At 32.7% G+C, this 57,671-nt stretch carries 51 protein-coding genes and 1 pseudogene (2 of these 52 running past the window's edge); 34 read left to right on the top strand and 18 right to left on the bottom strand.

Annotated features, from left to right (window positions below):
* Window positions 1–44, top strand: the end of a protein-coding gene (locus LL966_RS20170) for an aspartate kinase (RefSeq protein WP_229355730.1). The gene continues 1,216 nt to the left of window position 1, outside the view; only the last 44 of its 1,260 coding nucleotides appear in the window; its start codon lies beyond the left edge, outside the window; it ends in the stop codon at window positions 42–44.
* Window positions 45–118: 74 nt separating this feature from the next.
* Here the strand turns inward: LL966_RS20170 and LL966_RS20165 are convergent, their stop codons facing one another.
* Window positions 119–472 (bottom strand): helix-turn-helix domain-containing protein, encoded by a 354-nt coding sequence (locus LL966_RS20165; protein WP_229355728.1) that lies wholly within the window; start codon window positions 470–472, stop codon window positions 119–121.
* A gap of 141 nt (window positions 473–613) precedes the next feature.
* Here LL966_RS20165 and LL966_RS20160 point away from each other — a divergent pair, with 141 nt between their 5' ends.
* From LL966_RS20160 to LL966_RS20115, 10 genes and pseudogenes are all read left to right on the top strand, one after another.
* Window positions 614–1,393, top strand: coding sequence for a hypothetical protein (locus LL966_RS20160; protein WP_229355726.1), 780 nt, complete (start codon window positions 614–616; stop codon window positions 1,391–1,393).
* 21 nt (window positions 1,394–1,414) lie between these two features.
* Window positions 1,415–1,984 carry an SdpA family antimicrobial peptide system protein gene (locus LL966_RS20155; protein WP_229355725.1) on the top strand — a complete coding sequence of 190 codons (570 nt, stop codon included), beginning with the start codon at window positions 1,415–1,417 and terminating at the stop codon, window positions 1,982–1,984.
* Complete coding sequence (locus tag LL966_RS20150) at window positions 1,981–2,925, top strand: sporulation-delaying protein SdpB family protein (RefSeq protein ID WP_229355724.1); 945 nt, start codon at window positions 1,981–1,983, stop codon at window positions 2,923–2,925. Before LL966_RS20155 ends, LL966_RS20150 begins: the two co-directional genes overlap by 4 nt.
* Window positions 2,876–3,106 (top strand): DUF5808 domain-containing protein, encoded by a 231-nt coding sequence (locus LL966_RS20145; protein WP_229355723.1) that lies wholly within the window; start codon window positions 2,876–2,878, stop codon window positions 3,104–3,106. Before LL966_RS20150 ends, LL966_RS20145 begins: the two co-directional genes overlap by 50 nt.
* A gap of 149 nt (window positions 3,107–3,255) precedes the next feature.
* A pseudogene (locus tag LL966_RS20140) lies at window positions 3,256–3,681 on the top strand (aspartate kinase); the annotation flags it as partial.
* 152 nt (window positions 3,682–3,833) lie between these two features.
* Complete coding sequence (locus tag LL966_RS20135) at window positions 3,834–4,184, top strand: SdpI family protein (protein WP_229355722.1); 351 nt, start codon at window positions 3,834–3,836, stop codon at window positions 4,182–4,184.
* A 29-nt stretch (window positions 4,185–4,213) separates the two neighbouring features.
* Entirely contained in the window at window positions 4,214–4,429 is a 216-nt protein-coding gene (locus LL966_RS20130; RefSeq protein WP_229355721.1) for a hypothetical protein, read from the top strand.
* A 71-nt stretch (window positions 4,430–4,500) separates the two neighbouring features.
* A complete protein-coding gene (locus tag LL966_RS20125; RefSeq protein ID WP_229355720.1) occupies window positions 4,501–7,932 on the top strand; it encodes a hypothetical protein in 3,432 nt (1,143 codons plus the stop codon).
* A 63-nt stretch (window positions 7,933–7,995) separates the two neighbouring features.
* The gene (locus LL966_RS20120) at window positions 7,996–8,550 is read left to right on the top strand and encodes a hypothetical protein (protein WP_229355719.1); all 555 of its coding nucleotides are present in this window, start codon (window positions 7,996–7,998) and stop codon (window positions 8,548–8,550) included.
* Window positions 8,551–9,087: 537 nt separating this feature from the next.
* Window positions 9,088–10,170, top strand: a complete 1,083-nt coding sequence (locus LL966_RS20115; protein WP_229355717.1) for a glycosyltransferase — start codon at window positions 9,088–9,090, stop codon at window positions 10,168–10,170.
* Window positions 10,171–10,234: 64 nt separating this feature from the next.
* On the opposite strand, the gene LL966_RS20110 is transcribed toward LL966_RS20115, so the two are convergent.
* From LL966_RS20110 to LL966_RS20100, 3 genes are all read right to left on the bottom strand, one after another.
* Window positions 10,235–11,545: a porin gene (locus LL966_RS20110; RefSeq protein ID WP_229355716.1), complete on the bottom strand. Its 1,311-nt coding sequence runs from the start codon at window positions 11,543–11,545 to the stop codon at window positions 10,235–10,237.
* A gap of 168 nt (window positions 11,546–11,713) precedes the next feature.
* The gene (locus tag LL966_RS20105; RefSeq protein WP_229355714.1) at window positions 11,714–12,793 is read right to left on the bottom strand and encodes a sensor histidine kinase; all 1,080 of its coding nucleotides are present in this window, start codon (window positions 12,791–12,793) and stop codon (window positions 11,714–11,716) included.
* A gap of 192 nt (window positions 12,794–12,985) precedes the next feature.
* Window positions 12,986–13,669: a response regulator transcription factor gene (locus LL966_RS20100; RefSeq protein WP_008465097.1), complete on the bottom strand. Its 684-nt coding sequence runs from the start codon at window positions 13,667–13,669 to the stop codon at window positions 12,986–12,988.
* Between the two features lie 235 nt (window positions 13,670–13,904).
* Between LL966_RS20100 and LL966_RS20095 the strand changes: the two genes are divergently transcribed.
* The 4 genes from LL966_RS20095 (at window position 13,905) to LL966_RS20080 (ending at window position 19,648) form a co-directional block, all read left to right on the top strand.
* The gene (locus LL966_RS20095) at window positions 13,905–16,652 is read left to right on the top strand and encodes a TonB-dependent receptor (protein ID WP_229355712.1); all 2,748 of its coding nucleotides are present in this window, start codon (window positions 13,905–13,907) and stop codon (window positions 16,650–16,652) included.
* Between the two features lie 138 nt (window positions 16,653–16,790).
* A complete protein-coding gene (locus LL966_RS20090; protein WP_229355711.1) occupies window positions 16,791–17,981 on the top strand; it encodes a hypothetical protein in 1,191 nt (396 codons plus the stop codon).
* 184 nt (window positions 17,982–18,165) lie between these two features.
* On the top strand, window positions 18,166–18,504 hold the full coding sequence (locus LL966_RS20085) for a T9SS type A sorting domain-containing protein (protein ID WP_229355709.1): 339 nt from the start codon (window positions 18,166–18,168) through the stop codon (window positions 18,502–18,504).
* Window positions 18,505–18,667: 163 nt separating this feature from the next.
* Window positions 18,668–19,648 carry a LuxE/PaaK family acyltransferase gene (locus LL966_RS20080; protein ID WP_229355817.1) on the top strand — a complete coding sequence of 327 codons (981 nt, stop codon included), beginning with the start codon at window positions 18,668–18,670 and terminating at the stop codon, window positions 19,646–19,648.
* A gap of 349 nt (window positions 19,649–19,997) precedes the next feature.
* Here LL966_RS20080 and tyrS read toward each other — a convergent pair whose 3' ends face one another.
* Entirely contained in the window at window positions 19,998–21,293 is a 1,296-nt protein-coding gene (tyrS, locus tag LL966_RS20075; protein ID WP_229355708.1) for a tyrosine--tRNA ligase, read from the bottom strand.
* A 169-nt stretch (window positions 21,294–21,462) separates the two neighbouring features.
* On the opposite strand from tyrS, the gene LL966_RS20070 reads away from it, so the two are divergent.
* The gene (locus tag LL966_RS20070) at window positions 21,463–22,464 is read left to right on the top strand and encodes an NAD-dependent epimerase/dehydratase family protein (RefSeq protein ID WP_229355707.1); all 1,002 of its coding nucleotides are present in this window, start codon (window positions 21,463–21,465) and stop codon (window positions 22,462–22,464) included.
* Here the strand turns inward: LL966_RS20070 and LL966_RS20065 are convergent, their stop codons facing one another.
* Genes LL966_RS20065 through LL966_RS20055 form a run of 3 tightly spaced genes read right to left on the bottom strand, consistent with a single transcriptional unit; the run spans window position 22,465 to window position 25,024 of the window.
* On the bottom strand, window positions 22,465–22,938 hold the full coding sequence (locus LL966_RS20065; protein WP_229355706.1) for a DUF4296 domain-containing protein: 474 nt from the start codon (window positions 22,936–22,938) through the stop codon (window positions 22,465–22,467).
* A 9-nt stretch (window positions 22,939–22,947) separates the two neighbouring features.
* On the bottom strand, window positions 22,948–24,288 hold the full coding sequence (locus tag LL966_RS20060) for a dihydroorotase (RefSeq protein ID WP_229355705.1): 1,341 nt from the start codon (window positions 24,286–24,288) through the stop codon (window positions 22,948–22,950).
* Window positions 24,289–24,298: 10 nt separating this feature from the next.
* Complete coding sequence (locus tag LL966_RS20055) at window positions 24,299–25,024, bottom strand: polyprenol monophosphomannose synthase (protein WP_229355704.1); 726 nt, start codon at window positions 25,022–25,024, stop codon at window positions 24,299–24,301.
* A gap of 106 nt (window positions 25,025–25,130) precedes the next feature.
* Here LL966_RS20055 and LL966_RS20050 point away from each other — a divergent pair, with 106 nt between their 5' ends.
* The 3 genes from LL966_RS20050 (at window position 25,131) to LL966_RS20040 (ending at window position 27,311) form a co-directional block, all read left to right on the top strand.
* On the top strand, window positions 25,131–25,823 hold the full coding sequence (locus tag LL966_RS20050; RefSeq protein ID WP_229355703.1) for a DUF4271 domain-containing protein: 693 nt from the start codon (window positions 25,131–25,133) through the stop codon (window positions 25,821–25,823).
* A gap of 14 nt (window positions 25,824–25,837) precedes the next feature.
* Entirely contained in the window at window positions 25,838–26,587 is a 750-nt protein-coding gene (locus tag LL966_RS20045; protein WP_109190797.1) for a uroporphyrinogen-III synthase, read from the top strand.
* A 253-nt stretch (window positions 26,588–26,840) separates the two neighbouring features.
* On the top strand, window positions 26,841–27,311 hold the full coding sequence (locus LL966_RS20040; protein WP_035681816.1) for an Lrp/AsnC family transcriptional regulator: 471 nt from the start codon (window positions 26,841–26,843) through the stop codon (window positions 27,309–27,311).
* Window positions 27,312–27,574: 263 nt separating this feature from the next.
* On the opposite strand, the gene LL966_RS20035 is transcribed toward LL966_RS20040, so the two are convergent.
* From LL966_RS20035 to LL966_RS20025, 3 genes are all read right to left on the bottom strand, one after another.
* The gene (locus tag LL966_RS20035; RefSeq protein WP_229355702.1) at window positions 27,575–28,261 is read right to left on the bottom strand and encodes a zinc metallopeptidase; all 687 of its coding nucleotides are present in this window, start codon (window positions 28,259–28,261) and stop codon (window positions 27,575–27,577) included.
* A 104-nt stretch (window positions 28,262–28,365) separates the two neighbouring features.
* The gene (locus LL966_RS20030) at window positions 28,366–28,995 is read right to left on the bottom strand and encodes a response regulator (protein ID WP_229355700.1); all 630 of its coding nucleotides are present in this window, start codon (window positions 28,993–28,995) and stop codon (window positions 28,366–28,368) included.
* Window positions 28,996–29,010: 15 nt separating this feature from the next.
* Window positions 29,011–30,999 (bottom strand): ATP-binding protein, encoded by a 1,989-nt coding sequence (locus LL966_RS20025; protein WP_229355698.1) that lies wholly within the window; start codon window positions 30,997–30,999, stop codon window positions 29,011–29,013.
* A 178-nt stretch (window positions 31,000–31,177) separates the two neighbouring features.
* On the opposite strand from LL966_RS20025, the gene LL966_RS20020 reads away from it, so the two are divergent.
* Complete coding sequence (locus tag LL966_RS20020; RefSeq protein WP_229355697.1) at window positions 31,178–31,579, top strand: MmpS family transport accessory protein; 402 nt, start codon at window positions 31,178–31,180, stop codon at window positions 31,577–31,579.
* 385 nt (window positions 31,580–31,964) lie between these two features.
* On the opposite strand, the gene leuS is transcribed toward LL966_RS20020, so the two are convergent.
* On the bottom strand, window positions 31,965–34,838 hold the full coding sequence (leuS, locus tag LL966_RS20015) for a leucine--tRNA ligase (protein WP_229355695.1): 2,874 nt from the start codon (window positions 34,836–34,838) through the stop codon (window positions 31,965–31,967).
* Window positions 34,839–35,034: 196 nt separating this feature from the next.
* Between leuS and LL966_RS20010 the strand changes: the two genes are divergently transcribed.
* The 6 genes from LL966_RS20010 (at window position 35,035) to LL966_RS19985 (ending at window position 39,006) form a co-directional block, all read left to right on the top strand.
* A complete protein-coding gene (locus tag LL966_RS20010; protein WP_229355693.1) occupies window positions 35,035–35,382 on the top strand; it encodes a winged helix-turn-helix domain-containing protein in 348 nt (115 codons plus the stop codon).
* A 268-nt stretch (window positions 35,383–35,650) separates the two neighbouring features.
* Window positions 35,651–36,526: a cell division protein FtsX gene (locus LL966_RS20005; protein WP_229355691.1), complete on the top strand. Its 876-nt coding sequence runs from the start codon at window positions 35,651–35,653 to the stop codon at window positions 36,524–36,526.
* An 81-nt stretch (window positions 36,527–36,607) separates the two neighbouring features.
* Entirely contained in the window at window positions 36,608–36,865 is a 258-nt protein-coding gene (locus LL966_RS20000; RefSeq protein WP_229355689.1) for a DUF3098 domain-containing protein, read from the top strand.
* A 79-nt stretch (window positions 36,866–36,944) separates the two neighbouring features.
* Window positions 36,945–37,742 carry an undecaprenyl-diphosphate phosphatase gene (locus LL966_RS19995; RefSeq protein ID WP_229355687.1) on the top strand — a complete coding sequence of 266 codons (798 nt, stop codon included), beginning with the start codon at window positions 36,945–36,947 and terminating at the stop codon, window positions 37,740–37,742.
* Window positions 37,742–38,437: a tRNA pseudouridine(55) synthase TruB gene (gene truB / locus LL966_RS19990; RefSeq protein ID WP_229355686.1), complete on the top strand. Its 696-nt coding sequence runs from the start codon at window positions 37,742–37,744 to the stop codon at window positions 38,435–38,437. Before LL966_RS19995 ends, truB begins: the two co-directional genes overlap by 1 nt.
* Before the next feature lie 8 nt (window positions 38,438–38,445).
* Window positions 38,446–39,006, top strand: coding sequence for a hypothetical protein (locus tag LL966_RS19985; RefSeq protein WP_229355684.1), 561 nt, complete (start codon window positions 38,446–38,448; stop codon window positions 39,004–39,006).
* Between the two features lie 355 nt (window positions 39,007–39,361).
* Here LL966_RS19985 and LL966_RS19980 read toward each other — a convergent pair whose 3' ends face one another.
* Complete coding sequence (locus tag LL966_RS19980; RefSeq protein WP_229355682.1) at window positions 39,362–39,979, bottom strand: thioredoxin family protein; 618 nt, start codon at window positions 39,977–39,979, stop codon at window positions 39,362–39,364.
* A gap of 192 nt (window positions 39,980–40,171) precedes the next feature.
* On the opposite strand from LL966_RS19980, the gene pyrH reads away from it, so the two are divergent.
* From pyrH to LL966_RS19965, 3 genes are all read left to right on the top strand, one after another.
* The gene (pyrH, locus tag LL966_RS19975) at window positions 40,172–40,879 is read left to right on the top strand and encodes a UMP kinase (RefSeq protein ID WP_229355680.1); all 708 of its coding nucleotides are present in this window, start codon (window positions 40,172–40,174) and stop codon (window positions 40,877–40,879) included.
* Between the two features lie 77 nt (window positions 40,880–40,956).
* Window positions 40,957–41,520, top strand: a complete 564-nt coding sequence (gene frr, locus LL966_RS19970; RefSeq protein WP_229355678.1) for a ribosome recycling factor — start codon at window positions 40,957–40,959, stop codon at window positions 41,518–41,520.
* Between the two features lie 117 nt (window positions 41,521–41,637).
* Entirely contained in the window at window positions 41,638–44,133 is a 2,496-nt protein-coding gene (locus tag LL966_RS19965; RefSeq protein WP_229355676.1) for a DUF5686 family protein, read from the top strand.
* 132 nt (window positions 44,134–44,265) lie between these two features.
* On the opposite strand, the gene LL966_RS19960 is transcribed toward LL966_RS19965, so the two are convergent.
* The 3 genes from LL966_RS19960 to LL966_RS19950 all read right to left on the bottom strand — a co-directional run bounded on the left by LL966_RS19960 (window position 44,266) and on the right by LL966_RS19950 (window position 48,094).
* Window positions 44,266–46,536 (bottom strand): cation:proton antiporter, encoded by a 2,271-nt coding sequence (locus LL966_RS19960; RefSeq protein ID WP_229355674.1) that lies wholly within the window; start codon window positions 46,534–46,536, stop codon window positions 44,266–44,268.
* 114 nt (window positions 46,537–46,650) lie between these two features.
* Entirely contained in the window at window positions 46,651–47,370 is a 720-nt protein-coding gene (locus tag LL966_RS19955; RefSeq protein ID WP_229355673.1) for a LytR/AlgR family response regulator transcription factor, read from the bottom strand.
* The gene (locus tag LL966_RS19950) at window positions 47,333–48,094 is read right to left on the bottom strand and encodes a sensor histidine kinase (RefSeq protein ID WP_229355672.1); all 762 of its coding nucleotides are present in this window, start codon (window positions 48,092–48,094) and stop codon (window positions 47,333–47,335) included. The genes LL966_RS19955 and LL966_RS19950 overlap by 38 nt, the downstream gene beginning before the upstream one ends.
* 219 nt (window positions 48,095–48,313) lie before the next feature.
* On the opposite strand from LL966_RS19950, the gene LL966_RS19945 reads away from it, so the two are divergent.
* From LL966_RS19945 to rpoN, 4 genes are all read left to right on the top strand, one after another.
* On the top strand, window positions 48,314–50,680 hold the full coding sequence (locus LL966_RS19945) for an efflux RND transporter permease subunit (RefSeq protein WP_229355671.1): 2,367 nt from the start codon (window positions 48,314–48,316) through the stop codon (window positions 50,678–50,680).
* A 27-nt stretch (window positions 50,681–50,707) separates the two neighbouring features.
* A complete protein-coding gene (locus LL966_RS19940; protein ID WP_229355670.1) occupies window positions 50,708–51,691 on the top strand; it encodes a PDDEXK nuclease domain-containing protein in 984 nt (327 codons plus the stop codon).
* A gap of 433 nt (window positions 51,692–52,124) precedes the next feature.
* The gene (gene asnS / locus LL966_RS19935; RefSeq protein ID WP_229355669.1) at window positions 52,125–53,570 is read left to right on the top strand and encodes an asparagine--tRNA ligase; all 1,446 of its coding nucleotides are present in this window, start codon (window positions 52,125–52,127) and stop codon (window positions 53,568–53,570) included.
* Between the two features lie 134 nt (window positions 53,571–53,704).
* Entirely contained in the window at window positions 53,705–55,165 is a 1,461-nt protein-coding gene (rpoN, locus tag LL966_RS19930; protein WP_229355668.1) for an RNA polymerase factor sigma-54, read from the top strand.
* A gap of 333 nt (window positions 55,166–55,498) precedes the next feature.
* Here rpoN and LL966_RS19925 read toward each other — a convergent pair whose 3' ends face one another.
* Window positions 55,499–55,918: a hypothetical protein gene (locus tag LL966_RS19925; RefSeq protein ID WP_229355667.1), complete on the bottom strand. Its 420-nt coding sequence runs from the start codon at window positions 55,916–55,918 to the stop codon at window positions 55,499–55,501.
* A 34-nt stretch (window positions 55,919–55,952) separates the two neighbouring features.
* The gene (locus LL966_RS19920) at window positions 55,953–56,543 is read right to left on the bottom strand and encodes a thymidine kinase (protein WP_095928508.1); all 591 of its coding nucleotides are present in this window, start codon (window positions 56,541–56,543) and stop codon (window positions 55,953–55,955) included.
* Between the two features lie 235 nt (window positions 56,544–56,778).
* Here LL966_RS19920 and LL966_RS19915 point away from each other — a divergent pair, with 235 nt between their 5' ends.
* A protein-coding gene (locus LL966_RS19915) for a hypothetical protein (RefSeq protein ID WP_229355666.1) crosses the window boundary here: on the top strand, window positions 56,779–57,671 show its 5' portion. It continues 193 nt past the right edge of the window; the window shows 893 of its 1,086 coding nt (coding positions 1–893); the start codon lies at window positions 56,779–56,781; the stop codon falls past the right edge of the window.

Below are 57,671 nucleotides of genomic sequence, written 5' to 3'. Positions count from 1 at the left end.
TTAGCCGTGAAACGATGCAGATTGTGACTAAAGAATTAAGTTAATATTGCTTTATAAAAGGTAATTATTTATTCAAATTATATTAGAAAGGCTTCACTAAAAATTAGTGAAGCCTTTTTTAGTTTTTACCTTTATTTAAATGTTTAATTATCATCTTAAGGTCTTCAATCTGCAACTCATATTGTTTTATGATTTTCCTATAAACACCTAACATTGCAATTTCCGTTTGTCTTCCTGTGTTCATCAAACTTTCGTAAACAGAATCTCCCAAACCTTTTTTTACTAATTCTTCTGGTACTACTTCAAAAACTTCACAGATCTTAATAAAATGAATAGTCCAAGAAGTACTTTCCCCGCGTTCCATTCTAGCATAAGCTGATTGTGAAATTTGCAAATGATCTGCTACCTCCTCTTGAGACATGTTTTTTGATTTTCTCAAAACTTTTAGATTATCTCCTACAATTTTATTCATAATTAACAATTTAAAAAAACAAATATAAACATAAGAATTATTTTACAATTATTCGGATTTAGGTTTTTAATAACCGATTTTCAACTAAGACTGGCAGCCAATATAATATAGATTTGTAACCATAAACTGTAAAAAATAATTATGAAAAAAATTAAATCAATTTCCATAAAATATCATATTCCAACAATAACTGGATTGATGTTTCTTTTGTTTAGTTGCACAAAAGATGAAATTTTAAATGATACACAAGAAATGAAAAAGAGTTCATTCACTGATGAAGAAGTTTTTAAAGGCGTGATGTTCTTAGAAGGACCTGTTGCAAATAAAATGAGCGATTTAAAAGATTTAAACTTTAGATCATTTATTGCCGATAAATCACAGATTGAAGAAATAATAAACTTTCAAAATGAAATTATAAACCGAATAAAATCGACTGATCCAAATTATTTATCCAATTTTAGAAAAAAAATTGGTTCAGGAGATTATTATTTAATTAAAGCCACTTTTTCTGATGCCTCAACAAAAATATCAAATATCACTTATGAAATTTCAAATCTTAACAAAGAGGAAGTTTCTTTAGTAGCAAAAAAATTCAGCTCTAATTTAAAACACAAATATAATATTGATGAAAAATCTTCTAAAGAAGACCTTATAAAAGCACTAAATGATATCAAATCTGAAAAACAAACTTCAAAAAACGTAATGCCTGATTATTACTACAAATGGGCAGCAGTTTGGATAGCTGCAGCAGCAGTATTAATCATTGTAATCGTTGCACAGGAAGCTCCTATAGAACCAATTGATGAATTTGAACCATTCGAACCTTTTCCTGATGAAGCAAATTCACAATTATCATCAGAAAAGAGATACTTGATTGATGATTATCAATCCGAAATAACATTTGAATTAGAGGGTATTTAAATCGTATCTTAAGAAAACATAATGAATAAAATATCCAAATTATCCTTTTTTTCTTTTAGTTTATCTACTCTTATTGTTGTCTTAACTTTTTTTAAAGTAACAGCAATATATTTTGGAAATAATCCTCTAAATAACCAGTATACTGCCAAATCCCAATTGACATCGGTATTCCCACAAGGATGGGCTTTTTTCACTAAAAGCTCTAGAGAATCACAACTTCATATCTTTGATTGTAATACTCTAGAGCCAAAATTGAAAAATCTAAAAAGCTTTACAGGTGAATATTATTTTGGTATATCTAGGAAAAATAGAGTTTTAAATATTGAAATGAATACTGTTTTTCAAAAAATAGTTACTGATTCAGTTAAGCCTATCTATATTAAGTCAACTAATATTTATTCTGTTAACGAACAGATTAAAAAGCAAAGAATTCATTATAAAAAGATTATAATAAAAAAAGGGAACACTCCTAACTTCAAAGGAAAATATTTATTTGTCACTCAAATAATGCTTCCTTGGAATATAATAAAAAGAAAACCAGATTACCCTTCATCATTTATAGTATATCCAATTGAAATCACTGAAAAATGAATCAATTAATTGCATCATTAGAACAAAAAAATATTTTCACTGAAAGATTAATGCTTGTAAGGCTATTGCTAGCAATAAGTGCTTTACTCACTATTACTTTTAACAATATTGAATACATTACTAATTTTGATTTAGTGTTGAACGATGAAACAAAATTTGCCGCAATAATCTTTTTTAAACAATTTAGCATCTTCACACTATTTCATCCCATACTCGCTAAAGTTGCTTCCATTCTTATCTTATTAATTATTACAACTGGTTATCTTCCTCAATTAACATGTTTTTTACATTCGTGGGTTCATTTAAGTATTTGCAATTCATTTTTAGGAGTTGATGGCGGAGATCAGATAGCTTCAAATTTAAGCATATTATTAATTCCTATTTGTCTATTTGATAATCGACTAAATCAATGGAAAACTAGTAAACACATTAATACAAAAGCAAGAAAAGCAATCAATGTTTTCTTTAATACATATTATTTTTTGATATTATTACAGGTTGCCGTAATATATTTACATGCAGGCATAGGAAAATTATACAACAATGAATGGAGAGATGGAACATGCGCTTATTATTGGTTTACAAATAACATCTTTGGAGCTCCTTCGTATTTACAAAAATTATATAGCATAATAACTTTAAGCTCATTCACACCTATAATAACTTGGTTGGTTATTATCTTAGAATTAGGGCTATTCGCGTGCATTTTAGCTTCAAACATAAAGCTAAAAAAAATATTTCTCATAATAGGATTACTCTTTCATTTTAGTATTCTTATAACTCATGGATTAGTTACTTTCTTTTTCTCTATGGCATCAGCATTAATTTTGTACCTAGATGATGAAAACATAATTTTTGCCTTTTTTAAAACTAAATTTATATCTTTAAAAAATGTCTTACAATCAAGATCCATCCGAAGAAGAAAAAAACAATTGGCATAACGATCCAAACAACTGGATTTGGGGACTTTTCTATTATAATCCAGATGACAAAAGAATGTTTCCTCCTAAAAAGATAAAAGAGATGGGATGGACAATTAACTTTGCTAATCCTAACTCCATTTTTATTTGCATTATCATAATTCTGTTTTTTATGATTTTGTCTGAGGGCATAAAAAGATAAATTAATCTGTGTTTTTTTTAAATGAGAAATCGAAAAACATTTACACTGATTTTTTAATAATTGTTCTATTATATATCGCTTTCAATTTATTTCCGCTTCTTCAAAAAGAAAATCTGAAAAATATTTCATTAGCAGATTTTAGAATTTCTATTGGACCTTTATTAAAAGGAACTTGTGTTTCTAAAGGTGTAGATCTTGAACCGCAATATCCATGTTTTATTGTAAAAAGAGAACAGCTTTTAATCTCGCTTTCATCTATTGATTTCTCTTTCATTATGGAAGAAAACATCAGTGAGATTTTTGGATTGTTTCATGAATTTAAAATCAAAGTAAACTTGATTCAGAATTCTGCGATTAGTTTCTCTGTTTGCGTGGAAGATAAATTTGGAAATTTCCCAGAATTGAATGCTATTCTTTCTAAAAAATTCAAAGTTGAATACAGCGAAAATGTGACTTTATACACGATTCGTCACTTTACAGAAGAAGCGGCGCACACTGTTGAAGCTAATAAAGAAGTTTTATTGAAACAAGTTAGCCGTGAAACGATGCAGATTGTGACTAAAGAATTAAGTTAATATTGCTTTATAAAAGGTAATTATTTATTCAAATTATAGTAGAAAGGCTTCACTTCAGAGTGAAGCCTTTTTTTGTAAGTTTTATTGCTCAATTCCTTCTTTTTTGTATATTCGAAAACGAAATCTCCAAACAAAGATTTAAAAACACTTTTATGGAAACACTAACTCTTTTATCGAAAAATCCGATTGTTATAATAGTATTGTTTATAATGCTAGTAACTAAAGTATTTCCTCCAAAAAATATAAATTCATTGTATGGTTACAGAACGTCAAACTCAATGAAAAACAAACAGAATTGGGATTTTGCACAAAAATACAGCACCAATCTTTTCTTAAAAATTCTATCTCTTTTATTATTAGTTCAAATTATACTGTATGCAATTTTTGGCAGTACGTCATTTACTAACTTTTCAGTATTTATAGGATTAATATTGTCTGTTGCAATTGTTTTGTATCAAACGGAAAAGAAGTTAAAGCTAAATCAATCAAAAACCACTGAGTAAAAACCATTAAACCTGTTTTATAAAATTATATGAAAAACCGAAAAACATTCACAATAATTTTTCTTACTGTTGCATTTGTATTCATAGTCGTAATTTTAATTCCAGTTTTCTCGAAAGATTTTAAAGACATTCAATTTTCTGACTTCCAATTAGCAATCGCTCCTTTTTTAAGCGCAATTGGTGTTTTTATTTCTTATCGCGCAGAAAGAAAAAAGCACGCACAAGAAAATGCTTCATCAATCTAAAACTCAAAAATTCAAGTCCCGATTTTCCCAATTATAAATACTACTTTTGACTTTTTAGAGTTAAAGTATTTATGTTGAAAAAATTACTGTTTTTGACGGTTTTCTTCTGGTTTTCTGCGGTTCAAGCGCAGGACACGGAATCGCTGTACAAAACCAAAAAAGTAATTGCTTCAAAAGATACTATTCGGCTTGAGAAAGTCAGTATTAATTCTGGATTTTTTCAGCTTTTCAATACTAAAAATGAGCCGATAGATTCGTCGTTCTACAAAATTGATTTTCAAAAAGGTTTTTTACTTTTAAATGAAAAATTCCAAGCGGCATCAGACACTTTAATTGTCAATTACCTTCAATATCCTGATTTCTTAACTAAAGAATACAGCCTTTATAAATCCGACCAAATTGTAACCAATGATGTCGGAACTGAAAAATTGTATCGAATTGACAACAATGCAAATGCTAAAAAAGTCGCTCCTTTTGACGGATTAAATACTTCTGGTAGCATTACGCGAGGTATCACTATCGGAAATAATCAGAGTACGGTTTTAAATTCCAATTTAGATTTACAGATTACGGGCAAGATTTCAGAAAAAGTGAGTTTGCGCGCTTCACTTCAAGATAGTAACATTCCGTTGCAAGATGGCGGTTATTCTCAGAAATTAGATCAGTTCGATAATATTTTCATGGAACTTTTTAGCGATGATTGGAACATTCGCGCAGGCGATGTCTTTTTAGAAAACAGAAAAACACAATTTTTGAGCTTCAATAAAAAAGTTCAGGGAATTTCTGCAAGTTTTGATTTTGATACTGAAAAAAGTAAAACCAATGTTTTTGCTTCAGTTGCTTTTGTGAAAGGTCAATATGCCAAAAGCACTTTTACAGGTCAGGAAGGAAATCAAGGTCCATATAAATTAAAAGGTCAAAATGGCGAATTATATGTTTTGGTTATTTCAGGTTCAGAACGTGTTTATGTAAATGGTGTTTTGCTGAAACGAGGCGAAAACAACGATTATGTAATTGATTATAATGCGGGAGAAATAGTCTTTACGTCACTTTTTCCGATCAACTCCGAAATGCGTATTAATGTTGAATACCAATATTCTGAACGAAATTACAATCGATTGGTCACTTACGCAGGCGCAACGCATGAAAACAAAAACTGGAGTTTTGGAGGTTATATTTATTCTGAAAACGATATGAAGAATCAGCCTTTACAGCAAAATCTTTCGCCAGAACAAGTTCAGATTTTAAGTGAAGCGGGAGATGACGTTAATTTAATGAAAGCGCCTTCTGCTTACGAAGATAAATATGCCGACAACAAAATTTTATATAAAAAGACGATTATCAATTCGGTCGAAGTTTATGAATATTCTAACAATTCTGCTGATGTTTTATACAATGTGAGATTTAGTCTTGTGGGCGCGAATGCTGGAAATTACATCATTCAAAACAATAATTCAGTAGAACGAATTTACCAATATGTAGAACCTATAAATGGTATTTTACAAGGAAATTACGAGCCAATTGTACAGCTTGTCGCACCAATAAAACTTCAGATTGCGACCTTTTTAGGGAAATATAATCCGAATGAAAAAACTTTAGTCGATTTTGAATTGGCAGTTAGCAATAACGATCAAAATTTATTTTCTGGAATTGATGATGCTGATAATGAAGGAATCGCTTTTAAAACCAATCTAAAAAAACGGCTTTTCTCTCGAAGTTGGAGTTTAGATGCTTTTGCCAATTATCAATATGTACAGCAGGATTTTAAATCTGTCGAACGTTTGTACAATATAGAATTTAACCGCGATTGGAATTTAACTGGAACACTTTTGGGCAATCAAAGTCTTTTGGTTACAGGTTTCAATTTTGATTTATTTTCTAAAGAAAAAACTTCAAATATCGGTTTGCTGACTTATCAATTTGAGAAGTTAGATTTTAGTGAAAGTTATGCTGGTTCTAGACATACCACGACAGCTTTATTCAAACTCAAAAATTGGACGATTGAAAACAATGGTAGCTTCTTGAATTCTGATGCTACAGCTTCGACTTCAAAATTTATTAGGAATCAAACCAGAACTAAATATCATTTTGGTAAAAACTGGGTTGGCGGCAGTATGCAATTGGAAGACAATCAGGAAAAAGATAAAATTACCAATCAGTTTTCTACTTTAAGCCAGCGTTTTTCAGAATATGGCGTTTTTGCAGGACGTGGTGATAGCACCAAAGTTTTTGTTGAAATTGGTTATTTGCAAAGACGAAACGATAGTTTGCAAAACGGATTATTACAGCATGTTAATAATTCGCAAACCTATTATTTAAAGTCGAAATTAATTCAAAATAAAACTACCGATTTAGCGGTTTATGCCAGTTATAGAAATCTAGATTTTACAGACGCAACTCGAAAGAATGAACCTTCTTTAAACTCGAGAATTTTATACAACGATCGTTTTTTTAATCAGTTAATACAAATTGGAAGTGCCTACGAAACAAGTTCTGGAACCATTGCGCAACAAGAATTTACCTATGTTGAAGTTCCGACTGGGCAAGGAGTTTATACTTGGAATGATTATAACGGAAACGGAATTCAGGAATTGGAAGAGTTTGAAGTGGCAGTTTATCAGGATCAAGCAAGATATGTTAGAATATTTTTGCCGAATCAGGTTTATATTAAAACCAATCAAAATAAATTTTCGCAATCCTTAACTTTAAATCCGTTGCAATGGCAGAACGAGAAGGGATATAAAAAAGTGCTGTCCTATTTCTACAATCAAACCTCTTTTATACTAGATCGAAAAGTTAGAAATGATGGCGAATTAGAACTTAATCCATTTCATTCTTCAGAGGAAAACATTCTTGGTTTAAATTCGAGTTTTAGAAATAGTTTGTTTTTCAATCGTGGTCGACAAAAACATTCTGTTACCTATTCTTATCTTATTAATAAAGGAAAAAGTCTGCTTTCTATCGGATCGCAAGATGTTGGAAATTATTCACATCAAATTCAATACATGCATTTGTATCAAAAAAGCTGGCTATTTAATTTCTTTACAAAAACAATAAAAACAGATTTGGTTTCGAAAGATTTTGCTGAGAAAAATTATGACATTAAAGGCTGGCAGATCGCACCAAAAGTGAGTTATTTATTCTCTAAAAACACTAAACTGGATTTCTTTTATGAGCTTCAAAACAAGAAAAACCAAACTGGAAATCTTGAAACTTTAGACCAAAACAGAATTGGTACTTCGTTTTCTTATGCAGGCGAAAAAAAAGTAACTGTTAATGGAGAGTTTTCTTTTTATGAAAATAAATTTAATGGAAATGAATTTTCATCTGTAGGTTTTCAAATGTTAGAAGGGCTTCAGGCTGGATCAAATTTGGTTTGGAAACTGCTTCTGCAAAAGAACATTACGTCTTTTTTAGATATCAATTTAAATTATCAAGGACGCAAAAGTGAAACCGGATCGACGATTCATACTGGAAATATTCAGCTTCGCGCATATTTTTAAGGTGTTGCGAAAAAGATGACAATAAATTGTTTAATTTTAATTGAAATTTAAACGTATAACCTTATGAAAAAATTATTATTATTCTGTTTTATAGTTGTTTTCTCATCTAATTTCTATGCCCAAGAAACAACTGCAAAAGCTGCTAAAAGCAAAACAGAAGCCTCAGCAAAAAAAGCTAAATCAACTGCAGACAAAGCTTCGGCAGATGCAAAAAAAGAAGCGGCAAAATCTAAAAAAGCAGCAGATGATGCAAAAGAAGCTTCATCAAAAGCAAAAAAAGAAACAGCAGATAAAGCTAAAAAAACAGCAGACAAAGAAGCCACAAAAGCAAAAGCTGATGCAAAAAAAGCTACTGTAGAATCTGATAAAGCTAAAAGTGCTGCAGATAAAGCTAAAGCCGATGCTAAAAAATCTACTGCAAAAGCTGATGCTGCTAAAAAAGATGCCGCAACTGCTAAAAAATCAGCATCAAAAACTTTAAAAGAAACAAATGAAAAAGCACCATCTGTACCAGATAAAGTTACTGGAGAATACAATGGTAAAAAAGTATATACAGGACCAAGAGGCGGCAAATACTATATTAACAAAAATGGTAATAAAACATATATTCAGGATTAAGGTTCTGAGGGACTAAGGCACTGAGGTGCTAAGGTTTTAATAAAAGACTTTGAGAAGCTGTCCAAAAGGACAGCTTCTTCTTTTTGTAAGCTTCGGAGAAGCGAAATATTTATAGTTAAGAATATTTTTTACAATAAAAAGCTCCGGAGGAGCGACATATATTAGATTATAAAAAACATGTTGCTCCTCCAGAGCTTTTTATTTGTCTTATTGGAATTCTATAAATATTTTACCCCGCTGGGGTTTTACAGACAAAATAGTTTTTATGAATATCTATTTCATTCAAAAAAATTGCCTTTTCATATAACCCTTTGATTATATTTCAACTAAACTTGCAAATTTCCTTATTAAGGTCATTTGGAGAAACCAGAATCGCTTAACATAGAGGTAATCTTATTTAAAAAAACGCAATTAATTTTGAATCATCCCTCGAAAATTCTAGTGTTTTATAAAATCTAGAGTTAATAATTTAGTAATACCCTCAAAATAGCATCCCAAACATATTTCTTTATCTTCGTTTTTAAAACGTGTCATAAAATGAGCATTGATTATTCTGCGAATAAAACTATTTTAGTAGCTCCATTAAATTGGGGTTTGGGTCATGCAACTCGATGTATTCCTATTATAAAGGCTCTTCAAGAGAACAATTATATTCCGATTATTGCGTCTGATGGAGTTGCTTTGGCTTTATTGCGAAAAGAATTCCCGTACATACAAACTTTAGAACTTCCTTCTTATCATATTGAATATGCCAAGAATGGTAAAAATTTTAAATGGAAGCTGATTAAAAACCTTCCAAAAATGATTACTGCCATTTTGGATGAGAAAAAAATGATTAACGCATGGATCAAAAAACATGGAATTGACGGTATCATTTCTGATAATAGACTTGGTGTTTTTAGCAAAAAAGTTCCTTCTGTTTTTATGACCCATCAATTAAATGTGATGACTGGCAATACTACTTGGTTTACGAGTAAATGTCATCAGTACTTTATAAAAAAATACAATGAATGCTGGGTTCCAGATACAAACGGAAAAACAAATCTAACTGGAGATTTAGGACACTTGAAAACCAACGATCTTAACCTTAAATATATTGGGCCGTTGAGTCGTATGAAGAAAAAGGATACACCAAAAGTATATGATCTTATGATTATATTATCTGGACCTGAACCTCAACGTACTTTTTTAGACGAAAAATTGCAAAAGCAAGCTTCAAAATACCTTGGGAAAGTTGTTTTTGTACAGGGAATTGTAGAAAAAACGCAGGAAAAGTGGGAAAGTGGAAATATTACTTATTACAATTTCATGAACTCAAAACAACTGGAACAAACTTTTAATGAAAGTGAATTTGTTTTATGCCGTTCTGGGTATACTACTGTAATGGATTTGGCAAAATTAGGCAAAAAAGCATTTTTTATTCCAACGCCTGGCCAGTACGAACAGGAATATCTGGCTATAAAACTTCAGGAAGAAAATTTGGTACCGTATGCAATGCAAGACGACTTTACTATTGAAGATTTATCCAAAGTAAAATCATTTAAAGGATTGTCTCAATTTAAAAATGATATTGACTGGGATTCATTGTTTGCTGTTTTTGAAGATAAACCTCAGCAATAAAAAAATCTGTATTTATAAGTATCTTCACGAAACTAATAAATACAGATTTTATTTTTTATTTTTCTTAGAAATTAAACTGCGCCTGCAATCTCAATACATTTCCTTGCTGTCTGTTTATCGGAAGTGCACTATCTTCAAATGTTCTATCTGCAATTACATATTGCGCTGTTAACTCAAAAGCTTTGATTGGTTGCCATTCTATACCAATTTCATAATCTCTTACTACATAACTTCTCGCATCTTTCTCGTATTTTTTACCTCCATCATAATATTGAAATTTTACAAAAGGATAAATATGCTGTTTTTTAATATCCCATTTATAATTCAATAAAACATAACCTCCATTTAAATCTGTTTCATCAACAGTGTTTGTATCGGTATTATATCTTGGACCAGTTCCGAAGTTGTACTCAGTCTGAATCCCGAAAGGCCTTGGATATAAAACAAATGTTGCTCCTACTCTCTGATCTTTCACATATTGTGGATCATTTACAATAACACCTGAAGAAATTTCGCCAGTAAAAGCCCATTTTCCTGTATAAGCCTGAATTCCAGGTTCAATAATCTGGCTACCTATTACAAATGGATATGAAACTCTTGTTACTACATTTAAATCTCTGTTTCCGTCCATTTTATTGGCAATCTGTCCGTTGTAAACTCCAAAAGCAAATACACCAAAATCACCCGAACCTTTATATCCATCTCTAACTAACATCTCAAAACGTTTACGTATCTCGGCTGGAGCCCAATAAAAAAAGATTCCTAAATCACGCTCATTTGCTATAGAACTATTTATACCATCCGCACGATCTAAACTTAAGCGCTGCGAGCTTGATTGCATATTTTCAAAACCATAGGGAATTTTACTTTGCCCAACACGAACGCGATATTCTCTTTTCTTATCAAAAGATATATCAAAATACAAGTCACGAATTTGCACAAAATTTTGAACTCCAGTACTTGGAGAGCTACCAAAATCGGGTTGGAAATAGAAAAACAAATTTGGATGAACTTGTCCGGAAAACACTAAACGTGCTCGACGAATAAAAAGCCCATTGTTTGCTTTTGCGTCTGGAGCTGTCGAAGTTGTTCCCCAAGATTTATCACATTGATCGCACGAAACTTTGTCATTTGTAGAAAGTAGACCATTGTATCTAATTTGAGCATAACCTCTTAAAGAGATTCTGTCATACCAATGTTCTTCAATTCCTCCTCCAGATTTAGTTTCTGGAAGTTTTGCTTTGTTTATAGAATCTAAAATACGCATTACTTCGTTTTTTACATCCTGCTTATTTAATTCTTGTTTATTTGTTTCCTGTGCGTAAACGGCACAAGTTAACAACAATAAAATGGCTACTATTTTTCTTTTTATCATCAGTTCTGTAATTCCCTTAATTTCAGGATGCAAAGATGGAGCACCTGTGTTAAGAAATCATTAACCAGATGTTACTATAATAAAAATTTAATGTTACGGTCAGAATCCGTATGTTTATTTAGTGTTAAAAGCCTCTATTTACAGCTTTTAAGAAAGACCCAATCACATTTACTTAACGTCAGATTTTGTTAATTTATTTGCTTTTTCAAGCGTAAAAGAGAACTCAGAACCAATTCCGAACTCACTTTCCACATAAACTTTCTCTTTATGAGCTTCAATAATGTGTTTTACAATTGCCAATCCTAAGCCAGAACCTCCTTCAGATCTTGTTCCACTTTTATCCACTCGGTAAAAACGTTCAAAAAGTCTTGGTATATTTTGTTTTTCAACGCCTTCGCCATTATCACTAATACGAATTAAGACTTTTTTCTTGGTTAGGTTTACTACCCCAACTTCTGTTAAACCGCCTTCTTTTCCATATTTTATAGAGTTCACAATCAGATTTTCCAGAACTTGCTGAATTCTGTCTTGATCTCCGCGAATCATAACCGATTGGATATTTTTACTTTCAAAAGCCAATTTGATCTTCTTCTTATCCGCTTTCATTTCAAGAAGTTCAAAAACATTCTGAATCAATTCGACCACATCAAAATCGGTCATATTCAAATCTAAATCGCCAGATTCTAATTTGGTGATCATATCCAAATCTTCAACAATATATATAAGACGCTCTACTCCTTTTTCGGCACGTTTTAGATATTTTTTTCTAATATGTTTGTCATCCATCGCACCATCGAGCAAAGTTGAAACATAACCTTGAACAGTAAACAAGGGTGTTTTTAATTCGTGCGAAACATTTCCTAAAAACTCTCTTCTATATTGTTCACGAATTTCGAGCATTTCGATTTCGAGTTTCTTATCGGTTGCAAACTTTTTCACTTCACGCGAAAGCGTTTCCATATCCGTATTAATAGGCTGATTGATTAACGTTGTCGATTCTAATAATGAAACCTCATCATAAATTTTCTTCACTCGTCTGTAGATAAAACGTTCTACACGATATTGTAACACTAAAAAAGAAAATATATAGATAACAATAATGAAGATTATTCCGAATGCTACTTGATGTTTTAATTGATTTTTATAAAATAAAGACATCAGCATCAGCACAAATACCGTCGCAAATAGACTTATATATAATGCCGATTTTATGGCAAATTTGTATGTTTTTTTAAAATTAATTTTCATTGAAACTATTTAACCATTAAGAGATTATTTTTCACCATATAAGTGATATAAGTTCATTTTACTTTTGACTATAAATGACTTAGCACATGTAAACGCTATGTTTACATGTGCTAAATATACTATTTTTAAAAGAATACGAACCACAATTTAAATGAACTTATATCACTTATATGGTTCGAATTTTACAGGATACTAAACTTCAAATTTATAACCTACACCTTTTATAGTTTTAAAAAGGTCTTCTCCGATTTTTTCGCGCAGTTTTCTGATGTGAACGTCGATTGTTCTTCCTCCAACTACAACTTCGTTACCCCAAACTTTATCCAAGATTTCGTCTCTTTTAAAAACTTTCCCCGGTTTAGAAGCCAATAGGTAAAACAATTCGAATTCTTTTCTTGGTAAAGCGATTTCTACATTACCTTTTATGATTTTGTATTCCTCACGGTTAATCTCGATTCCGCCTACGTTTAAAGTATCGGTAACAACTTCTTGTTCTTTTAACCTTCTTAACAGCGCCTTTACTTTAGAAACCAATAATTTTGGTTTAATTGGCTTGGTAATATAATCGTCAGCACCGGCGTCAAAACCAGCTACTTGCGAATAATCTTCACTTCTTGCTGTAAGGAAAGTTATGATAACATTATTTAATTCAGGAATTTTTCTAATATGCTCGCAAGCCTCCATTCCGTCCATTTCTGCCATCATCACGTCCATAATGATTAGTTCTGGCAACTCTTTCTGCGCTTTTGCTATAGCATCTTTTCCATTGGATGCCGTAACTATCTGGTAGCCTTCCTGAGCAAGGTTATAGCCAACGATTTCTAAGATATCTGGTTCGTCGTCAACTAATAAAATCTTAGTTTGTGTTTTTTTCATAAATAGCAAAAATTGAGATTTTTATATCGAAATTTTATTGTTTAAGATTCGATATTTCTTATTTCACAGGGTAAATATACTAACAAAAGAACCGTTAAAAAATGGTGTTAACCGTAATTTAATCTCATAACAATTTGATAATCTTAACAACACAAAAACATAACAAGTCCGTAACATGGACTTTACAGCGCGGTTCTTTCTTTGCACAAAAATAAATTAACACAACACTGAACAAATGAAATTCAATTTAAGATTTCTATTTATTGCATTATTTATCTGTACGATTTCGATCGCGCAAAACAAAGGTACAATTTCTGGAGTTCTAACCGACAAAGAAATGAACAACGATGTTTTACCTTTTGCTAATGTACTTATTAAAGGTACAAATATTAGCGTAAATACCGACGTTGATGGAAAATATTCCTTGAGCGTAAATCCTGGAAATTACACCTTAATTTTTAGTTTCCTTGGATATGAATCTGTAGAAGCTCCAGTTGCCGTAAAAGCAAACGAAACTGTAGTGATCAATCAAGCTCTTTCTTCTGGAAGTTATACGCTTAAAGATGTAGTTGTACAAGCAACTGCAGTTAGCAAACAAAAAGAAACAGCTTTACTTTTAGAACAAAAAAACGCCGTAGACATTAAGCAAACTATCGGTGCGCAGGAACTTTCTAGAAAAGGAGTTGGAGATGTAGCTGCTGCTGTAGCAAAAACATCTGGTGTTTCTAAACAAGAAGGAAGCAACAACGTTTATGTTAGAGGATTGGGAGATCGTTACAACTCTACTTCGATGAACGGATTGCCAATTCCATCTAACGACCCACAAAGAAAAAACATAGCTCTAGATCTTTTCTCAACTGATATTGTAGAGTATATTTCGATCGATAAATCTTACGGTGCAAAAATGTACGGAGATTTTGCTGGAGGAAATGTAGATATCGTATCTAAAGATTACCGTGGAAAAGGAATGTTTGAAATCTCATTAGGTTCAAAAGTTAACACTAATGCAGTATCAAACTCTAGCAACTTTTTATTACAGCAAGGACCAAACAAATCTGGTTTTGTTTCTTATGGAGTTCCAAACAATCCTTTAAACAGTTTTAGTTTTGAGAACAGCTTAAATCCTAAAAAAGAATCTCCTTTTGGTGGAAACTTTAACTTAAAAGCTGGTAAAACTTTCAACATTGGTGAAGAAGGAAAATTAAGCCTTTTTGCTACTGCAGGTTTTGCAAATGGTTATGAATTTAGAGAAGGATTAACTCAAAGTGTAAATGCTCAGGGTGCTTCATTAAAAACTTTTAACCAAGAAAAATTTACTTACAACACAAACACTACTGGAATGTTCAACGCAAACTACCGTTTGAACAAAAACCACAAAATTGGATACAACTTCTTGTTTGTTAATTCTTCTGAGCAAACTAGAGATACTTATTTTGGAAGTGATCGAGATTTTGACAACTCTGATGCAAGCCTTTTGGTTCAAAGAGGTACATTTACACAAAACACTGTTATAATCAATCAGCTTTTAGGAAATGACAAAATAACAGACAAAATTAATTTGGATTGGGGAGTTTCATACAATACCGTAAAAGGTGATATGCCAGACAGAACTCAAAACAAAATGTTCTACAATCCTACAACTGATAGATACACACTTGCTCAAAGAACTACTACAGACAATCAGAGATATTTTCAAGATCTTACAGAGAATGAAGCAGCAGCTAATCTTGCATTATCTTACAAATTAGGAGATCAAGATGGTGAGCCAAAAGGAAAAATTACTGTAGGTTATAATGGTAGATTTAAAAAACGTGATTTTGAAGCTATTCAGTTCAACTTCAATATTAGCCAAGCTGGTCAAAATACAGATGTAAATCCAAATAATTTAGATGCCTTTTTTAACCAAACAAATTATCAAAACGGTTTATTCTCAACTGCAGCTTTTGCAGGAATGGCTCCTCAAACTTATGATGGAAAACAAGATATACATGCAGGTTTTGGTAATTTCGAATACAAATTCACAGATAAATTGAGCACTGTTATTGGTTTGAGATACGAAAGAATCTCTCAAACAGTTAACTGGAGAACACAGCTTGATGCTGGTGGAGGAACAAATACTTTTGAAAGAAATGAATTTTTGCCAAGTGCTATCTTAAAATATGAATTAAACGAAAAACAAAATCTTCGTTTAGCAGCTAGTAAAACATACACATTGCCACAGTTTAAAGAACGTGCTTTGTTTATTTATGAAGATGTAATGGAATCTGTAATTGGTAACCCAAGTTTATACCCTTCACAAAACTACAATTTGGATTTAAAATGGGAAATGTTCCCAAAAAGCGACGAGTTATTCTCTGTTACTGCTTTTGGAAAATACATCATGGATCCAATCAACCAAATCATTATTGCTTCTTCTACAAATGATATTTCTTTTGTTAATATTGGAGATACAGGTTATGCTTATGGAGTTGAGTTAGAAGCAAGAAAAAACATCTTTGAAATTGAAGGAGAATATACTAATAAACTTTCTTTCGGATTTAATGCTTCTTTAATGAAAACACATCAAGATATTGATGCCGATAAAGTTAGAAACGAAACAGACGGAAGATTGAACATCAACACTACAGATAGCAGTTCAGGATTTACAGGAGCTTCAGATTTGATTTTAAATGCTGATTTATCTTATGCTAAAAACTTCACAACTGATTCTGGAATTACAGCAACACTTGCTTACAACCATTATTCTGATAAGCTTTACGCAATTGGAAACGAAGGAAAAGGAAATTTAGTTGATAAAGCTATGGGATCTTTAGATCTTATTTTGAAAACAAAATTGACTAAAAGCTTTGGAATTGATTTTGGAGCAAGAAACTTATTGAATCCAGAATTCAAGAGAGTTCAAGAAAATGCAGGTGGAGATGTTCTAGTATTCAACTACAAAAAAGGACTAACATTTGGACTAGGAATGAACTACCAATTCTAATAACATAAAACAAATACTGAGTTATCATTTAGTTAACATTACAGTAAAAAACACATAACAAATAGATGACAACGGCTTAACGTTGATTAAGAGTTAAGTTCTAATCTTTGCATAAACACAAACTAATTAAAAAAAGTAATGAAAAAGACAATTTCAACAATTTTAGGCTTAGCAGCTTTATCACTTGTAACACTTACAACATCTTGTTCTAGTGACGACAACAACAACAGCGGACCAAAATCTGATTTCGTAGTAGTAAGAGACAACTTACAAGGAGAAATCAACAGTGGTGAGGTAGTATTAGAATCTGGAACTTATAAACTTACAGGAAAATTAGTAGTTAAAAATTCTGCAAAACTTACAATTAAACCTGGAGTTATCATCGAAGCAACTGCAGTAGCAGCTGACCAATTACAAGCTGTAAGATATATTGCTGTAGCACAAGGAGGAAAAATCGACGTTCAAGGAACTGCGACTAGCCCAGTAATTATGACATCTGAAACTAAAAAACCAGCTGCTTGGGGTGGATTAGTACTTTGCGGAAAAGCTCCAATCAACAAAGGAGTTACTGCTTCTGCTGAAGTTTCTGAATTAACTTACGGTGGAACAGAAGTTAGCGACAACTCTGGATCAATCAAATATTTAAGAATTGAGTACCCAGGTTTCTCTTATAGCAGTGACAAAGAATTCAACGGACTTTCATTATTTGGAGTTGGTAACGGAACTGTTATCGATTACGTACAAGTTTTCGAAAGCTCTGATGATGGATTCGAGTGGTTCGGTGGAACAGTTAATGCTAACCACTTAGTAGTTTCTAACAAAGATGCTACAGCTGTTGGTGATGATTTATTTGACTGGACTGAAGGATGGAATGGAACAGGTGAAAACTTCTACGGAATTAGAACTAACGCTGGTAACAGAGGTATTGAAGCTGATAACAACGCTAACAACCACTTAGCTACTCCAATTTCTTTCCCAACTATCAAAAACCTTACTCTTATCGGAGCTGGTGTTAATGATACAAGTGCAGAATCTCAAGCTTTCAAATTAAGAGTTGGTACTAAAGGTAAATTTGACAATGTTGTATTAAAAGGTTGGAAAACTGGATTTGATGTTCAACACGACGAAAGCATCAAATATGCTGGAACTGACTTATTAGCAACTAACGTGAAATTTGAAGACGTAACACTTAAATCAAAAGCTACAGCTACTGTTGCTGGTGGATCAGTTGATATTTCTAAATTATTCACAGAATCTACAACTGCAACTGGAGCAGGAAACGGATCAGGAGTTCCAACTTGGACTGCTGGATGGACAAGAGGCCTATAATCTAAAAGATAAAATATTTAAAAACACCCTAATTTCATTAGGGTGTTTTTTTTGTTATTAAATATACTAGTTTGCAATACCTTAGACTACAAAATGTTAAAAACATCCTAAATCTTAGCGATGTTTTTTTTTGGCGTACTTTTTGTAATTTTTTTTGTATATTTACAATAACTAAAATATTGCGATGGCAAAAAACTACTTTTATATTACTTTCTTATTGGCTTTTTTCTTTACTGTTTCCGCTTCAGCGCAAGACAGCAAGCAATTACCAAAACCTCAAGAAACAACTTCTATTGAGGGACTAAGCTTGTATCCTAATCCAGTTACAAATGGAAAAGTCTACATCTCTACTAAAAACGATTTAGAGAAAGAAATTATTGTGTTTGATATTTTAGGAAAAAAAGTACTTCAAGCTCATATAGCTTCTAGAGAACTAAATGTTTCTGAATTGCCTCCTGGAGTTTACATTATTAAAATCAGCGAACTCAATGCATCCGCAACCCGGAAACTCATTATAAGATAAAAAAAAGCTCCTTTGGAGCTTTTTTTAGTTTACAGTCACAGTTTTCAGTTACATCCTTTGACAAAAAATCATAACCGAAAAGCGAGACCGAAAACTGCCACCGAAAACTGCCACCGAAAACTGCGACTAAAAACTAAAAACAATATCTTTGCAAAAAAAAGTTTTGATTACAGCCAGCGATATCTTTACCATTTCTAGTCAGAAGCAATTTGAAAAAATAGCACTAAAAGTATTTCGTTTTCAATATGAGAACAACAAAGTGTATCGTGATTTTTGTGATTTTTTAAAAGTGAATCCGCAACAAGTAAAATCACTTCAACAAATTCCTTTTTTACCCATTCAGTTTTTCAAAAGCCATGATGTCGTTTCAAATACTGATTCTACTCAGGTTACTTTTACGAGTAGCGGAACTACCGGAATGATTACGAGCCGACATTTAGTAACAGATGTTTCTTTATATGAAGAAAGTTACCAAAAAGGATTTTCGCAATTTTATGGCAACATTGAAGATTATGTTGTTTTAGCCCTTTTGCCGTCCTATTTAGAACGTGAAGGATCTTCGTTAATCTACATGGTCGAAGATTTAATAAAACTCTCTAATCAACCGGAAAGCGGGTTCTATTTGCACAATCACGATGACTTAATTAAAAAACTTCTTGAATTAGACGAAGCTGGTCAAAACGTAATTTTAATTGGTGTTACTTACGCTTTATTAGATCTAATCGAAAAACATCAATTCGACCTTCAAAATACCATTATTATGGAAACTGGAGGAATGAAAGGGAAGCGCAAAGAAATGATTCGTGAAGAATTGCACGAACAGCTTTGCAAAGGTTTTGGTGTCTCTTCCATTCATTCAGAATACGGAATGACTGAACTTTTAGCACAAGCTTATTCTTTAGGGGAAGGTGTTTTTGAATGTCCGTCTTGGATGAATATCTTGATTCGCGATCCTGAAGATGCGCTGACGTACGTAGAAAGCGGAAAAACTGGCGGAATCAACGTTATTGATTTAGCCAATATCAATTCATGTTCTTTTATCGCCACTCAGGATTTAGGCAAAAAATATCCCAACAACTCTTTCGAGGTATTGGGACGTTTTGATAATTCTGATATTCGTGGTTGTAATTTGATGGTTCTTTAAATGGTTAATCGTTGATTTGTTTAATCGGTTAATCGGTTTTGGATCGGTTAAACAGCTATAAATAACAATTCTATTTATATTCCATAGGAATATTTCATCGATAGAAAAAATAATAAAATTAAGCATTTGTGTCCTGTAGGGAAACTTGTAAACCAAAACCGTTTATCAAACGTTCCTACGGAACGATAACCTCAAATTAAATCTTGGTTCAACCGACGAGACATTCTTACGGAATGATTTTTTTTAAATAAAAAATCTCAACAGCTCTTTCGAGATATTGAGATTTAAACATTTAAATTTATAGAGCAAAAATCGATTAAACAATTAACCGATTAAATAGTTAAACCATTTACACCACTCTAATCATAAAGTAATTCTTCTTTCCACTTTGCAATAACACAAACTGATTGTTAATTAAATCATTTGCCGTTAAAACAAAATCTTCTTTTATTTTTTCTCTATTTACAGAAATTGAATTTGCAGTTAAAGCTCTTCTCGCCTCTCCGTTAGATTTAAAGAAACCTGTTTTTTCGTTTAAAACAGTAATAATTTCCAATCCGTTTTCTAAATCTGCTTTTGCGATTTCAGCTTGCGGAACTCCGTCAAAAACTTCTAAGAAAGTAGTTTCATCCAATTTTTTCAAATCTTCTGCCGTTGAGTTTCCAAACAAAATATTCGAAGCCTGAATTGCTTTTTCTAATTCTTCACGATTGTGAACAAAAACCGTAATTTCTTCGGCTAATTTCTTTTGTAAAACTCTTAAATGCGGAGCCGTTTTGTGCTCTTCGATTAAAGCATCAATTGTATCTTTATCTAAGAAAGTAAAGATTTTAATGTATTTCTCAGCGTCAACATCTGTTGTATTTACCCAAAATTGGTAGAATTTGTAAACTGAAGTTTTATCAGCATCTAACCAAACGTTTCCTCCTTCAGATTTTCCGAATTTAGATCCGTCCGCTTTTGTAATTAAAGGCGTAGTTAAAGCGTATGCTTTTGCATTTTCTCCACCCATTCTGCGCACTAATTCTGTTCCTGTGGTAATATTACCCCATTGATCAGAACCTCCCATTTGCAGAATGCAATTGTTGTTTTTATATAGGTGATAAAAATCGTAGCCTTGAATTAATTGATAGGTAAACTCTGTAAAAGACATTCCTTCGCCTTCTCCGCTAAATCTCTTTTTTACAGAATCTTTAGCCATCATATAATTTACAGTGATTCTTTTTCCAACTTCACGTGCAAAATCTATAAAAGAGAAATCTTTCATCCAATCGTAGTTATTTACCATTACTGGTGCATTTGCTTCGTTTGAATTGAAATCTAAGAAACGAGACAGAACACTTTTAATTCCAGCAACGTTTTTAGCTAAAGCTTCTTCATCAAGCAAGTTTCTTTCATCAGATTTACCAGAAGGATCTCCAATCATTCCTGTTGCTCCACCAACTAAAGCAATTGGTCTGTGACCAAAATTCTTTAAATGAACCAATAAAATAATCTGAACCATACTTCCGATATGCAGTGAATCTGCCGTTGGATCAAAACCGATATACGCAGCGGTAGCTTCTTTTAGCAATTGTTCTTCCGTTCCAGGCATACTATCATGATATAACCCGCGCCATTTTAATTCTTCAACTAGATTCTTCATTTTTTTATAAAATAATTTGCGCAAATGTAATCAATGTCAATCGCAATATCAAAAAGCAATCGCAATATCAATCAGAAAAAGCAATTTAAAGATCCGAAAACAGTCAAAACTTTGAACCTTTGCACCTCTGCTTCTTTGCACCTTAAAACCAAAATACTATCTTTACAACATGATATTAGTAACTGGAGGAACTGGTTTAGTCGGCGCGCATTTATTACTTCATTTGATTGAAAATGGAGAAAATGTTCGGGCTATTTATAGAAGCAAAAACAATATTGCAAAAGCAAAATCGGTTTTTGACTTTTATAAAAAATCAGATTTATTTGAAAAGATCAATTGGCTTGAAGCCGATATTTTAGACGTTCCTTCTCTTGAAAATGCTTTTATCGATATTACAGAAGTTTATCACTGCGCTGCTTTAATTTCGTTCAATCCAAAAGACGAAGAAAAGCTGAGAAAAACCAACATCGAAGGAACTGCCAATATGGTTAATTTTTCGATTGCAAAAGACATACAAAAATTTTGCTTTATCAGTTCTATCGCCGCTTTGGGAGATCTCGCTGCACATGAAACCTATATTACAGAAGAAACAGATTGGAATCCTGAAAAACCGCATAGTGATTATGCTATTTCTAAATATGGTGCCGAGATGGAAGTTTGGCGCGCGCAACAAGAAGGATTAAATGTAATTATTGTAAATCCGGGAGTTATTTTGGGTCCGATCTCAATGATGAATATTTTTGAGCAAGGAAGCACTGAAATCTACAAAAAAGTAGCCAACGGACTTTCATTCTACACGCTCGGAAGTACTGGTTTTATCACTATTGATGATGTTGTAAAAACAACTTTCCAATTGATGAAAAGCGAAATTAAAAACGAACGTTTCACGCTTATTGCAGAAAATATTGTTTTTAGAAATCTTTTAAATACAATTTCAGATACTTTAAAAGTCAAAAGGCCTCATATTCATGCCAAGCCTTTTTTTATGAATTTGTTATGGATGTCTGATTTCTTGTTTTCGACCCTGTTTTTCAGAAAAAGAAGCATTACAAAAGCAACAGCCAAAGCTTCTTATTCTACCAATTTATATAGTAATGAAAAAATAAAAACCGCTCTAGGAACGGTTTTTACTGATATTCATTATTATATTAAAGAAAGTTCTAAACTATAATTATTTCCTGCGTTGCATCTGTATCCTTTTAACAGAATCAAGATTAATTTTTGGAACTACTTTTTTTACAGAATCTGCTTTTATTTCTTTTAGCTTGTTCTTTTTGGCTTTAGCTTCTTTTTTCTCATCTATTTTTGCCAAAGAATCTGCTGCCCTCTGGTTTACAGCTATCCTTTTATTTACTTCATCAAACATTTCTTTATAACTTTCATAATCGGAAGCGTAATAAATATTATTCTGAGCAAATTGAAGACTGTCTACTTTGTATTTTTTTAAAACAAACTTGGTCGGATCACTTTCTAAAGAATCTAAAGACAAAGGTTTTTGATATCGTATTGCTTCCAAAAGAGATAAATCATACATAATATCAACCATCTTTTCTTTCTCAATAAGTTTCGCAGGCTGTTTTACAAGCTCTTTTTTACAACTTACAGAAAGAAATAAAATCAATATTATTATAGTAAAATTCTTCATAGCCGCTTTTTATCTGTCAAACAATAATCTTTTTCCTGCTCTCGTATCTTTTACTTTAAAATTGTTGTAAACTAATTCTCCATTCACGAAAGTATGGGTAATTCTAGATTTGAAAGTATAGTTTTCAAAAGGAGACCAGCCGCATTTGTATAAAATATTGTCTGGTTTTACGCTCCAAGGTAAACTTGGATTAATGATAACCAAATCGGCGTGATAACCTTCTCTGATAAATCCTCTTTTTTCAATTTTGAAAATCTTAGCTGGATTATGGCACATTTTCTCCACAATTTTTTCCACGCTAATTTTCCCTTGATGATGCGCTTCAAACATGGCTACAACTGCATGCTGCACCAACGGACCTCCAGAAGGCGCATTCAAATAAGATTGCAATTTTTCTTCTTTGGTATGAGGAGCATGATCTGTTGCAATAACGTCAATTCTTCCATCATTCAAAGCTTTCCAAAGTTCTGCACGATCTTCGGCAGTTTTTACCGCTGGATTCCATTTAATGAAATTTCCTTTTGTTTTATAATCTTCATCTGTAAACCAAAGGTGGTGCACACAAACCTCAGCAGTGATTTTTTTATCTTCTAATGGAATTTTATTGGTAAACAATTCCATTTCTTTCGCAGTTGAAAGATGGAAAATATGCAATCTTGCTCCCGTTCTTTTCGCCAGCGCCACCGCTTTAGAAGAGGAAATATAACAAGCTTCTGCACTACGAATTAAATGGTGCGCCGTTACCGGAACATCATCACCATATTGCTCTTTAAAAGCCGCAAGATTATTTTGAATTGTAGTTTCATCTTCGCAATGAACTGCAATTAACATTGGTGTACTTGAAAATATTTTCTCTAAAGTTTCTTCTCTATCCACCAACATATTTCCTGTTGAAGAACCTAAGAAAATCTTGATTCCAGCAACATTCTTTGGATTTGTTTTTAAAACTTCCTCCAAATTATCGTTCGTTGCTCCCATCATAAACGAATAATTCGCAAATGATTTTTGAGCAGCAATCTGGTATTTATCTTCTAAAATTTCTTGAGTAACGGCATTGGGAACCGTATTTGGCTGTTCGATAAAAGAGGTAATTCCACCCGCAACAGCTGCACGAGATTCTGATTCGATATCTCCTTTATGAGTTAATCCTGGTTCTCTAAAATGCACTTGATCATCAATTGCGCCAGGCATTAAATAACTACCTTCTGCATCAACTACAATACAATCTGATGTTTTCAATGAAATGCTGTCTGCAATTTCAACAATCAAATCGTTTTCAATCAAAACATCACCTTCAAAAATTGTCCCTTCGTTTACAATTTTGGCATTTTTTATTAAAATCCTGTTCATGGTGGTTACTTTATAATGAATTGACTAATTTTCTTAATCTTAATGAAATTACGCCAAGAATAGCTTCTTTTATAATGGCATTGCTCATTTTAGAAACTCCTTTTGTTCTATCTGTAAAAATAATAGGAACTTCTGTAATCTGAAATTTACCGCAATATGTTCTATATTTCATTTCAATTTGAAACGCATAGCCAACAAATTTTATTTTATTCAAATTGATTTTCTCTAGAACTTCACGTTTATAACATACAAAACCTGCTGTCGCATCATGAATTTTCATTCCGGTGATAAATTTCACGTAGACTGATGCAAAATAAGACATCAAAACACGGCTTAACGGCCAGTTTACAACATTTACTCCAGTAACATAACGAGAGCCAATAGCTAAATCTGCTCCACCAAAATGGCAGGCATCATATAGTTTTTCTAAATCATTTGGGTTATGAGAAAAATCGGCATCCATTTCAAAAATGAAATCATAATTGCGTTCCAAAGCCCATTTAAAGCCGTGAACATAAGCCGTTCCTAATCCTGATTTTTTAGCTCGCTGTTCTAAAAAAAGTTTCCCTGGAAATTCTTCCTGCAATGCAATTACCTTATTTGCGGTATGATCAGGAGAATTATCATCAATAATCAGCAAATGAAAAGATTTATGCTGCGAAAGTACAGCTCTTACAATACTTTCTATATTTTCAATTTCGTTATAAGTGGGAATTATGACAATACTATCATTCATTTTTTCATGGTAATTTCACCGCAAAAGTAAACTTTTTATAGCATTTGATTCATAATAAATATATAATAAAAGTATTGCATCAAAAAATTACTAATTTTGTAACGCTATGATTGAACAACTTCACCCTCGAATTCTGGAAAACAAAGACTGGGCAACACTATTATTTGTGCTGACTTTTGCTGTTGTTGCCATGACAAAATCTGCTTATGAAAATAGATTCAGCGAATTTACCAAGCTTATTTTTTCTGACAAATACGCTAAGATTTATCGTGACAACAATCACTTAAAAAGCAGCTTTACAGTTGGCTTATTTTTTGTGCAAATTATATCGTACGCCTTTTTCATTTTGCTTACGATGCATATTTTTTCAGAGAACCCAAAAACAGGAACTTATTCTGTTTTAAAAACCGATTGGATTCTCTTTATTCAGATCGCAACTTTCTTACTTTATTTTATTTTAGGAAAATATTTAATCGAAAAAATTGTAGCGACTTCCTTCAATATTGACGAGTTTGTAGAATTATTTAACTTACAAAAAGTCACTTATAGAACTTATATTGGCGTTTTAATCCTTCCAATTAATGCTATTTTGTTCTATTACAGCAATATTCCAAAAATTGTTCCGCTAGCAATCATTGGTATTTCGCTGTGTATTAGCGTATACTCTTACTTTATTTCAATTAAAACATATCAAAACGCAATTATCGGTAAGTTATTTTATTTTATTTTGTATCTTTGCGCTCTTGAAATAGCCCCTTATTATTTTCTCTATTATTGGATAACAAAAGGGAGTGCTTAGAAAATGTTTATAATATGAAAGTGAAAACAATTTTGGTGTCACAGCCTGAACCTAAAGTGGAGAATTCTCCTTACTTTGAGCTCCAACAAAAACACAAAATAAAAATTGATTTCAGACCATTTATTCATGTGGAAGGGGTTAGCGCAAAAGAGATTCGATTACAAAAAATCGATCTTAATCATTACACTGCGATCATTTTAACAAGTAGAAATGCTGTAGATCATTTTTTTAGAGTTGCTGATGAAATGCGTTACAAAGTTCCTGAAGGATTGAAGTATTTTTGTCAATCTGAGGCTGTTGCATTTTACCTTCAAAAGTATGTTGTGTATAGAAAACGTAAAATCTACGTTGGAGCAAAAGATTTTGCAGATTTATCTCCGCTAATTAAGAAGTACAAAGACGAGAAGTTTTTACTTCCTGCATCTGACCAATTAAATGCAGATGCTCCTGTAACATTAAACAGTCTTAAAGTAGACTGGGCGCAAGCTATTTTTTACAGAACTGTAATGAGTGATTTATCTGATTTAGCAGACGTTTATTATGACGTTTTAGCCTTTTTCAGTCCAACCGGAATCAAGTCATTGTTTAAAAATTTCCCAGATTTTAAACAAAATGATACTCGAATTGCTGTATTTGGAAGCACTACTCAGAAAGAAGCTTTAGACCACGGTTTAAGAATTGATATTCTTGCACCAACTCCTGAAACTCCTTCTATGACAATGGCTTTAGAAAAATACGTTGCCGAAGCAAACAAAGGAAAGTAAACCTGACCAAGTAAAAATATTTAAATTCCAAATTTCAGCTTAATCATCTGAGATTTGGAATTTTTGTTTTTAATCAATTCTCTTTATCTCCTTCCTTTTCCTGTGGTTGAAACCACGGACTATATTGAAATTTGAGGTTTCAAGTTTGGAATTTGGAATTTAAAAATTGAAATTTCATTATTTAAAGCCTTTTAACTACATTTGATTTCTATTCCAAACCCAAATCACAAGAAATAGTTTCAAATTATAAGTTATGAAAATCAACTCCCTCTTAATTGAAATTGACGGAATCGACAAAGAAATTCTACGTTATTTAATGGACGATGCCCGAAAACCAATTCTACAAATCGCAAATAAAATCGGAATTTCAGGAGCCGCTATTCACCAGAGATTAAAAAAGCTGGAACAATCTGGCGTTATTTCCGGATCTAAGTTTACGGTTAATCCAAAAGTTTTGGGTTATAATACAATGGCATTTGTCGGAGTTTATCTAGACAAAGCCTCAAGAAACTCTGAAGCGGTAAAAGATTTAAAAAAGATTCCAGAAGTTTTAGAATGTCATTATACAACAGGAAACTGGTCGGTTTTAATTAAAATCATCTGTCGCGACAACGAACATTTGATGCAACTTTTGAATACTAAAATTCAAGCCATTGAAGGCGTTTCGAGAACAGAAACTTTTATTTCTTTAGATCAGCAAATTGACAGACAGATTCAGCTTTAGAATTAGAAAATGTGCCAATTTGATAATTACATAATTTTAAAAACTCATTATTATAAACTGGACTGAAGTCCAGCTCTACAATATAATTTGTTCCTTCGGAACTTACTCTATCCGTATTTTAGCTCTAGCAACGAAACATTCCCACGGAATGATTTTTCAGAAAAAGATATCACAAAACTAAAAACCCAACAGATTTTTAAAATCTGTCGGGTTTGCTATAAATTATCTAATTGACTAATTAACTCAATTATCAAATTAAAAAATTAGTTCCTTCTACTTCCAGAATAAATCGAGATATAGTACAACAACGTTGCAATCGAACCAATTGCCGCTACTACATAAGTTCGCGCTGCCCATTTTAGCGCATCTTTTGCTCCTGCTTGTTCTTCTTGCGTTAGCATATGTTTATTTTCTAACCAAGCCAAAGCACGATTACTCGCATCGTATTCAACAGGAAGCGTAATAACAGAAAACAATGTTGTTGCCGCAAAAATGATAATACCAACCAATAATAATTGAGGAAAAACTTTAATCATTAGAATTCCTGCAATTAAAATCCATTGTACGTAGTTTGAAGCTACACTTACAATCGGCACTAATTTAGAACGCATTGTTAGCCATTCATAACCAATTGCGTGTTGTACTGCGTGACCGCATTCATGAGCTGCAACTGCCGCAGCCGCCGCATTTCTGTGACTGTAAACGGCTTCACTTAAATTTACTGTTTTATCTGAAGGATTATAATGATCGGTTAACTGACCTGGTGTCGAGATAACACGAACATCTGTAATTCCGTTGTCGGCAAGCATTTTTTCAGCGATTTCAGCACCGCTCATTCCGTTTCTTAGTTGTAATTTAGAATATAGTTCAAATTTACTCTTTAGCTGAGAACTTACCAGCCAACTGAACAGCATGATAGCTCCAGCAATAATTAGATATCCAGATCCCATAGTTTTTTTGATTTTTTAGATTGATTTTAAATTTACAAAACAAACTGCAAATTACGAACCATTTTAACAAAATGTCATTTTGACATTTTATGACCACATTTGACTTAATTAAGCATGTTGTTTTTCAAAAGAAAAGTGATTAATTCTGCCACATTTTTCATTTTATATTTCTGAAGAATATTTCGACGATGCGTTTGTACGGTTAAAAAACTCAAAAACAAATCGTCGGCAATTTCCTGAGTCGATTTTCCTTGAGAAAGCAGCAAAGCAATATCGCGTTCTCTTCTGCTTAAACCTGGAATGCGTTCTAAATCTTCAGACAATGGTTGGCTGATAATCGTTTTTACTTCTTCGCTAAAAACAATTTCGCCGTCAATCGCCTTGTAAATACAATTTTTGAATTCATCAAATGAAGCATTTTTCAAAATATAGCCATTCCCCCCGTTTTGAATAAACTGCATTACCAAACTTCTTTCAGACTGGCTGCTCATGCCGATAATGACAATTTTCGGATGCTTTTGTTTGATTGTTTTACACAAATCAACTCCATTTATTATAGGAAGAAAAATATCCATCAAAATCAAATCGATTTTATGATCTTCTATATAATCTAAAAGCGATATTCCAGATTCAAATTTTTGTACAATTTCAATATTTTCCAAATCGGACAACAAACCTGCAATACCCGAAATAACTATCGGATGATCGTCTACAATTACTGTTTTATATCTCATACTAAAAATTTGAGGTTATATATTCAATTCTATATAAGTAGAAGTTCCTTTATTCGGAACAGAATCAATTTCTAGCTTTCCATTCAAAAAAGCCACACGATTTTTAATGTTTCTCAAACCCATTCCATCTCTTTTTTCAGCATGTTTAACATTAAATCCGATTCCGTTATCTTCAACTGTAATATAAAAAACATCTTTATTTTGCGAACAGGAAATTAGAATCTGCGAGGCTTTTGCATATTTTAAAGCATTATTCAAAAGTTCCTGAATAATTCTATAAATCATGATTTTAAAATGCTGTGGAAATGCTGATTTTTTAATTAAATACTGAAAATCAATCGTAGTTTCTGAGGTAGAATGTGAAGCACATAAATCTTTTAATGCATGTTCCAATCCTAATTTCATCAAACTTTCTGGCATTAAATTCTGAGAAATATTGCGAAGCTCTTTGATTGAATCATTAAGCATTCCGTTAATATTAGAACCTATTTCTTTATTTTCTCTATCGGCAAGGCTCAAATGCATTTTTAAACCCGAAAGCATACTGCCAAGACCGTCATGCAATTCTCGAGCAATCCTTTTTCTTTCAATTTCTTCTCCTTCAATTAAAGCATTGGAAATCGATAATTTCTGCTGATTTTCGAGTGCAGATAATTCTTGCTTATGATTTAGTTCTTTTTGAAAACTTAGCTTTTTTTGATAATTATTATACATCCATAAAAACAAAACCGTTAAAAACAGTAAAAATGAAAGCACTGCCAAGAGCATCGAATTTAAACGGTTATTATTTCCTTGCAAAACTGCCTTTTCATTCTCCGACTGCAGCAAATTAATTTTTCTTTCGCTTTCTGCTTTTTTATATTTCGCCTCGAGTTCTACAATTTCTTTTTTCAGTTTTGCATCGTTAAGACTGTCATTAATAATGTTGTATTTATTAGAATAGAAATAAGCTTTTGGAAACTCTTTTGTCGCATTATAAACTTTAGACAATTCTTTGTAATAGTTCTTTTTATCTACAATAAAGGGTGTTTTTGCTATTAGATATTCTAAATTGCTTTTGGCTTTATCATAATTTTTGAGTTTAAAAAGTACTTCATATTCAGCAAATTTCAATCTGTTTAAGGCAATAGCATTTTGATGATTTTCGGCAGATTTAATTCCTTTTCCATAACTCACCAAAGCTTCACTATGTTTATTTTGTTTTGCATAGTAAATTCCTTCCGAATAAAAATAAGAATCGTTTAAGTTTGATTCTGGGTATTTTTCTAAAGTCGAATATGCCTTATCTAGAATTTCTTTAGCGTCATAAAAATGTTTAAGCTCCACTAAATTTTCTGCATTTATAATATATGTTTCCACTTTAGATTCTGCCAAAGTCGCAGAATTTTTACTGGTGTTTTCAATATATTTCTGTGCCTGACCAAGATATTCTGAGGCTTTTTCGCGTTCATTATTATTCATAAAAATAATCGCAACCGCTTTATTCAAAGCGCTGATCAATTCATAATCGCCACTTTTTTTAGCAATCGGAATCGCTTCATTGATCAACAATTTCATATAAGCGTTTTCATTATTTTTTCGCTGTTGCATAATTCCGTAGTTCTGAAGTATAACAGCTCGAAGTTTATACGCTTCTTTATTTCGGTATTTTTTTAGTTTAGAATTAGCTTCGAGCAAAGTTTTTTCAAAACCTTCCATATCTCCTTTTGCAAGAAAGCTAGAAGCATTATAAAAAATTGATGCATCACGCAAAAAAGGAAATTTCACTTTTAACCGATTGGCTTGTTCCAGATATTCTTTAGAACTTTTTGCGTCCTGCGCCATTAAAAACAGTTTGGACAATCTAAAACTATTCAAACTCTTTACGCTATCGGATTTTGTGTTTTTTGTGATTTTAACAATACTGTCAATGTACGCAGTATCATCATCTAATGAAAGAATTACCTGAGAATTGGAAATTACTGAGAAAAACAAAAAGAAAAGTAGGGCGTGGATTTTATTCATAATTGTAGGGCAATTACTCAAAGTTATTAAAGCTTAATGACTTTCGAAACAAAAACAAGCTCTTTTACCTGTAATCAGGTAAAAAAAAATACATTTTATCAGGTATTGCTACCCGATTTATTAGCTTCTAACTTTGTTTAAATCAGATTTTGAATATAAATAATTAAAGAATTTACACATGAAAACACATTTAAAACAAATAATGCTAGCATTAACTCTTGTATTTACATTTGCTTCTTGCAGCAGCGATGACGATAATAATAACTCTGGAACTGGATCAAGAGATGTTAAATACGAAATAACTGGAAATTACAGTGGAAAAACATCTGTTACTTATTTAGAAAAAGGCGGAAATGCATTAAACGAAGATCTTACAAAGCTACCTTGGACAAAAGAATTTACTGCAGAAGCAAAATCTACGGGAGCATCTTTAAGTGCTAGTGGATTTGGCGGTGTTGCTGGACAAACGCTAACTGGAAAAATTTATATTGGAGGAAAATTAGAAAACGAACTAACTGTTACAGCAAATAGTGATGGAATAATTGTACTATCTCTTACTCCATACGTTTTCCCTCTATAAGTAAAGATTAGGATTTAATTTTTTTGTTTTTGGTAAAAGAAAGCTTCGTAATGGTTACGAAGCTTCTTTTTTTTATATTTCTTTTAATTCTTTCTGAGACTTATCAAAATATATGATTTCTTCTTTAATTTAAAAAAAACGCAAGATTATTTGCTCGCAAAGGCGCTACGTCGCAAAGTCTCTTTCTCCAAATAATAAACCACATACATTGTCAGTCTGAGCGAAGTCGAAGACCTCGCAAGAAGCTCCGCAAAGAAAATCGCCAATCTTTGTAGAGTTACGTGCGTGGTCTTCGACTTCGCTCAGACTGACAGGACTAGACGTAAAAAAAATCCAAATCCCAACAGAATTGGAATTTGGATTTTTCTATATTGGAATTTTAAAATTAACCTACAAGGTTGATAATTTTCCCAGGAACGATAATCACTTTATTAGGAGTTCTACCGTCTAATTGTTTTTGTGTTCTTTCGTCTTTCATTACAATTTCTTCGATTTGTTCTTTAGTTAAATCCAAAGGCAATTCGATTGTAAAACGCATTTTTCCGTTGAAAGAAACTGGATATTCTTTATTCGTTTCAACTAAATGTTTCTCTTCGAAAATTGGGAAAGCAACTTCTGAAATTGAAGTTGCATGCCCTAACTGTGACCATAATTCTTCAGCAATGTGTGGCGCGTATGGCGAAACTAAAATTGTTAATGGTTCTAAGATCGCTCTTGAATGACAGTTTTGAGAAGACAATTCGTTTACACAAATCATAAACTGAGAAACCGAAGTATTGAAAGAGAAATTCTCGATATCTTCAGCTACTTTTTTAATGGTTTTGTGCAATGATTTTAAGTTGTCTTTTGTTGGTTCGTCATTGTTTACGATTAAACCGTTGTCATCAAAATACAATCTCCATAATTTTTTCAAGAAACCAAATACTCCTGTAATACCTCCAGTACTCCAAGGTTTTGTTTGCTCTAATGGCCCTAAGAACATTTCATACAAACGAAGAGTATCTGCTCCATATTCATTACAAATATCATCAGGATTTACAACATTATACCAACGCTTAGACATTTTCTCAACTTCACGTCCAACGATGAACTTTCCATTGTCTAATATAAATTCACCATCTTCAAATTGAGGTTGCCATCTTTTCAATCTTTCTACATCAATTTCATCTGCTGCATTCACCATATTAACATCAATATGCAAAGCTTCAGTTTCATAATTTCCTATAAGATTTTTAGATACATATTTATTTGTACCAGAAACTCTATAAACTAAAGCACTTGTCCCCAAAATCATTCCCTGATTGATCAGTTTTTTGAATGGTTCTTCAGTCGGAGCAAAACCTTTGTCTTTTAAGAATTTGTTCCAGAAACGAGAATACAACAAGTGTCCGGTTGCATGTTCACTTCCACCAATGTATAAATCAACACTTTCCCAATACGCCAAAGCTTCCTTGCTTGCAAATTCATTTTCGTTGTGCGCATCCATATAACGCATCCAATACCATGAACTTCCCGCCCAACCTGGCATTGTATTTAATTCTAAAGCAAAAATCGAAACATTGTCAACTAAATCTGTATTGACAACTTTGTTTTGTTTTGTATCCCAAGCCCAAACTGCTGCGTTTCCTAAAGGTGGCAAACCGTCTTCGGTTGGTAAATATTTTTCTACTTCCGGTAAAATAATTGGCAAATGTTGCGCGTCAATCATTTTAGGCAATCCGTTCACATAATAAACTGGGAAAGGTTCTCCCCAATAACGCTGACGAGAGAAAACAGCATCACGCAAACGGTAATTTGTTTTTCCTTTTCCTTGTCCGATTTCTTCTAATTTATAAATCGCTTTTGATTTTGCATCTTTATAATTTAATCCGTTTAAGAAATCAGAAGCTGTGATTTCAACGTTGTCTTTAGATCCGTAAGCGGCTTCAGAAATATCAACATTTGCAAAGATATTCTTAATCGGAGGCATTCCTCCCGAAGCCTCGGGATGACCTTTAAAGAAATTAGCAAAAGCATAATCTCTTTCGTCTCCGCAAGGAACCGCCATTACAGCACCAGTTCCGTAACCTGCCAAAACATAATCACCAATCCAAACCGGAATAGCTTCTTTTGTAAAAGGATGTTCTGCATAAGCTCCTGTAAATACTCCAGAAATCGTTTTTACATCGGCCATACGCTCACGCTCAGAACGTTTTGAAGTTTTTTCGATATAGGCTTCAACAGCTTCTTTTTGTTCTGGAGTTGTAATTTTAGCCACCAAATCATGTTCTGGTGCCAAAGTCATAAAAGTAACTCCAAAAATAGTGTCAGGTCTTGTTGTAAATACCTCGATTACTTCATTGTGATTTTTCACATTAAAAGTCACCAAAGCACCAACCGATTTCCCAATCCAGTTTCTTTGAGATTCTTTGATTGACTCGCTCCAATCGATATCATTTAGACCTTGAAGCAAGCGTTCGGCATAAGCAGAAATTCGCATGCTCCATTGTGTCATTTTTTTTCTTATAACAGGAAAGCCTCCACGTTCCGAAACTCCGTTTACAATTTCGTCGTTTGCCAACACAGTTCCTAAACCTGGACACCAGTTTACTTCGGTTTCCGCCAAATAGGTTAATCTGTATTGCAATAAGATTTTCTCTTTTTGATCTTCAGAATACGAATTCCATTCTTCAGCAGTAAAAATAACAACGTTGTCATCACAAACTGCCTCAACCAATGCATTTCCACTTTCTTCAAAAACAGTTACCAATTCTGAAATGTCAAATGCTTTTCCTTGTTTTCTGCAATACCAAGAATTGAACAATTGGATAAAAATCCATTGTGTATGTTTGTAATAATCAGGATTTGAAGTTCGCACTTCGCGACTCCAATCAAAAGAAAATCCGATTTTATCTAACTGTTTTCTGTAACCTGCGATTTGTTTTCCTTCTTTATCAACTCCACCGTCAATATTTACACGCGTTGTATCTTCTGGACGTTGTCCTGTCTGAATCGCATATTGTTCTGCCGGCAATCCGAAACTGTCGTAACCCATTGGGTGCAAAACATTGAAACCTTGATGTCTTTTGAAACGAGAATACACATCTGAAGCGATATAACCCAGAGGATGTCCAACGTGTAATCCTGCTCCAGATGGATAAGGAAACATATCGAGTACATAATGTTTCGGTTTTTCAGAGTTATTTTTTGCTGCAAAAGTTTGATTTTCTGCCCAATATTTTTGCCATTTGGCGTCAATTTCGTTTGGATTGTATTTCATTTCTAAGTGACTAAGATTCTAAGTGACTAAGGTTCTAAGGCTTTTCACTAATTATTTATGCGCAAATTTACATTTATTGTGGCTTGTTCCAAAGCTATTTCGCTGACAAACAAATAAATTTACATTTTACGTATTATTGATTAAGTAAAAATACGTATTATTGTAAGTAATAAATACTTGTTTACATTGAAAATCGATGGCAGAAAATAAGAAATATACCGTTGAAGTTCGGGTTTGGATTGAAGAAATGGAAGGTGCTTTTCTTGGAATTGGAAAAATATGGCTTTTAGAAAACATTCAAAAAACCGGATCGATTACCAATGCTGCGAAAGAAATGAAAATGGCTTATCGACAGGCTTGGCAACTGGTTGAAGAAATGAATCAACGTGCCGAAACTCCCCTTGTTGAAAAACTTCTTGGCGGAAAAGGCGGAGGCGGAGCACGATTGACAGAAGCTGGAGAAAAAGCGATTTCTGTTTTTTATGAAGTCGAAAAACGCATTAAAGAATTTGCTCAGAAAGAAACTCAGAATTTGAAATTTTAAATTTTGACAGCGAAATTTTAACCGCAAATTACGCAAGGTTTTTTTAAATAAGTAAACAATAACAAAACGCAAAGTTCGCAAAGCTTTATCTATGTTAAGCTTTGCGAACTTTGCGTTAATAACATTAGGCATTAAAAAATCTTTGCGTAATTTGCGGTTAAATCAACTTTTTATTTCTTATCTATCGTACATTTATAGTATAAAAGTTCGTTAATAACTTTAAATAAAGAAATTCTTTATTATTTTTACCACATAATTTAAGCAGACTATGAGTTCTAACTTTGATAAATTTCAAAAGCGCAGGTTAATTTCCTCTTATTTTTCAGTAGTATTAAGTGTTTTCTTGGTTTTATTCCTTTTAGGAGTACTGGGATTATTCATCATTAATTCAAAAAATCTGGCAGACGATTTTAAAGAAAAAATCGCCATGACTGTTTTCTTTAAAAATGAAGCAAATGATAGTGTTATCAAAGCGTTTAATAGTGAATTGAAAAGAGTTCCGTTTGCGAGATCTTTTGTTTATGTAACGAAAGAAAAAGCAGCGAAAGAACACACAGATATTATCGGAGAAGACTTCTTAACCTTTTTAGGAGAAAATCCACTGTTGAATTCATACGATATTCACTTAAAAGCAGATTATGTTGAAAGAGACAGTATTTTAAAAATTGAAAATCAATTTCGTAAAAATGCTATGATCTCTGATATTGTTTATGATAAACAATTGGTAAATCTGGTAAATGACAACATTCGAAAAGTAAGTATGTGGATTTTGATTATCAGTGGTTTCTTAACTGTAATTGCTGTTTTATTAATCAATAGTTCATTGCGTTTATCAATCCATTCTAATCGTTTCATTATTAAAACCATGCAAATGGTTGGAGCTACAAAAGCGTTTATCCGTAAACCATTTGTAACTAGAAGTGTGAAACTAGGAATGCTGGGCGCAGGATTGGCGATTATCGCTTTAATTGCTCTTTTACTTTATGTAGACACAAATTATCCAGGTTTAGGAATTTTAGAAGATAAAGCGCTAATCGGATTGGTTTTATTGGCCGTTTTCGGATTGGGAGTTTTAATTACTTGGGTAAGTACACATTTTGCAACGCAACGTTTCTTAAACTTAAGAACAGACGATCTTTATTAATTTTAGATTGCAGATTTTAGATTTTTTAAAAAAAGCCTTCTCCCGAAGTGTCGGGACGCTCAGGCTGACAAATAAATAAAAATGAAAAACAACAACAATAATAACGTAGAACAACAGCCAAAACAGGAATTCCTTTTTGACAGCATCAATTATAAAATCTTATTAATTGGTATTACTGTTATTACATTAGGATTTATTTTAATGTCTGGTGGAGGAAGTAAAGATCCAAATATTTTTAACGAAGATATTTTTAATTTTAGACGTATTCGTTTAGCACCAACTACCGTTTTAATCGGTTTCGGAATCACGATTTATTCTATTTTCAAAAAATCTAAATAAATAGATTTAAAGGTTTTGATTATCTGAGCGAAGCGAAAGAACGAATCTAAAATCTAAAATCCAAAATCTAAAATTCTAAATGAACACATTACAAGCTATTGTTCTTGCCATAATTGAAGGAATTACAGAGTTTTTACCTGTTTCTTCAACTGGACACATGATTATTGCGTCTTCTTTTTTTGGAATTGCACATGACGATTTCACTAAACTTTTTACCATCGTAATTCAGCTTGGCGCAATACTTTCAGTTGTAATTTTATACTTCAAACGTTTCTTTCAAACTTTTGATTTTTACTTTAAACTTTTAGTTGCTTTTATTCCTGCAGTAGTTTTAGGATTATTATTAAGCGATATTATTGATGGATTATTAGAAAATCCAGTTACAGTAGCGGTTTCGCTTTTAATTGGAGGAATCATTTTATTGAAAGTTGACGAATGGTTCAACAAACCAAATGATCCAGAAGTTTCTACAGAGATTACATACGCAAAAGCTTTTAAAATTGGATTATTTCAATGTCTAGCCATGATTCCTGGGGTTTCTCGAAGCGGTGCAAGTATCGTTGGTGGAATGTCTCAAAAATTGACTAGAACTTCGGCTGCTGAATTTTCATTTTTCTTAGCAGTTCCAACCATGTTAGGAGCAACTGCAAAAAAATGCTACGATTATTATAAAGCAGGATTTGAATTGTCTAACGATCAAGTAAACATGCTTGTTATTGGAAATATTGTTGCTTTTATTGTAGCGCTTTTAGCTATTAAAACCTTCATCGGGTTTTTAACTAAAAACGGTTTTAAAGTGTTTGGTTATTACCGAATTCTTGCAGGAATCATTTTATTGTTGATTCACTTTTTCATTCATCCGCTTACCATTATATAATGACACCTGAAGAATATTTAGACGGACAAGTTTTATTGATTGACAAACCATTAAAATGGAGTTCGTTTCAAGCGGTCAACAAATTAAAATACCTTTTGATTAACAAAGTTGGACTTCCAAAAAAGTTCAAAATTGGTCATGCAGGAACTTTAGATCCTTTAGCGACTGGACTTTTATTAATCTGTACGGGAAAATTCACTAAAAGAATTTCTGAACTTCAAGGTCAGGCAAAAGAATATACGGGAACTTTTTACATCGGAGCCACTACTCCATCTTATGATTTGGAAACCGAAATCGATCAGACTTTTCCAACAGAACATATTGATGACGATTTGATTCATAAAACTGTAAAACAATTTTTAGGCGAAATTGATCAAAAACCGCCTATTTTTTCTGCTATCAAAAAAGACGGCGTTCGCTTGTATGAACATGCTCGTGCTGGAGAAACGGTAGAAATTGCAAGCAGAAAAACTACTATTCACGAATTTGAAATTACCAGAATAGCATTACCAGAAGTAGATTTTAGAGTTGTTTGTTCAAAAGGAACTTACATTCGTTCTCTTGCCTACGATTTTGGAAAAGCAATGAATTCTGGTTCGCATTTAACTGTTTTACGCCGAACTAAAATTGGCGAATACGATGTTAAAAATGCAATTGATATTACTTTGTTTGAAGAAGAACTCCTAAAAAAATAAAGTCTTGTATGAAGAGAATTTTACTGACTATTGCATTTATTTCATTCTTTAATTCATTTGTTCACGGTCAAGTAACAAAATTCACCTACACACAATTTGACATTGCTGTTTCTATAACAGGAAATCCAAATAGAGATGATTCTTATTATTATCCTGAAACGACTTCTTCTAACGCCTTTTTGGTTCCGAATGGTTTAGGATCAAAAATTGGTTATGGAGTTCATTATCGAAAATGGCTTACTTTCGGAATTCATAGTGGAATTGACTATAAATGGGACGATAAACTTGTTGCTGTTCCAGTTTACCTAAATTTCGGATTAAGTCCAAAAGTAGGTCCCGAAACCAGAATTATGCTACAAGCTGGATACGGAAAAGGTTTTGCTTTGGGTCGCGGAAATTTAAACGGTGAATATAAAAAGATAAAACTCGGAATTGGTTCTGATGATTTTATCATTTTTGCAGAAATCAGTGATTATGGTTTTCGCCTTTACGATCAAAAAAGCATAGGAAATATTTCTTTTGGAGTAACTTTAACGGATTTCTTTAGCTTCAATTCTCAAGAAGATTAATTTTCTTTTTAAAAATAAAAAAGCACATTACTTTTTTATGGAGTAATGTGCCGTGTTTCCTAAAGTCAATAAGTAAAATTATTCCATACTTATTTCCCCGAGTTAATAGTGAGGCACATTTTTTCCTCCAAATAAAAATTGAGAGAAGAAATCATAAAACCTTTCGAATAACTTTTTCATAATAGTGTAGTTTTAATTGTTAAACATTAAATAAACACCAATAAAAAGAGTAAATCAGAAAGTTACAATAGATTGTGGGTTAGCAATACTAAGATACGAAATTCAAACTAAGATAAAAAGACTTTAAGATAATTTTATCAACGAAATTATTTGTTTATCAACACATTAAACAAAATCAAAGGCGATTATACGTAATATTCTCCATAATTTCAATCAGTTCTTCCTGTACAGAAACGCCTTTATCGGCCAAATACCATAATTGTAAGTCCGTTTTTATTTTTTCGTTGAGCGGTCCAACATCTCTTTTGTGAATCATCATTAATTCAGCTGCTCCTTTTGGTCTTGGCCCCCAATCTGCACGAACGATTCCGGCTTCCTTACAAATAACGATGATTTTTGGAATTGCTCTTCCGCCATTTGTTAAATAATGACTCATTAAATCTTCATTTTCATCTCGAAATGCAATTTTAAGTTCTATTTTTTTATTTGAAGCCAGAGCCATCTTGTTTAAAATTGGAAGAATCTGCGCCGCATCGCCACACCAGCCTTCAGAAAGAACCAACCAAATATAATGGTTTTCTAAATTTTGAAGTTTTTCAGCCACAACATCAGAAATCGTGATTGTTTTTTCCAAACGGTTCATTCTTGCTTCATTCAGTTTAGAATAATTGGTCAAACTTTCCGATTGTTCATTTCCCGTTGATTTTCCTTCAAACAGTAAATCGGTTACAATTTTTCTATATTCAACATACGAATGACTATTAAACAGTCCTTTGGCTACGATGCTTTTCATATTTTTAATTTTTAGGATATATAAAAATACGCATTTTAAAAAAAGTGGCGAAATGACATTTATCACATTAGAAATAAAATAACATTTTAGGTGTTTATTAATCTAAATTCACAACCGCAATTAATTTTTTGCAAACATTATTTCTAAAAATCAGAATATGTCTATATTTGCACAAATTAACGCGACACACACATGAAATATAAAAGAATTCTTCTAAAACTTAGCGGCGAAGCGCTGATGGGTGATTTACAGTATGGTATAGACCCGAAAAGATTAGCCGAATATGCAGACGAGATCAAGCAGATTCACAACAAAGGAGTAGAAATTGCCATTGTTATTGGAGGAGGAAATATATTTAGAGGCGTTGCTGGTGCAAGTGCTGGTATGGATAGAGTTCAAGGCGATTACATGGGAATGCTTGCTACCGTTATTAACGGAATGGCGTTACAAGGTGCTCTTGAAGACAAAGGAATGAAAACACGTCTTCAGACGGCGCTAAAAATGGAATCTATTGCAGAACCATATATTAAAAGAAGAGCTGACCGCCATCTTGAAAAAGGAAGAATTGTAATTTTTGGTGCAGGAACTGGAAATCCATATTTTACTACGGACACAGCTGCAGTTTTAAGAGGAATCGAAATTAATGCTGATGTTATCCTTAAAGGTACTCGCGTTGATGGTGTTTACGATTCTGATCCAGAGAAAAACGCTTCGGCAGTAAAATTTGATCTTATAACTTTTGATGATGTTTTGAAAAAAGGATTAAATGTTATGGATACAACTGCATTTACTTTAAGCCAAGAAAACAAATTGCCAATCGTTGTTTTTGATATGAATAAAATCGGAAACCTTTTGAAAATTTGTGACGGAGAAAATATCGGAACTGTAGTACATATATAGTATCAGTAACAGTTTACAGTCGAATGATCGACTTTTGCTGAAAAACTGAAAACAAAAAACTGAAAACAAAAAAAGAAATGACTGAAGAAATAGACTTTATTTTAGAAAGTACTGAAGAATCTATGAACGGTACTATTGCACACTTAGAGAAAGAATTTCTTAATATTCGTGCAGGAAAAGCTTCTCCAGCTATGCTTGGAGGTGTATTTGTAGATTATTACGGATCTGCAACTCCGCTTTCTCAGGTATCTAAAATTAGTGTTCCAGATGCTAGAACAATTACATTACAGCCATTTGAAAAAAATATGCTGCAAGCAATTGAAAAAGCAATTATGATCGCAAACATTGGTTTTAATCCGATGAATAATGGAGACATGGTTATCATCAGTGTACCGCCATTGACAGAAGAGCGTCGTCGTGATTTAGCGAAACAAGCAAAATCTGAGGCTGAAGATGCTAAAATTGGTATTCGTAATTCTCGTAAAGATGCAAATACGGACATTAAAAAATTAGAAAAAGAAGGAACTTCAGAAGATGTTTGTAAATCTGCGGAAGAAGAAGTTCAAAACTTAACAAATGCTTTCATTAAAAAAATTGATGAATTATTGGTTTTGAAAGAAGCCGAAATCATGAAAGTCTAATTAAAGATTTGTATAAAATAAAAAATCCGTCTGGTGAATTGTCAGACGGATTTTTTTATTACTACTTTTGCATACGAAAATTAAATTCTTTTCGTTTTTGAAACTATATCATTCTGTATGAAGCTATTTTGTTTTTTGACTTTGTTTTTTACGCTGACACTTCAAGCGCAAATTCAAATAAACGGAATCATAACCGATTCGAACAATAAACCTCTTCCGTTTGCCACCATTACGACTTCTGAAAACAACAACACTATTACAGACGTTGATGGAAAGTTTATTTTCAAAATTAGCTCATCGGCAAATACACTTACTGTATCTTACATAGGCTTTCAGACCAAAACTATTGCATTGTTAAATGGCAAAACTTTTTATGCCGTTTCACTTGTGCAACAGACAGACGACTTAAAAGAAGTCGTCGTGTCTAATGAAAATCCGGCATTGACAATAATCAGGAAAGTTATTGCAAACAAATCGCTCAATAATCCGCAAAAGAAACTCAATAGTTTTGAGTACAAAACATACAATAAACTTATTGTAACGGCCAACCCTGATTCAATTGATGGCAGAATAGATTCTACTGCCTCTTATAAAAACCTGGACAAAAAAATCATCAATATTGATTCTTCCGATTATAAATTTAAAGAAATTGTAAGCAAGCAGCATTTGTTTCAAACAGAGAAAGTTTCGCAATATCAATTCGGAAATAATAAATTAAAAGAAACTGTACTTGGAACTAAAATAGCCGGTTTTAAACAGCCTATCTATGAAGTTTTGGCATTCAATTTACAATCTATTTCTATTTATGATCCGAAATATGAATTGTTTGAAACAAAATATGAAAATCCAATTGCAACAAATGCGCCTTCAAGTTACAATTATAAATTATTGGATACGGTCAGCATTCGAGGACGCGATACTTTCATGATTTATTTTAAAAACAAATCTAAACGAAAGTCATCTGGTTTAGAAGGCGTTCTATATATCGACAAAGAGAATTTTGCAGTAGCTAAAGCCGTAATGCGAATTAAAGGTGTTTTAGACATCAGTGGTATTCATGAATTTGAATATATTCCGAAAGAAAAAATATGGTTTCAAAGCAATACTACTTTCAAAATTGTAAAAGGAAAAAATGATGATGATATTAGAATTTTAGGTGGAACAATTCAATTTGACGGTGATGTTGAAGAAAATTTCGAACCTAGAAAAAAAGTCGCTTCTGATTTTACATACTTAATTTCTGAGAGCAACAGCTTTGATATTCGCGTCAACACCAACAATCCGATAAAAAACCCTTCACTCTATATCGAAATTAAAGACGATGCGGCAAAGAAGCCAGAAAACTTCTGGGAAGCCTATCGCAAAGAAAATCTTGATTTAAAAAGCCAGAAAACGTATTTATTACTAGATAGTCTTTCTGTGAGTAATCGAATTGAAAAACGTTTAGGAATTGGGCGTAAAATCATTAATGGTTTTTATCCGATCGGGCCTGTTGATTTGGATTTAAAGAAAATCATCAGTTACAATAATTATGAGGGATTCCGACTTGGATTAGGCGGTATTACTAATGATCGCCTTTCTAAAAATTTCAGAATTGAAGGTTACGGTGCTTACGGAACAAAAGATGGTGTTTTCAAATATAGCGTGGGTTCTGGAGTTTTATTAGATAAATACACCAACACTTGGCTTAACGGATATTATACCGATGATGTTCGAGAAATTGCAAGTACTGTCTTTGCAGTTGACAAACGTGTTTTCAAAATTTACGATCCGCGACCGATCAATATTAGTACTTTCTATCATTACACGGGCTGGAAAGCAAATGTACAGACCAAAATTATTCCAAAAACAGAAGCTGTTTTCGAATTAGCCAGAACGTATGTCGAACCTAAATTTGATTATCTTTTTAATTACAATGGACAGTTGTATTCTCATTATGTAATGACTACTGCGATGGCTTCAATTGTTTGGGCGCCATTTAGCGATTATATGCAAACTCCAACAGGAAGAACAGAATCTGATAAAAGATTTCCGAGGTTTACGTTTCAATTTACGCAGTCTTTGCCAGATGTTTTAGAAAATGATTTCAAATTCAGTAAAATTGACTTTAAAACAGAATACGAGAAAAAATATTTAAACGGACAAAAAACAAGTTTGCTTTTGCAGGCAGGCTATGCAACCGGCGATGTTCCGATTACGCATTTGTACAATACCATGCCAAACAACTTAACAAAAGAAACGATTATTCAACGTATTACTTTTGCGGGAAGAAATAGTTTTGAAACGATGTTTTTTAATGAATTTTTCTCTAGTCAATATGTCTTTTTTCAAATCAAACATGGATTTGATCGAATTAAAATCATGAAAAAAGTGCGTCCTTCTTTAGTTTTAGTAACCAGAATGGCTTGGGGACACATGGAAAATCCTGAACAGCATGTAGGACCCGATTATAAAACGTTGGATAAAGGTTTCTTCGAATCGGGAATTGAATTAAATAAGATTTTCAAAGGTTTTGGTTTAGGAGGATTCTACCGTTACGGTCCAAATCAGCTGTTGAAGTTTGAAGATAATATTGCGGTTAAGATTTCTTATGTTCTAGATTTGGGACTTTAAACTTTTAAATTCCAAAATTCTAATTACAATGCGTTTTGTCATTTCAAATGACAAAAACCGAGTAACACAAAAAATCCCAAACTCCAACAACATTTGGAATTTGGGATTTTTTATATTGAAAATTCTAAAATTTTATGGTTTCAAAATCAGAACCGAAGGTGTATTATTTAACCAAATACTTTGAGATTCTATTAATTTTTTCCAGCTTTCTAAGCTTATAATCATCAAATTCTGGCTTTCTAAAAACTCTTTTTTTATGGTTCGGTCGTTCATAACCATAATATGATTGGGCGCAATCTGCTCGATCGAGCGAATTGTTTCCTGAATCTCCCTTGTATTTTTGACTTCGCCACCGGCATCTAAAACCGTTATTTGAGAACCATTATTATTAATTAATTTTTTAGCATATTCAATTAAAAAAGCATCTTCTCTACTAAAAACAGGCATAAAAACCTGATCTACTTCATCTAGATTTTTATCAATAAAAATACCAACTGGCATCTTTGTTTTGGCAATAATATGACGAGTTCTTTCATCAAAAGGAGAATTTTCAAACAACCCTTCCTTTCCTGTAAATTTATCAATCAGACGATCTGGATTTACAATTCGAGTTGTGAATCCGAGAATTTTCCCCAGTAAAGTTCCGTCAAAAATAGATTGTCCTAAACCTACTAACAACAAATCATATTCACCTTGATTTGCGGTATCTATTATTTCTGTATCAATATCATTTGTCACTTTAAACAAACTCACCATATTTTGATTCAAGCGTTGCGATTCTTCAATAACTGGAACCAGCATTTTACGTTCGTGCTCTTTTACCCCAAACGAATGTATTTCGGTACTTAAAGACAAATGCATCGCCGTTACAACCGAATTATCTCCTTGCTTTTTGACTAAGCTGTTTGCAATTTGAAGTAGTTTTTTGCCTTTTTCTGGCGAAGCAAACGAAAGCAGAATTTTATATTTGATTTTGCTTCCAATTTCCTGCTGTACGGGATTGATATTTTCTTTAAAAATAAATCCGATAAAATCTAAAGCAGGTCCGGTCATAAAAGTAGTTACCAATGCCATAATAACCATCATGGTGAATATTTCTGTTGACAATACACCAAGATCGTAACCGATATTAAGGACAACCAACTCCATTAAACCACGAGTATTCATTAAGGCTCCAATAGCTAAACTATCTTTCCAATTTTGTCCCATAAATTTGGCGGCCAAAGCACTTCCGAAGAATTTCCCAACAACGGCAACTAAAATAATTAATCCCGTAATTTTCCATAATTCAGGATCGTTTAATAATCCTATTTGTGTTCTTAATCCTGTAAAAACAAAAAATAATGGCAATAAAACAATGATAGAAACATCTTCGACTTTCTCAATAAATATATTTCTGAATTTATTGTTTTCGGGCATAATTGCTCCCGCTAAGAAAGCCCCAAATAAAGCATGAATTCCGATTAACTCTGCAGCATATGCTGAAAACAAAAGTGTCAAAAAGAATATAGCAACAACGGGTTTATTTAGACTTTCGCGAGTTGAATTTAAATCCCCTACTCGTTTCAAGAACGGACGCACAATTTTCAACATTATAATAACATATAAAATAGCCATTCCGATTACGTACAAAGAGCTCAAAAGCGAACCTGCTTTTACAATTGCAATAACAACAGCCAAAATACACCAAGCCGTAATATCATCTGCTGCTGCGCAAGTAATTGCGATTGTACCTAATTTGGTTTTCTGCATTCCTCTTTCTTGGACAATTCTGGCCAAAACCGGAAAAGCCGTTATACTCATAGCAATACCCATAAATAACCCGAAAGAAGAAAATTCTACTCCAAGAGGTGCAAAAGTTCCATATATAAAATAGGCTAAGACTAATCCTAAAGCAAACGGGATGACTATACTGGCGTGACTAATTACAACAGCATCATGCGCTTTGTTTTTAAGCACTTTTAAATCCAATTCCATTCCGATAACAAACATGAAAAGAATTAAACCAATCTGACTTAAAAACTGCAGATTGCCCAAAGATTCTTTTGGAAATAAAGCTGCCGAAAATTCCGGAAAATACATCCCTACTAATGATGGCCCTAACACAATTCCGGCAATCATTTCACCAATTACCGAAGGTTGTCCGATTTTTCTAAAAAACCATCCGAATAAACGAGCAACTAGAATGATGGTAACAATTTGCGCCAATAAAATAGCCAGCGGATGCTGCAGATTATCGACCATTGAATTTAAAAAATCTTGCCAGTGATTGCTTTCAACTTTTTTCTTTACAATATTACGTCCAACCTCTAAAGCCGCACCTTTTGAAATTACCCAATAAATTAATGCCGTAAAACCACCAATAATGGTAATGTAGAATAGAGAGTTCTTAATTTTATTCATAACTCGTTCTTTTATTTAATGCAGCAAATATCAGGACTGGGTTTTAAGTGAAGAAGTAAATGGTCTGCTAATTTTCTGCCTATGTAACAAGACCGAAAAATTTTGTAATAAGTTTTAGATTTTTACTTTCTTTAAAAAATCAGAACGATAGGTTTCGCTTAAAATTAAAGTTGTGTTTTTATTATTTTCATCCAAATGATGCAAAACAATTTCATTATGATTGAAAAACTTTATTGCTTTTACCGCCACAATTTCCTTCTTGTTTACGCGACAAAAATCTGTTTCTGGCAATTCATTTAAAAGCGTATCAAATTTAACATTTTTCAGATTCAAAAAACTTCCATCAGTAAGTAAAACCGATTTATCCCGACTATCGCTAATCGCCGTTTTTATGTATTGAATTTTATTGAAATAAAGCAACGTTTTTCCTTTATCGGTATTGAGCTGAATGAATTTTTTAGAAGAATCTGATTTCTCAAAACGTTCCAAAGCTTTCGCAATTGCTTTTTGAAGACGTTCTAATTTTACTGGTTTTGTAATATAATCTACAGCATCAATATTGAATGCTTCTGCAGCATATTCTTTATAAGCAGTGCAAAAAATCACCAATTTATCCTGCAGTTTTTCGGCCAAATGAAGTCCGTCGATTCCAGGCATTTCAATATCCGAAATCAATAAATCGAAATCTAGATTAGAAAAATCAGACAGCAATTTCTCCGGATCATTACATGTTTTCACAATTTCCAATTCTGGAATTTGTTCGCAAAGCATTTTTAGGTAAGTCAATCCTGGAAGTTCATCGTCCAGAAGCAAGCATTTCAGTTTTGTATTCAAGTAAATCAATTTTTAGATGAGCAATATAAACGTCGTTTTCTATAAACTTATCAAGTTTGAAATTATTTTTATAAATGATTCGAAGGCGATGTTCGAGCGTTGCGTGCCCAAATCCGCTTCTTTCTTTTTTCAGCATTTTCTTATCGGATATTTTATTCGAAACCGTCATAAAAAAAGCATTGTCTTTAAATTCGAAAACTACCGAAATAAAAGCATCGGCACTTTGAAGATCAGCATGTTTAAAAGCATTTTCAATTAAATCAATAGAAATCAAAGGCGCTAACAAAGGCTGATCGTACAATTTGTCTTCTACGTTGATATTGGTTTTTACTTTCAATTCAAAAAGCGGACTGATTTTGATTTTATTGATTTCTATAAGATTCAAAGCAAAATCTATTTCTTCTTTTGCCGTTACGAATTTCTTTTTGCTTTCGTAGAGAATATAATCCAGAACGTTTGCCAATTTATCTAAAGCAAAATAGGTTTGATACGCATGCGATTGAATCGAATTTAGAATATTCTTAAACAAATGCGGATTCAGTTTCGACTCTAAATTCTCGAGCTGCAAATCGTTTACCTTCGATTCTAAAGCATAAAAACTTTTCTCTGCATCGTCTTTTGCCTTTCTGGTTTGCATTAATTGATAAATCATAAAACAAATGATAACAATTAAAAGCAAAAGAATTGCTAGAAAAATATATGTAGTTGTATTGGTTTGTTGCATGTTTATCTATTTTTTCTACAGATTTTATCGGATTTCATTTGTTTTGACATTTGAAATTCACTACAAATATGAGAAAAGCTAACGGTTCTATAACAAAAACCAAGAAAATTATCACAACATAAAATCTTTCAAATATGTGTTAACATTAAGTAAAATACAAGCGATTGTTTATGATTTCGAGCACTTTTCACTACATTTGCAACCATTTTTAAAGATTTTATGAAAAACGCTATTCAAGTTGGATTTTGGGAGAAGTTGGCCCGAATCATACTTAAAAACAGAATCACAATTCTGGTTATCCTTTCTGTCTTGACTATTTTCCTTGCTTATCAATGGAAAAACCTTTCTATGACCTACACTGAAGCAAACTTGCTTCCGAAAGATCATATTGCAAACAAAGAATATCAGAAATTCTTAGACAAGTTTGGTGAAGAAGGAAACTTAGTTGTGATTGGTTTTCAAGATAAAAACTTTTTTACGCCTAAAAACTACGCTGCCTGGAACGAATTGATGACAGGTTTAAAAAAATCTAAAGAAGTAGATTTGGTTGTTTCTTTGAACGACTTGAAGAAATTGGAGAAAGATACAGTAAACGAGAAATTCGTTTTAACGCCTTTTATCGATCAAAGCAAGGTTTTAGATCCTGCGTATTTAAAAAATGTTCAGCACGATTTGTTCCATAATTTGCCTTTTTACGAAGGATTATTATTCAACAAAGAAAGCGGAAGTGTTCGTTCTGCAATTTACATCAATAAAAAATTGGTAAATACGGCTGAAAGAAAAACTTTCATTCTTGAAAATCTGGTTCCGAAAATCGATAAATTCGAAAAAACAACTGGAATTGATTTAAAAGTTTCAGGAATGCCATACATCAGAACGATTAACGCTAATGACATGAAAGGCGAAATCGGATTGTTTATCGGTGCGGCATTATTTACCGTTTCGTTGATTTTCTTTTTCTTCTTCCGTTCGTTTAGAGCAACTTTTATTTCGATTTGTATTTTAATTGTTGGTGTAATCTGGTCGTTTGGAACACTTGGATTATTTGGCTATAAAATCACGATTTTAACCGCTATTATTCCGCCGCTGATTATCGTTATCGGAATTACAAACTGTATTTTCCTGATTAATAAATACCAGCAGGAAATTAAATTACACAGTAATCAAGCAAAAGCGCTGCAGCGTGTTATTTCTAAAATTGGAGTAGCAACTTTGATGACGAATTTAACCACCGCGATTGGTTTTGCAACCTTTATGATTACCGGAAACGATTTACTTTTCGAGTTCGGAATGGTGACTTCAATCAACGTGATTTCTGTTTATTTATTGACACTTTTTATCGTGCCAATTATTTACAGTTTTATGCCTCTTCCAAAAGAAAAGCATTTATATCATTTGACTAAAACGTACATTTCTACTTTATTGAATGTTGTTGAAAATCTGGTAAAAACAAAACGTAAATACGTTTACATTGTTTACGGTTTACTTTTGGTTTTTAGTGTAATTGGAGTTTCTCAAATGAAAGTTTCAGGAAGTTTAATTGGTGAAATGCCAAAAAGTGCTTCTTTCTTTAAAGATATTTTATTTTACGAAAAAGAATTTAATGGTGTAATGCCGTTGGAAATTATGATTGACACCAAAAAGAAAAAAGGTGTTATGAAGGCTTCAACCATTCGTAAAATGGACGAATTACAAAATACAATTGCTGAAATTCCAGAATTGGCAAAACCAGTTTCGGTAGTGAATTTGGTAAAATATTCTAAACAGGCTTTCTACAACGGAAATCCAGAATATTACCAATTACCAACTTCGCAAGAGCAGACTTTCATTTTGAGTTATGCTAAAAATGCGACTAAAAACAGCAAAGAAAATTTAATGAAAGCTTACGTTGATTCTACTGGACAATATGCCCGAATCACCACTTTTATGAAAGACATCGGAACGGATGAAATGGCAAAAGTGGAGAAAAAATTGCATTCTAAAATCGATGAAATTTTCCCAAAAGATCGTTATGAAGTTACTGTAACTGGAAAAGCATTGGTTTTCCAAAAAGGAACTTCGTATTTGGTTGACAATTTAATCGAGTCATTGATTTTTGCAATTTTAACGATTGCAGTTTTAATTTTATATTTATTCCGTTCGTTTAAAATGGTAATGGCATCGGTAATTACAAATATTTTACCGCTTTGTATTACATCTGGATTAATGGGTTATTTCGGAATTCCGTTGAAACCGTCGACAATTTTGGTATTCAGTATCGCCTTCGGAATTTCGGTTGATAATGCGATTCAGTTTATGGCGAAATATAGACACGACTTGCTTCAAAGCGGTGGAAAAGTTAAGAAATCGGTTTTCAGTGCTTTAAGAGAAACTGGAATTAGTACATTCTATACATCAGTAGTTTTGATTTTAGGTTTTGCCACTTTTACATTGTCAAGCTTTAGCGGAACTATTGCGCTTGGAGGATTAATTTCTTGCACTTTGGCTTTTGCGATGTTTGCGAATTTGGTTGTATTGCCTTCGCTGGTTTTGACTTTTGAGAAGAAGAAAACTAAGAAAGAGGAATTGGAGAATTTAGAGAAGTAAAAGTAATTCTTAAATATTCTATTGAGTATGGATAAAAGTTTTTCAGAAATAACTAGTTTAATAAAACAAACTCGAATTAACACTTTAAAAATTGTTAACGCTGAATTGATAAATTTATACTGGAATATTGGTCAATATATCTATACAAAAATAGAAGAAGCAAGTTGGGGACAATCTATTGTAAAGCAATTAGCAAATCACATTCAAGAAACTGAGCCTGATTTAAAAGGATTTTCAGATAAAAATCTTTGGAGAATGAAACAGTTTTATGAAGCTTACAAAGATTTTCCAAAACTCTCACCACTGGTGAGAGAAATTAACTGGACAAATAATCTAATAATATTTAGCCGTAGTAAAACAGCAGAAGAAAAAGAGTTTTATTTAAAAATATGCAAACAGGAATCGTATAGCAAAAGAGAACTCGATCGTCAAATTTCTGCAAGTCTTTTTGAAAGAACTATGATAGGGAATTCAAAACTCTCACCAGTGTTGAGAGAAATTGATTCAGAAATCATTAACACTTTTAAAGACAATTATATTTTTGAGTTTTTAAATCTTCCTGAATCCCATAACGAAAGTGATTTACAAAAAGGACTTGTAAATCAAATGAAAAATTTTATTCTTGAATTAGGAAAAGATTTTTTATTTATAGATGAAGAGTATAAATTACAAGTAGGAAACAGTGATTTTTACATTGACTTATTATTTTACCATCGTGGTCTGCAATGCTTAGTTGCCTTTGAATTAAAAACAGACAAATTTAAACCTGAACATTTAGGACAATTAAACTTTTATTTAGAAGCACTTGACCGAGATGTTAAAAAACAAAATGAGAATCCAAGTATTGGTATTTTGCTCTGTAAAGACAAAGACAATGAAGTTGTAGAATATGCATTAAGCAGAAGTTTGTCTCCAACATTGGTTTCAGAATACAAAACACAGCTTCCGGACAAGAAACTTTTGGAGAAAAAATTGCATGAAATTTTTGAAAGTAAAACCGAATTGGAATAGTTTTTTGCCCCTAATTTCACTACTTGACACGAATTAAAAAACATAAATCTTTGTCAAAGTTTTGAACTTTGACAAAGTTCAACCAACAGTTTGTCATTCCGAGAAACGAGGAATCACACTCGAAACTCGACAACGATTGGCGACTTTATTTGCGGAATTACTAGTGCGACTCCTCGTTCCTTGGAATGACAAAAGTGAACAAAATAAGTAAATTCATAAAAAAATGCTTCTTTTGAAACCGAGTGCCCTAGCCCTGATAGAAGCGGCATCCTTTCTATTTTTTCTTTAAAAATAGAAAGATATAGCGGATAGCAGGAAACAGCTTCAAAAATTAATTATTATCGTTTATATTTGCAATTCGATATAAAAAAAACTGATTTTCTTATAATCTAAAATCAGTCCCGAAGCTTCGGGACTAAAATCTAAAATTAAAATGAAACACACAAAGGTTAAAGACTTATTAAACAGTACGACGACGCTACAGGAAGTGAATGCAAAAGGATGGGTGAGAACTTTTAGAAATAATCAGTTCATCGCGCTTAATGACGGTTCTACCATTAATAATATACAATGTGTTGTTGATTTTGAAAATACACCAGAAGAGATTTTAAAAAGAATCACGACTGGAGCTGCAGTTTCTGTAATTGGAACTTTGGTTGAAAGTAAAGGTGCGGGTCAGAAATATGAAATTCAGGTGAACAAACTTGAAATTCTTGGAGATTCTGATGCTGAGAAATTTCCAATGCAACCTAAAAAACACTCTTTAGAATTTTTACGTGAAAACGCTCACTTGCGTGTACGTACAAATGCTTTTGGTGCTATTATGCGTGTGCGTTCAGTTTTATCATTTGCTGTTCACAAATATTTTCAGGAAAAAGGATTTGTGTATGTAAACACGCCGATCATTACTGGAGCTGATGCTGAAGGTGCTGGAGAAATGTTCCAAGTAACATCTTTGCCTTTGGATAATCTACCAAAAACTGAAGAAGGAGCAATTGATTTCAAAAAAGATTTCTTTGGAAAACATACCAACTTAACGGTTTCTGGACAATTAGAAGGAGAAACTTTTGCAATGGCTTTGGGTCAGATTTATACATTTGGACCAACATTTAGAGCAGAAAATTCAAACACTTCTCGCCACTTGGCTGAATTTTGGATGATCGAACCGGAAGTTGCTTTCAACAACCTTGATGATAACATGGATTTGGCTGAAGATTTTATTCAGTACGTTATTAAATATACTTTAGACAATTGTCAGGATGATTTGAAATTCTTAGAAGGAAGACTTCTTGAAGAAGAAAAATCAAAACCACAAGCTGAAAGAAGCGAAATGGCTTTGTTGGAGAAATTGAATTTCGTTTTAGAAAACAACTTCAAACGTGTTTCTTATACTGAAGCAATTGACATTTTAAGAGATTCAACTCCAAATAAAAAGAAGAAATTTCAATACATCATCAACGAGTGGGGAGCTGATTTACAATCAGAACACGAGCGTTATTTAGTTGAAAAACACTTTAAATGTCCGGTAATTTTATTTGATTACCCAGCAAACATTAAAGCGTTTTACATGCGTTTGAACGACAACACAGAACCAGGAAGAGAAACAGTTCGTGCTATGGATATTCTTTTCCCTGGAATTGGAGAAATCGTTGGTGGTTCTGAAAGAGAAGAACGTTACGACGTTTTAATCGAAAAAATGAAAGCCCTAGAAATTGATGAAGAAGAATTATACTGGTATTTAGACACCAGAAGATTCGGTTCTGCAACTCACGCAGGATTTGGTTTAGGTTTTGAGCGTTTGGTATTGTTTGTAACCGGAATGACAAACATTAGAGACGTAATTCCTTTCCCAAGAACTCCAGGAAGTGCTGAATTTTAATTTGAGGTTCTAAGGTACTAAGGTACTAAGATCCTAAGGTTTAAAATTTATTAATAAATAATTAAAAGCGAAATTAATTCGTCAACATAAGATACTCAGCACCTTAGTGCCTTAGTATCTTAGCACCTTTTTATATGCTAAAGCAATTTTTAAATTTAAAATTATCCCAAAAATTATCTCCACAGCAAATTCAGCTGATGAAGTTAATTCAATTGCCCACGCAAGCTTTTGAACAGCGTTTATTAGAAGAAATGAACGAAAACCCAGCTTTAGAAGCGGGTAAAGAAGACGATTACGAAGCAGATGAATATGCTAATGAAGACTACGACGATTATGATGATGCAGAATCAGACAGAATCGAAGCAGACGATATTAACATTGACGAATATCTAAGCGACGACGATACGCCTGATTATAAAACTCAGGTTAACAATTATAGTGACGATGAAGAGCGCGAGACTCCTTTTGCAGCTCCTATTAGTTTTCATCAGGATTTGATCAATCAGCTGAATACTTTTATTTTAAATGATGAAGAGCGCGAAATTGCAGAATTCCTTGTTGGAAGTATTGATGACATGGGTTACATCCGCAGAAGCATTCCAGATATCGTAGACGATATGGCTTTTACTCAGGGAATTTATACTGATGAAGCAATGGTTGAAAAAATGATGACTGTAATTCATGAGTTAGAACCTTCAGGAGTTGGCGCACGTGATTTGCAGGAATGTTTATTGCTTCAGTTAAAACATAAAACTCCAACTGAATATGTTGATTTAGCCATTGACATTATCGAAAATCAGTTTGATGCTTTTACCAAGAAACACTACGACAAACTTTTACAGAAATACAGCGTTTCTAATGAACAGCTTAAAAAAGCCATTCACGAAATTGAAAGATTGAATCCAAAACCAGGCGGATCTTTTACAGGAAATAATAAAGTTACTGAAAATGTTGTTCCTGACTTCGCCATCAGAATTATTGACGGTGAATTAGAACTGACCTTAAACGGAAGAAATGCTCCTTCCCTGCACGTTTCTAAAGATTATCAGGAAATGATGCAAACCTATAAAGAATCTCGCGATAAATCGACTGCACAAAAAGATGCCGTTCAGTTTATCAAACAAAAATTAGATTCAGCTAAATGGTTTATTGATGCAATCAGACAACGTCAGGAAACACTTTTTGTTACCATGAATGCGATTATGCATTATCAGGAAGAATATTTCTTAGACGGTGACGAAACCAAATTAAAACCAATGATCTTAAAAGACATTGCAGATATGGTTGGTTTAGATATTTCGACGATTTCACGTGTAGCAAATAGTAAATATGTCGAAACGCCATACGGAACAAAATTGATAAAAGAATTTTTCTCTGAAGCTATGAAAAACGATCAGGGAGAAGATGTTTCGACCTTAGAAATCAAAAAAATTCTTCAAAACACTATTGAGGAAGAAGACAAAAGAAAACCGCTTCCAGACGATCAATTGGCTGAGATCTTAAAAGAAAAAGGATACCCAATTGCCAGAAGAACAATCGCTAAATATCGCGAACAACTTGATATTCCGGTAGCGAGAATGAGAAAGAAGATTTAGATTTTTTTTATAAACCATATAAGAAATATAATTTCATTTAAAATAATAAACCCGACAAGTCTTAAAAAACTTTGTCGGGCTATTTTTTTTTATATTTATATATTAAACTGGACTGAAGTCCAGCTCTACAATATAATTTGTTCCTTCGGAACGGCAAAAAGAGCCAGAGGCTCGATCCATATTGTAGGGCTGGACTTCAGTCCAGTTGAAATAAAAAACAATCAACCGTTCCTACGGAACGTCTATTCGCAGAACCAATTATTTTCTACCAACCACACGTTCCTACGGAATGAATATTCTTTTTTCAAAACAAGGAACCATATAAAAATTAAATTATTTATATTGATCTGGCAATATCTTCACATCAAACAAAAATTCTTTCTTTTTATCGCTATAACTATAAATCAAGGTATAATCATTGTCTCTAAAGACCTTAAGTCCCGGATTTGCTTTTGCAGTACTTAAAAGACTTTTCTTAATTTCTTCTTTTATAACATTAATTTCAGCCGTTTTCTTTTCTACATTTAGCAGCGTTAAATTGTACTTTACAGTTCTTTCTTCTGCTAAAGTCACGCTGTCTAAACGAATTCCTTCTTGGATGTTTAATGGGCAGTTTTTATTGTATTTTGCAACCAATTCAACCACTTCCTTATTTATTTCATCGGCATTTTCAGAAAGAAAAAGCTGAAAATATGCCACCAAAGCGACTGCAATTCCAATCAATATTAATAGTAAAACATTCTGTTTTCTCATAATTTGGGATATTATTAAGGCTTATAACTGAGATTTATTTTTCCTGATTTTTTTTCATAGCATTAAAATACGCTGCACGGCTAAGCGGTTCGTACTCTTCTGTTTCACCAAGCATGACTAACTTATCATTTGCGGTTTTTCTAAAACTATAATTGGCTAAATTTCCTGTACGGGTACAAACCGCATGAACTTTGGTTACATATTCTGCAGTTGCCATAAGTCCAGGCATTGGTCCGAAAGGATTTCCTTTAAAATCCATATCAAGTCCCGCCACAATTACTCGAATTCCCTGATTGGCCAAATCATTGCAGACTGTGATAATTTCGTCATCAAAAAACTGCGCTTCATCAATTCCTATCACATCGCATCCTTGCGCCAAAATTAAAATATTAGCCGCAGCCGGAACTGGCGTAGAGCGAATTTCGTTGGCATCATGAGACACCACCATTTCGTCATGATAACGAGTATCAATAGCCGGTTTGAAGATTTCAACTCTTTGTTTAGCAAATTGAGCGCGTTTTAATCTACGAATCAGCTCTTCGGTTTTACCCGAAAACATTGATCCACAAATAACTTCAATCCACCCAAATTGTTCTTTGTGATTTACTGTATTTTCGAGAAACATTTTGTATTTTTCTGCCTTTAAAAATGAATAGTTTTTATTACTTTGTACTGGTAATAAATCGACGTAAAAATGTGTTGTTTTACATTTTTTCAAAAGTAGAAAATTTTTATCAAATCGGAGATTGGCTAAAGCTTATTAACAGAAATAAAAAATTATCTTTTGAATTTCCCGGAGAATAGAAGCATTCAGACATCAAATACACTAAAATACCTTATTCACTATAATTTCAACAGTTATGAAAAAAAAATTGGAAGCCGATTTAATCAGCATTGCACATCGAATTTTAAAACTTAAGAACAAATCCGATATCAATCAATTGTACCTTGAAACTCAGAGATTATACGAGAAATTAGCGGTATTAAAATTTGTAGAGGAGAATTTCGACGCTGCAAAACCAACAATTGGACAAAACGATATTACTTCAGAATTAGAAACAATTTTCTATAAAGAAGAAACAATCGAAGCTCTTCCTCAAATAAAAACTCCAGAAACATCAGGAATAATTGAACTTGAGGAATCTTACGAACCAGAAGCTGCAGAAGAAATCGTTGCTGAAATTCCTGAGACAATTGAAGAAGAAATAGAAGAACCTATCGCTGCTGAAGTTGCTGAACCAATTATTGAAGAAGAAGAAGCTGAACCAATTGCTGCCGAGGTTATTGAATCAGTTGAAGAAAAAACAGAGGAACCAATTGTTGCTGAAATCATTGAACCTGTAGCAGAAAAAGAAATCGAAAAGGCAGAAGAATCGAAAGATGAAATTGATGAACTTTCTTTTACAACTGTAAACGAATTGAAACCAATTCCAGATTTTAAACCTGCTTTCGAATTAGAAACAGAAGAAATCAAAGAAGAAATTAAAGAAGAACCTAAAGCTGAAATTTCTCCAATACCAACCATTTTATTTGAAGATTTTGGAGTGAATTATGCCGATGCACAATTTGTAAAAGTAGATAGTTTTGAAGCTGTTCCTGCGAAAACTCCTTCGATTAACGATTTCAAAGAAGAAAAAAAGGAAGAGAAAAAAGTCGAAACTGCTATTCTAGAAACTCCGGCACAACCAAAAGCTGTAAGTTTAAATGAAAAACTAGCAAGAGGTTTTCACATTGATTTAAATGATAGAATTGC

The sequence above is a fragment of the Flavobacterium chungbukense genome (genome assembly GCF_020805785.1).
Lineage (GTDB): Bacteria > Bacteroidota > Bacteroidia > Flavobacteriales > Flavobacteriaceae > Flavobacterium > Flavobacterium chungbukense.
Note: the sequence above shows the minus strand (reverse complement) of the source record. Positions and strands in the feature narration are given on the sequence as shown.

Coding starts and splice junctions, on each gene's coding strand:
- LL966_RS20090 (WP_229355711.1), top strand. CDS start 16,791: ATGAAAAAGACAATTTCAACAATTTTAGGCTTAGCAGCTTTATCACTT.
- truB (WP_229355686.1), top strand. CDS start 37,742: ATGACACCTGAAGAATATTTAGACGGACAAGTTTTATTGATTGACAAA.
- LL966_RS20035 (WP_229355702.1), bottom strand. CDS start 28,261: ATGGGATCTGGATATCTAATTATTGCTGGAGCTATCATGCTGTTCAGT.
- LL966_RS20050 (WP_229355703.1), top strand. CDS start 25,131: ATGATTGAACAACTTCACCCTCGAATTCTGGAAAACAAAGACTGGGCA.
- LL966_RS19920 (WP_095928508.1), bottom strand. CDS start 56,543: ATGTTTCTCGAAAATACAGTAAATCACAAAGAACAATTTGGGTGGATT.
- LL966_RS19940 (WP_229355670.1), top strand. CDS start 50,708: ATGGATAAAAGTTTTTCAGAAATAACTAGTTTAATAAAACAAACTCGA.
- LL966_RS20100 (WP_008465097.1), bottom strand. CDS start 13,669: ATGAAAAAAACACAAACTAAGATTTTATTAGTTGACGACGAACCAGAT.
- pyrH (WP_229355680.1), top strand. CDS start 40,172: ATGAAATATAAAAGAATTCTTCTAAAACTTAGCGGCGAAGCGCTGATG.
- rpoN (WP_229355668.1), top strand. CDS start 53,705: ATGCTAAAGCAATTTTTAAATTTAAAATTATCCCAAAAATTATCTCCA.
- LL966_RS20160 (WP_229355726.1), top strand. CDS start 614: ATGAAAAAAATTAAATCAATTTCCATAAAATATCATATTCCAACAATA.
- LL966_RS20110 (WP_229355716.1), bottom strand. CDS start 11,545: ATGATAAAAAGAAAAATAGTAGCCATTTTATTGTTGTTAACTTGTGCC.
- LL966_RS20085 (WP_229355709.1), top strand. CDS start 18,166: ATGGCAAAAAACTACTTTTATATTACTTTCTTATTGGCTTTTTTCTTT.
- LL966_RS20155 (WP_229355725.1), top strand. CDS start 1,415: ATGAATAAAATATCCAAATTATCCTTTTTTTCTTTTAGTTTATCTACT.
- LL966_RS20070 (WP_229355707.1), top strand. CDS start 21,463: ATGATATTAGTAACTGGAGGAACTGGTTTAGTCGGCGCGCATTTATTA.
- LL966_RS20165 (WP_229355728.1), bottom strand. CDS start 472: ATGAATAAAATTGTAGGAGATAATCTAAAAGTTTTGAGAAAATCAAAA.
- LL966_RS20150 (WP_229355724.1), top strand. CDS start 1,981: ATGAATCAATTAATTGCATCATTAGAACAAAAAAATATTTTCACTGAA.
- LL966_RS20145 (WP_229355723.1), top strand. CDS start 2,876: ATGTCTTACAATCAAGATCCATCCGAAGAAGAAAAAAACAATTGGCAT.
- LL966_RS20095 (WP_229355712.1), top strand. CDS start 13,905: ATGAAATTCAATTTAAGATTTCTATTTATTGCATTATTTATCTGTACG.
- LL966_RS19925 (WP_229355667.1), bottom strand. CDS start 55,918: ATGAGAAAACAGAATGTTTTACTATTAATATTGATTGGAATTGCAGTC.
- LL966_RS19985 (WP_229355684.1), top strand. CDS start 38,446: ATGAAGAGAATTTTACTGACTATTGCATTTATTTCATTCTTTAATTCA.
- LL966_RS20045 (WP_109190797.1), top strand. CDS start 25,838: ATGAAAGTGAAAACAATTTTGGTGTCACAGCCTGAACCTAAAGTGGAG.
- LL966_RS20020 (WP_229355697.1), top strand. CDS start 31,178: ATGAAAACACATTTAAAACAAATAATGCTAGCATTAACTCTTGTATTT.
- LL966_RS20055 (WP_229355704.1), bottom strand. CDS start 25,024: ATGAATGATAGTATTGTCATAATTCCCACTTATAACGAAATTGAAAAT.
- LL966_RS20105 (WP_229355714.1), bottom strand. CDS start 12,793: ATGAAAATTAATTTTAAAAAAACATACAAATTTGCCATAAAATCGGCA.
- asnS (WP_229355669.1), top strand. CDS start 52,125: ATGAAACACACAAAGGTTAAAGACTTATTAAACAGTACGACGACGCTA.
- LL966_RS20135 (WP_229355722.1), top strand. CDS start 3,834: ATGGAAACACTAACTCTTTTATCGAAAAATCCGATTGTTATAATAGTA.
- tyrS (WP_229355708.1), bottom strand. CDS start 21,293: ATGAAGAATCTAGTTGAAGAATTAAAATGGCGCGGGTTATATCATGAT.
- frr (WP_229355678.1), top strand. CDS start 40,957: ATGACTGAAGAAATAGACTTTATTTTAGAAAGTACTGAAGAATCTATG.
- LL966_RS20065 (WP_229355706.1), bottom strand. CDS start 22,938: ATGAAGAATTTTACTATAATAATATTGATTTTATTTCTTTCTGTAAGT.
- LL966_RS20040 (WP_035681816.1), top strand. CDS start 26,841: ATGAAAATCAACTCCCTCTTAATTGAAATTGACGGAATCGACAAAGAA.
- LL966_RS20115 (WP_229355717.1), top strand. CDS start 9,088: ATGAGCATTGATTATTCTGCGAATAAAACTATTTTAGTAGCTCCATTA.
- LL966_RS20010 (WP_229355693.1), top strand. CDS start 35,035: ATGGCAGAAAATAAGAAATATACCGTTGAAGTTCGGGTTTGGATTGAA.
- leuS (WP_229355695.1), bottom strand. CDS start 34,838: ATGAAATACAATCCAAACGAAATTGACGCCAAATGGCAAAAATATTGG.
- LL966_RS20030 (WP_229355700.1), bottom strand. CDS start 28,995: ATGAGATATAAAACAGTAATTGTAGACGATCATCCGATAGTTATTTCG.
- LL966_RS19980 (WP_229355682.1), bottom strand. CDS start 39,979: ATGAAAAGCATCGTAGCCAAAGGACTGTTTAATAGTCATTCGTATGTT.
- LL966_RS19995 (WP_229355687.1), top strand. CDS start 36,945: ATGAACACATTACAAGCTATTGTTCTTGCCATAATTGAAGGAATTACA.
- LL966_RS20130 (WP_229355721.1), top strand. CDS start 4,214: ATGAAAAACCGAAAAACATTCACAATAATTTTTCTTACTGTTGCATTT.
- LL966_RS20000 (WP_229355689.1), top strand. CDS start 36,608: ATGAAAAACAACAACAATAATAACGTAGAACAACAGCCAAAACAGGAA.
- LL966_RS19950 (WP_229355672.1), bottom strand. CDS start 48,094: ATGCAACAAACCAATACAACTACATATATTTTTCTAGCAATTCTTTTG.
- LL966_RS20120 (WP_229355719.1), top strand. CDS start 7,996: ATGAAAAAATTATTATTATTCTGTTTTATAGTTGTTTTCTCATCTAAT.
- LL966_RS20060 (WP_229355705.1), bottom strand. CDS start 24,288: ATGAACAGGATTTTAATAAAAAATGCCAAAATTGTAAACGAAGGGACA.
- LL966_RS19945 (WP_229355671.1), top strand. CDS start 48,314: ATGAAAAACGCTATTCAAGTTGGATTTTGGGAGAAGTTGGCCCGAATC.
- LL966_RS19965 (WP_229355676.1), top strand. CDS start 41,638: ATGAAGCTATTTTGTTTTTTGACTTTGTTTTTTACGCTGACACTTCAA.
- LL966_RS20025 (WP_229355698.1), bottom strand. CDS start 30,999: ATGAATAAAATCCACGCCCTACTTTTCTTTTTGTTTTTCTCAGTAATT.
- LL966_RS20005 (WP_229355691.1), top strand. CDS start 35,651: ATGAGTTCTAACTTTGATAAATTTCAAAAGCGCAGGTTAATTTCCTCT.
- LL966_RS20125 (WP_229355720.1), top strand. CDS start 4,501: ATGTTGAAAAAATTACTGTTTTTGACGGTTTTCTTCTGGTTTTCTGCG.
- LL966_RS19960 (WP_229355674.1), bottom strand. CDS start 46,536: ATGAATAAAATTAAGAACTCTCTATTCTACATTACCATTATTGGTGGT.